Below are 56,992 nucleotides of genomic sequence, written 5' to 3' on the forward strand. Positions count from 1 at the left end.
ATCCTGCTGCCGCGCCCAGTCCTCGAACGTGTGCCAGCGCACGTCCGGATAGTCGTGCCGCAGCGTGAGGATGTCCGCGTGGTAGCCCACCCGGTCCAGCCACTCGTACATCGCCGCCAGGTCCTCGCTGCGCTCGCGGATGTACTCCAGCGGCAGTTGCTCGAAGTGGATGCGGTGCCCGCTCACCATGGAGAGCAGCCCGGCCGCCTGCTGTCCGGTCACCTCGTCCGAGGCCACGTCGATGCGCTGCTCCAGGTGTCGCTCGCCGTTCTCCAGCACCTTCACGGCGAAGGCGGCCAGGTCCTCGACGGTCACCATCTGCAGCCCGCGCGTGGGCGGCAGGCCGATGGCGAACACGCCGGCGCGCAGGCCCTCCTCGAACATGGGGCTGGTGAGGTTCTCCATGAAGAACGTGGGCCCCAGGATGGTGAAGGGCAGGCCGCTCTGGCGCAGGTGCAGCTCCACGCGGTGCTTGCTGTCGAAGTGGGGGATGCCCGTGAGCCGGTCGGCCCCGGCGACGGAGGTGTAGACGAAGTGCTTCACCTCGGCGAGCCGCGCGGCGTTCACCTGGTTCATGCCATGGCGTATCTCCATCGCCACGCCGGACTCGAACGGCGTGGCCATGGCGTAGAAGGCGTCCACGCCCTCGGCGACGCGGGCGAGCGTGTCCACGTCGTCGAAGGTGCCCACGGCCAGCTCGGCGCCCAGCGTCTCCAGCGCGCGCGCGCCGGGAGCGTCGGGGTTGCGGACATAGGCGACGACGCGGTGTCCGCGGTGGAGCAGGTGGCGCGCCACGGCACCGCCCTGCCGGCCGGTGGCGCCGGTGACGAGCACGGAGAAGGAGTGGGCCCTGGTCATGTGTGAACCTCGCGACAGACAGCACTACGGGATGTCGGGAAGGTGGGGACGATGAGGGCCTCTGGCGAGCGTGGAGGAGGCGGCGCTTGTGCCCTCGCCCGAGCCCGCCGGGCAGCAAGGCGTGCAGGCCCCCCTCGTTTTCCCTCCCAAGTCCTCCCCCGGCCGGGCCGCGTGCGTGCGATGGTGCCGCCGCTCATGAGCAAGCGAGACAAACCGCAGGAATCCACGCTGGTCACGGCCGCCCGCTCCCTCGACGAGGGACTGGAGCGGTTCGAGGCCCTGGCCCAGCAGCTCCAGGACGCGCCCCTCCAGGCGGAGAAGCACCTGGAGAAGGCCTCCGCCACCCTCAAGGCGCTGGCGGACATGGACGAGGAGCTGCGCGCCCGCGTCGCCGGACTGGTGGGCGCCATCTCCCAGGTGCGTGACCGGCAGCAGACCCAGGCGGAGGCGGTGCAGGCGCGCGCGATGGAGCTGCAGCAGCGCACCGAAATCTTCAAGGACCTGCTCGTGCGCTACGGCTCGCTGGGGCAGAGCGCCGGTGAGCTCAACGTGCGGATGCAGGAGTTCGCCGCGCAGCGCCAGCAGGCGAAGACGCCCGAGGAGAACGCGGCGCTGGCCACGTCGTTCCAGTCGCTCCAGGACCGCATGGGCGAGGTGGCCGACGAGGCCCAGTCGCTGAGCCAGGCCGCGGAGGAGAAGGACTTCAACGACATCTCGCGGCAGGCGGAGTCGCTGCGTCAGCAGCTGATGTCCGCGCGCAACAAGCTGTCGCTCTTGCAGAAGAGCTTCGGCGGGTGAGGGCGCTCAGCTCAGGTAGGTGGGGGCGAACTCGTCCGGGCTGTTGATGGGGCGTCGTCCCGAGAAGCCGTCATACATGCCGTGCCAGTGCGAGACGGCGGGCTCGCCGATGCGCCAGCACAGGTAGACGGGCTCTTCACCGCGGTGGGCCCGGAAGTCGACGAGCCCCTGCGCGCCTTTGATTTCCAGGCCCATCTCGTGGAACTGGCGCAGCTCGACGCGGACCTTCTCGAGCAGCGCGTCGCGCTCCTCGCGCAGGGCCTCGTGGTTGGCCAGGGCCTTGCCCTCGGGCGTGCCGAGCGTCTCCACGAGCTGTTGCACCCGCTCCACCCAGGGGCGGATGTGCTCGAAGGTGCGGCTCAGGAGCGGCACCAGTCGATTGGCCTCGTCGACGCTGAAGTAGCGCATGGCCGGGGAGCATGCAGGGCGCTCGGGCGCATGACCATCCGTGGTGTGGCCGGAGCGCGCGCGTTTGCGCACGGCCTGACGCTCAGCCGCGCAAGAGGGAGGTGTGGTTGTCCTGAAGCCAGCGTTGCGCGGCGTCCTTCAGGGGGAAGGTGTCCTCCCGTTGAAGGAACGCGGGCGAGTGTCCCGGCGCGCAGCGGCCCTGGGCGTCCAGGCCGTCGCCGTCCTCCTCGTGGAGGTCGGCGTGGAGCATGGAGTGGAAGACGAGGTAGTCCACGACGAAGGCGGGGACGTGGGGCCGGTCCAGCGCGGGGTGGATGCGGATTTCCCTCAGGCGCGCGTCGTAGCCGCCCAGGTGGATGGAGCGCCGGCGGCCCTTCGACGGGCGACGCGCCCAGCCGATGTCCACCTGGACCCTGTCGTCGAACCAGTCCGCGTTGAGGCGCGACTGGACGGCGCGCAGGTCGAAGCAGCGGCCGCGTGAGCGCAGCGCCTTGCCGGGGCGGCGCTCGCGGCGCACGAGGTCCTGGTGCTCGCGTGCGTAGGCTTCGAGGAGCGCGCCCGCGCTGGCGTCGGAGCGCGCGGCGTAGAGCGCGATGGCGCGCACGACGTCGTCAGGGGCTTCGAGGAAGAGGTGGTGCACGCGCAGCCGCAGGCCCTGGGGGACGCGGCGGAAGCTCACCAGCGTGGCGCGGTTGTCGGTGAGGCGCAGGTGCACGGGCGCGCCGAGGAGCTGTGAGAGACGTCGCGCGAGGCTCGCGGCCTGGAGGAGCGCATCCTCGCGCTCCGGGAGGCGGCGTCCGTCGTGCGGCTCCGCGCGGGGAGGTGACGCCGGCTCGCGAACGGGGCGGGTGCTGGCGCGTGGAAGGGACTCCTCGCGCGCGGGCCCGGCCGGGTCGAACAGTCCGAGCTGTGAGGGGGGCGGGGCTCCCATCGCCCCGAAAAGGTATGCCCGAGAGGGGGGAGGTTTCCAGCGGGATGCTCGTCCGGCTGGTCGCCATGCGACAGGCTATGCGGGACGCGTCCTGAACGGACCCGACACCTCGTACGTCACGCCGCGCCCATCCGTGCCGCGCTGCGAGCTGAGGTAGAGCCGCTTGCCATCGGGGCTGAAGGCCGCGCCCGCCAGCTCCGAACCGGGGTGCCCCACCACTTGGAGGAATGGCGTCACCTTGCGGTCCGGCGTGAGCAGGCACAGCTGCATGTCATCGCCGTCCTCGCAGACGAACACCTCGCGGGCCTTGGACAGGGTGAGGTTGTCCACGCCTCGCAGCGGCGCGCTCGGGTACGTCGCCGCGTCGTACAGCACCTCGAGCCGGCGGGTCAGCGGCGTGTACGCCCAGACGCGGTTGTCGTGCTTCGTCGTGAAGTACACGATGCCGCCTTCACTCCAGCAGCCCTCGCCGCCGGCGAACACCGTCGTCTCCTTCGCGTTGGCCTGCTGCGCGGCGGATGTCAGCGGCGAGACCGGCACCCAGCGCACCCGCGCGCCCGAGCGCGCATCGCTGATGACCTGCGCGGCCTCCAGCGTGCCCTCCTCGAGCGACGGCCACTTCGCCGACGTGAAGCGATAGAAGCGCCCGGTGGGCGTGTCCTCCGTGAGGTACAGGCGCCGGCCCAGCTCGTCCACGGCCGCGGCCTCGTGCACGAAGGCGCCCAGCATGGGCCTCGCCACACCCTGTCCCGGCTTCGTCGGGTCGCACTCCCAGACGAGCCCCTGGCGGTGCTCCTCGCACGACAGCCACGTCCCCCAGGGCGTGGGGCCGCCCGCGCAGTTGAGGTGCGTGCCCGAGAGGATGCGCCACGCGCCCGTGACCTGCCCCTTCGCGTCGAAGCGCACCGAGGACACGCCACCATCCGGGGACACCTCGCTGTTGCTCGCGTAGATCCACCCGCCATCCGGCTGGGCGAAGCAGGCCCCGCCGTCCGGTGCCATGTGCCACACGTAGTCCGTTCCCAGCACCATGTCGCCGCTGCGCGCGATGACTCGGGAGGTGAAGCCACGCGGCAGGCGAAGCCCGTTCGCGTCCGCGACGTCCGCCAGGGCGCCATACGGGCCGATGCCCGGCGTGGGCGGCGCGGCGTACACGTTGCGCCAGAAGCCCAGGCTGCCGAGGGCCAACGTGCCGCCCCCCAGGGCGCCGAATCGCAGGAAGTGACGACGGTGCATGCCCCTGTTGTCGCCCATGTCCTCCGCGAGGGGAAGCGCCACGGAGTGGCGGACGTCGGTGAGGCGACCGTGATGCTCCCGCCATGCAGGCAGGCACCTCGTCGGCCTGCTGCCTTCATGTGCGGACCCACGTTCCCGGGCGGCCTCAGCGTCCCGGCTGCAAGTAGCTCACGCGAGACGACTCCTCCACGGCGCTCTCGGTGACGCGGGCCTCGACGAACTCATAGCCCATCAACGCGAAGACGCGGTCCCGGTAGAAGATGGGGCGCGCGTTGCCGTACCAGTCCGTGCACGACCTGGTGCACCCGTCATCACGAGCCTCCGTGGACGCCTCCAGCGCGCCCAGGCTCGACAATCGCAATCCCGCGTCCACCCGCAGGAAGGACACCTCCGCGGAGCCGTATCTCAAGTGACTCCACGAGCCCCCCTGCATCCGCACGGGCAAGCCCATGACGCCGCCCCCCGTCCCATCCGGCTTGAAGAAGAACCCGTGACTGCGCGTCTCGCCCTGGGTCGCCCCGGGGCGTGAGAGCGAGTCACTCCTCACGGGCCCACCTTCCGTGAGCGCTAGCGTGCTCAACCTCAATCCGAACGAGTCCTGCCCTACCACGAGCGCGCCCGTGCTCCCCAGCGGCTCCAGCCGCGTCACCGAGTGCTCCAACGCCAACCGATGCACGTCCAAGGGCACGCGCACGTCCGTCACCCACACCGCGTGCTCACCTCGACTCGAACCCTTGTTCGTCGCATCGCCCGAACCCCACAGCACATGGTCCCCCACGAAGCGATTGCGCAGCGTGCCCGTCACCGGTCCCGGCAGCACCGTGAAGTGCTCCGCGCGCAGCCCGCGCAGCTCCGCGTCGAACGCCGCCACCGGCGCACGCAGGAGCGCGAAGCGTCCATCGCCCCGCGTCAGCTCCGGCCCCCACATCGAATCGCCCTGGCCCGTGGCCACGAGCAACGCATCCAGGTGCCCGTCTTCACTCTGCCGGAACGAGAACTGGTCGATGGGCGCACCCCGCGCACGCAGCGCCCCAGGCTCGCCGCCATCCAACGGCAACCGATACACCACCGAGTCCGGAGTCGTGCTCCGCGCCCCGCCCTCCACCGCCCACCACTCGAACCCCGGAGACACCCACAGGTACACGGCGTCCCGCGACACGTAGAAGGTCCGCGAGACGGGCGCCATCAACGCGCTGGCCGTGCACGTGAACTCCGCCGCGTCCAGGTCACACCGCACCACCGTGTGCAGCATCGGCTGCAACGTGGTCTGCACCGGCTTGAACACCTCCAGTCGCGAGAGGATGGGGCGCCAGGCCGTCGTCTCGTTGCCACGCACCCACGCGCGCGTGGACGGCAGCGACACCGTGCCGCCCGACAGGGGATGATAGGGCAGGTAGAACACCAACGTGCCGCCCACCAACCGGCTCGTGTAGTTGCGGCTGGAGTAGTAGTCGCTCGAGCTGATGAAGTGCGTGGCCTCGTGGGTCAGCCCGCCCGCGTCGTCCAGGCGGAACAGGCCAAGCTCGGTCGCATTCACCGAATGGCTGTAGCCCACGACGACGATGCGCCGTCCGTACACCAGCAGCTCGTCGTACCAGGAGCCTCGGGTGAAGCCCGGCGCGTGCGCGTCCACCTGTGTCACCGGCTCCAGCGCGCCTTCCCCCTGGCGCACCGTGAAGAGCCGTCCCCGCCGCAGCACCACGAACCAGTCCCCCACCGCCTTGACGATGTCGCCCTCGTCGACGCCGGCCTCCTGGTTGTGGGTGATGGAGGGCTCCGACTCGTCGGGTGTCTGCGGGGACGGCTCTCCGTCCGCGTGCTCACCGCCGCAGCCGATGACGGGGCCGCCTCCCGTGGCCAGACTCGAGCGGATCGCCTCCACCCGCGCCAGGTGCGCGTCGAGATCCGCCTCCGAGCTGAAGCGCTCCAGCCGCGTGAAGGTGATGGACTCCACCTCCGCGCGCGTGAGGGCGCGAGGCTCCGGGGGACACGCCGAGATGACGAGGGCGAGGAGCAACCCCGTCACCAGATGATGACTCCGAGGACGACGCGATGGGCGCATGGGGCCGCCCATCCAGCAAGGCCCATACCAGGGGTGGGGCCCTCGGTCTCAGAGCAACAGTGACACGTGGGGGACACGGCGCGGGCGCAGGGGCGCGACGCGCGTGTCAGGGGCGCTCACGACTCGCGGCACAGCCGGTCCACGCGGCCCAGCAGGGTGGGCATGCGCGAGGCGCCGTGCATGCGCTGGATGGACTCGGCGGCGGCGGTGGTGCTCAGGCCCACCGCGCTGACGAACAGCGGGCGCTGGCTCTGGCCGCGCAGCACCGGCAGGGCGACGTCGCTGGAGTGGAAGGACGTCTTGGCCACGCCGATGACGGGGACGGCGCGCCCCAGCGCCTCATGCAGGTGGGCTCCCAGCCCCGGCTTGTCCTGGCCGAGCCAGACGTAGCCGTCGACGACGATGGCCTCCAGCGGCTGGGTCACCAGGGCGAGCACGCGCAAGAGGTGGGGCAGCTCCCGGCGGTAGAACTGGCCGGGCTCGTACTCCGCCGCGCGAGGCCCGCGGTCCACGTGGTGCCCGGCCTCCACACCGTCGGCCCAATCGCGAAACAAGACGCACGCGGCCACGGTGAGGTCTTCGCGGTAGTCCACGTCCACGCAGGCGAGCATCTCGTCATCTCCTCGGTGTGAAACGGCCCGCCGCGGACGCACGGGCCGGAGGCCGGCTGACCTCGCTCGACTCAGGGGTCGACGATGCTGCCGGGGTCGACCTTCGCGGCGCGCAGCTTCTCGAGCACGGCGTCGTCCGGCCAGGACAGCGTCCGGTGTCGCGGAGGCCACGCCCCGGGCACGGGCGTCAGGCAGTGGCCCGCCAACCGGAGCACGTCGGCGAAGGGCACCATGCACAGCTCGTCCGAGCCCTCCTGGGCCGCCTCGACGATGACCACGTCCGTCTCCGGCAGCATCGAGTCCACCTCGCGGGCCCAGCTGCACCAGGAGATGGGCCGGCTGTCCCGCTCGCGCACGATGACGCTGAAGCTGGGGACGAACACGTCCAGCTCGCTCGACTGGTGCTGGGCCTCGAGCAGCGCCTTCTGCTCGCCGTACTCGACCATGGCGAAGCGCACGTGGTTGCCGCGGATGCGCTGCGCGAGCGCGTCGTCACCCGGGCGCCGGTACGGCACCACGCGGCCCGCGTCATCCACCGTGTAGAGCGCGAAGGAGATGCCGCGCGAGCTCGCCTCGTGCTCCCGCTCGGCCACGTCGCACAAGCGCTCCAGCATGACCGGGTCCTGGTCCCCGGTGATGAGCATCATGGAGCGCGTGGGGATGGCGGCCACGGGGCGCCCCTTCACCTTGCCCGCGAAGGACGCGAGGAAGCCCGGCAGGAGCAGCCGCGACGCCTCGTAGGTGTCGTTCGAGTCCACCGACCACAGCGGACTGGGGCGCTCCTCCTGCAGCTCCACGCCCACGTCGCGCAGGGTGTCCAGGTGCGCGTACGCGGCCTGGAAGGCCTCGTCCACGCTGACGCCCCACTGCTCCAGCAGGTCGGGCTGCACGTACATGCTCGTCTCCGGCAGGTCGACCACCAAGAGCTCGCGCAGGAAGGGGATGGTGCGCCGCTCCACCATGAAGCTGGAGGCGTGCGCGCCCGTCGGCATCTGGCCGCCGAACGAGGCCGCGCGCGGCACGGGCAACAGCCGCTCGCGAGCCTCCTCCCAGGTGAGCGAGCTGCCACTCGGGCTGGAGATGGCGCTGATGAAGCGCTCGATGATGTGCGTGCGCTCCTCGGGAGAGACCTCGCGCGTCTCCGCGAAGAGGTTCTCCAGGTACGTGCGCATCTCCTTGCCGTGGTACAGGAAGCTCAACCCGTACTCGCCCGGCAGGCGCGTCACCTGCGACACGGCGGGGTCGGCGTTCAACACCGACTCCGTCTCGCGCAGCAGGTACTCCCGAGGGTCCACCGCCGCCTGCGTGTCCTCGACCTTCTTCCCGAACCCGAACAGCTTCTTGAAGAAACCCATGCGGGTTTCCTACTACAGCCCCAGGTACGTCAGCAGCGCTCCCATGTCCGCATCGGAGAGGGCCTCCAGGCTGTAGGCGGGCATGTTGCCGCCGATGTGGAAGAACTGGCCGTGTCTCACCTTCTCGATGACGACGAGCGAGTGGGGGATACCCGGGAAGAGCTCGTCGTAATCCCGCGTCACCTCCGGCAGGATGGAGGCCAGCTCCGTCAGGCGCCCCGCGCCTGTATGGAGTTCACCGTGGCATTCCTGGCAGGCCGCGCGATACACGGTTTGTCCGCGCTCCATGCTGCCGCGAGGCACCTCCACGATGTCCTTCACCACGGTGTAGGGCAGGGCGGGCGCCTGGGCATCCGGGCTGATGCTCACCAGGTACTCGTACAGCGCGCGGCTCTGGGGCGAGTCCACCGGCAGCGGCTGCACGCCGCGCATGAAGCTGACGTAGCAGAAGTTCACCGCGTCCAGCAGGTTCGTCTCGTAGCCGCCCCACCAGTCCGGACGCGACACCACGTTGTGCAGCGTGTAGCCGGAGTCCATGCGGCCATCGAGCGGCGTGGGCGTCGTCGCGTGACAGGTGGCGCAGGAGAAGGCGTTGAACTGGCTCTCCGACAGGCGCGCGTCGCGGAACAAGAGCTCGCCGTACTGCGCCGCGGTGGGCGGCTCGGCCTCGTCACCACACGCGGAGGCGAACAGCGCGAGCGCCACGCAGGGCCACAGCTTCCAGGACGCGCGGCTCATCGTCGACCTCCGAGGATGCTCACCGAGTCCGGGAAGATGCCCACGCGCACGGTATTCACCACCGCGCCGTCGGCCAGGTTCACCGCGTGCAACGTGCCGGGGCCCACGTGGTCGCCCTCGCAGACGACGAGCGCGTGGCTGCCATCCGGCGTCAGCGTCGCTTGATGCGCGTTGAGACAGCCCTCGGGCGCCAGGTCGATTTCGCGTTGGATGTTGCCTGTGGCCGCGTCGATGACGAGCAGCGCCTCCACGCCCTGGTACGGCACGTAGAGCGTCTTCCCGTCCTGGCTGAAGTCCCCGAACATGGGCGCGCCCGCGAGGCGAATCGTGCGCGCGGCGTTCATCGTGTTCGTCGCGGACTCCAGCACCTGCAGCTCGCGGCTCGCCATGGAGCTGACCCAGACGTCGCCCGTGGTGGGTGACATCGTCAGCGCGTAGGGCTGGTGCCGGGGGGCGATGGCGGTGCCCGCGCCGGGGGCCACCTTCACGCGCCGGGGCTTCTCGGTGAGCGCGGTGAGGTCGACGATGGCCACCTCGTCGGACCAGCAGGCGATGTACGCGGTGCGCTCGTCCGGGGACAGGCGGATGGCGTGCGGCGCCGGGCACACCTCAAGCATGGCCTTCCGGGTCATCGTCTCCGCGTCGATGATGGCCAGCCGCGCGTGCATCTCCTCCTCGGTGCCGCCGCGCCGCGCGACCTCGACAATCTTCAGCGTGTCGAAGTGCGACTGGTACAGCGTCTTGCCGTCCTTGCTGACGATGACGTCGCCGGGGTTGGGGTCCACGCGCACCGCGCCGACCCGCCGGTTGTCGCGCGCGTCCAGCTTCAGGCAGTAGCCGTCATCCGAGCCCGTGCCGTGCGCGCCGTGGGGACCCGAGCCGCCGCCCGGCACGTAGTTGGAGATGCCCACGTAATAGAAGGCGCCATCCGGTGACACCGCCGTGTGGTGGGGGCCCTCCAGCTCCACCGGGTTGAGCCCCACCGGCACGCGCGCCAGCTCTCGCCAGCCCGGCGTGGTGGCGCCATCCAGTTCCAACAGACTCACGGTGTCATCCAGGCTGTTGGTCACCAGGACGCGTCCGCCCGGACCGGGAGGGGGCACGGTGCTGCCCTCGGTCCACGGCGTCTCGTGCTCGTACTGGAGGCCGTCCGGCGGCTTCACGCCGTCGAAGGGGCTCTTCTCCTCGGAGCAGGCGCCGAGCAGCAGTCCCAGCGCGGGCACCCACGCGCGCGCGAGTCGTCGCGTCATGGCGCCTCCGGCTCGATGCGGAAGGTGACGGGCTGGGCCAGGAGGTACGGCCCTTCCTGGATGCGGTTCTGGAGCAGGTACGCGCTCGTCACCTGCACGGACAGGTCCTTGCCGGCGTTGGCCTTGAGCGTGTCCCACGTCGCGGCGTCGAGCTGCCAGGACAGGTTCGAGGTGAGCATCTCCACCGGGCACTCGCGCCCGGGCACCGTCACCTGCACCCAGTAGATGTCCCCGGTGAAGGGCGGCAGGTGCGCGTGCGCGGTGGGCAGCAGCCACTGTCCCACCGTCGCCAGCATCGTGCGCGCGGTGTCGAGGGGGCTCGCGGGCCTGGAGCGGGGCAGCGCCTGGGCGAGCGACGAGTCCCACGTCCACGTCGGCGCCGCCGCGTCGAAGGCATAGCGCGTGTTGCTCTGGGGCGAGGACAGCGCCGTGGCCTCCGCGTCCGCCTTCGCCAGGTTCCGTGCGTCCACGAGCGCTCGCCAGGCCTCGTCCGTGGCGTCTCCTCCGTAGAGCGGCTCGCCACACTGGGAGCCGGTGGGCTCGTCGTCACCGCAGGCGGAGGTCAGGGCCAGCAGGGCGGCCGCGGAGGTGGTCCAGAGGAGGCTTCGCGAGAGGGGCTTCATGGGAGGGGACCTGTCGTGGAGTGCACACGCCGCCGACCACGGCGCAGCAGGGTGAAGAGGGACAGCAACATCAGCAGCGGCGCCATGTTCCCACCCATCGCCCCGCAGCCTCCCGACCCCTTGGGACCAGGCGGGGGTTCAGGAGTGGAGCCTGCATCGGGGGTTCCCGCGTCGGGCGCTCCCGCGTCGGGCGTGCCCGCGTCCTCGGGTGTCGGCTCCTCGACGCCGCCATCCGGATACAGCGGCGCGCCGAGCTGCTCGGCCAGCTGGGGCCAGCGGCTGGGGCAGAGGTCCCGCACCGGCGTGCCACGCGGACAGTGGTGCGTGCCCTGGATTTCGTAGAGGCCGAACAGGTGCTCCCACGTGCTGCCCTGGTCGGTGCTGCGCGCGAGCGCCCAGTCGTGCAGCCACGTGGAGCCGCAGCCGTAGAGCGTGTCGCCCTGGCGCAGCACGCACGCGTTGCCCGTGGGCAGCGTCAGCATGTCCAGCGGGCCCGTGGAGGGGCCGCGGAAGAAGTGGTTGAGCGTGCCGACCCACGTCGTCTTGCCGTCGGCGGACAGCTCCATGTTGATGAAGACGTCCTGGATTTCGGAGACGTTGACGAACGTCTCGCCGCCGTCGTCGCTGCGCAGCATGAAGGTGGAGCCCTGCGACGACACGCGCGCCCACACGATGTCCGCCGACACCGGGTCCGCCGCCTCCACCATCAAGTCGTAAGGCAACAAGAGCGGCGCCAGCGTGTGCACCACCTCGCGCCACGTCTCTCCCGCGTCGTCGCTGCGCAGCAGGAGCATCCGGCCCTCCTCCTTGCCCGTCGCGTACAGGCGCTGGGGGTTCGCCGGGGACACGCGCACCGCGTTGAGCACCAGGCCCTGGCGCAGCAGGGGAGAGGGGGCCCACGTCTCGCCGCCGTCCTGGGAGCGGTACAGGCCATTGGGCCTGCCGTGCCGCGAGGTGACGACGTACAGCACGCGGTCATCGGTGGGGTGCGCCGCGAGGCCGGAGACCCAGGTGTCCTTGAAGTAGGGGTGCGTGTTCCACGAGCAGCCGCCGTCGGGGGAGCGCAGCAGCGCGCTGCCCGTGGCCGCCATGATGTCGCCGGCCTCACGCCACAGGTAGGCCGTGGGGTTCCAGCCGCCGTAGCCCATCGCGTCCGGGCATATCCACCGGAACGTCTTGCCAGCGTCGCGCGAAATCACCGCGCCGAACGTCGCGCCCAGGAAGAAGTCCTCCGGGTGGCCTCGGCGGAGGGTGACGTTGGACGTCTCGGGCAGGCCCGCGTGGGCGCTCGCCGTCGTCCCGGCGCACACGGCCAGCAGGCAGAGGACCTGGCTCCAGCGGTGGGGGTGCTGATGCGACATGACGGGGCTCCCGGGATGGTGACGGCCCATCCCGGACCTTAACGATTGGGCCTCCCACATATAGCGGAGGGTTTCGTGCGGACGGGTGCGGCGCTTTGCCACCCCACCCCACGTGGCGGTGGTGTGGGCGGAAGGTTTTGCAGCCACCACTTCACGGGTGCGGGTGACCCGTGGGGGACTCGCCTCGTGGCGGCCGGTCTGCTACGCACGACGCAGACTTGTGGCAGGGGGGAGCACGACATGGCGGGGGCCGCGGAGAGGTCCGACCTCATTCCCGAGGAGGGCGCCCGGGGGCGACGTCTGCCCATGGGTGGCCCTGCACGTTCGGTGTGGGAGGCGGTGATGCAGGGAGCGGTGGACGTGGCGGTGCGGGCCTACGAGGACCTGTCCCCCGGGCAGCGCGAGCGCGTGCTGGTGGACTCCGCGAACGTGCCCGCACAGGCGCGCACGGCGCTGGTGGACGTGCTGCGGCGGGCCCGGGACTTCGCGGGCGCGGCGCGGCTCCTGGAGGCCCAGGGCGCGGACGCCGAGGCCGCGACGCTGCATGAGCAGGCGGGCTCGTTGCTGATGGCGGCGGAGGCGTGGCTTCGCGCGGGAGAGCCCGCGAGAGCGGCGGCGGCCTTCGAGCGCGGCGGCGCGCTGGAGCGGGCGCTGGAGCTGTACCGCTCCCTGGAGGCGCGCGAGTCCATGGCGCACTGCCTGACGCGGCTGCAGCGTCCCCTGGAGGCCGCGGAGGTGTACCACGCGCTGGGCTACACGCACGCGGAGCTGGAGGCGCTGCGCGGCGTGCCGTCCGAGCACCCCCGCCGACGCGAGGCGGTGCTGCGCATGTGCGCGCTGCTCGACGAGCAGGGGGAGTCCATGCGCGCGCTGGTGCTGCTGGCGGATGCGCGGCAGGAGTCCGCGGCCGCGCGCGAGGACGAGGTGCTCAAGGCCGAGCACCTGCGGCTGCTCCGGCACCTGGGCTTGAGTGATGGCTCGCCCGCGTCCGGGGAGTCCTCGTCGCCGGTGGCCGAGCGGCCGGGCGCGACGCCCGACGGGTACGAGTACCTCAAGGCGATTCCCATCTTCGGGGAGCTGGCGCTGGAGGACCTCAAGGACCTCTACCGCGTGGCGCGGCAGGTGGTCATCCCCGAGGACACCACGGTGCTGGAGAAGGGCGCGCGGGGCACGGGGCTCCTGGTGCTGCTGGAGGGCACGGTGGAGGTGTCGAGCGGTCCGGGGCCGGAGGCCCGGCGGCTCAACACGCTGGGGCCCGGCGCGTGGCTGGGGGAAATCTCCCTCATCCTGGATGGGCCCACGTCCGCGCACGTGCGCTCCAGCTCCACGGTGAGGGCCCTGCGTGTGACGCGCGCGGACTTCCAGCACTACCTGGCCACCCACGAGGCGGCGGCCCTGCGCATCTACCGGCTGTTCACCCACAACCTGGCGGAGCGGGTGCGGGTGCTCAGCACGTAGGACGCGCGGGGACGGTAGGATGGCGGGATGGCGGACACGCGTGTCGAGGGGAGGGCGCGGGCGGTCCAGCTCGCCCGGCAGGGCCAGCTGGAGGCGGCGCTCGCCGAGTACCAGGCGCTCTTGAAGCACGCCCCCGACGACGCGGAGGTGCGCCAGCAGGTGGCGGAGCTGCTCGAGTGGCTCGGCCGTACGAGCGACGCCGCGGCCGCGCACGAGGCCGCCGCGCTGGCCTGGGCCAAGGCGTTGCAACCCCTGCGCGCGGTGGCCGCGTGCGTGGCCCTGGGGCGCCTGGGGGCGCCGGCCTCCGTGAGGGCGCGCACCCAGGCGGCGCTGGCCGAGCGCTTCGCGCTGTGCTCGGAGGCGTGTGAGGACGGCGTCTCTGGGCTCTTCTCCCGGCTGGGCCGCGAGGACTTCGTCGCGCTGGTGGACGTGCTCCAGGCGCGCGCCTTCTTCCCCGGCCAGCCGGTGGTGCAAGAGGGCGAGGCGGGCGCGTCCATGTTCGTGCTGGTGGAGGGCCGCGCGGACGTCGCGCGCGCGCTGGAGAACGGGGAGCGCGCCGTGGTGGGCGCGGTGGCGCCCGGGGACGTCTTCGGCGAGCTGGCGCTGGTGTCCGAGGGTCCGCGGCTGGCGAGCGTCGTCGTCACCGAGCGCGCGGTGCTGCTGGAGCTGACGCGGGAGGCGCTCTCGTCCGTGTCCGCGCGCCAGCCGCGCGTGGCGCGGGTGGTGGAGGACTTCTACCGGCGCAGGCTGGTGGACAACCTCTTGCGCAGCAACCCGCTGCTCAGCCGGCTGACGCCCGCGCAGAAGGCCGCGCTCAGCCTGGACTTCAGCCTGCGCCCCATCGCCGAGGGCGAGGTGCTGCTGACACAGGGGCAGCCGGGTGACGCCTTCTACGTGCTCCTGCGCGGACGGTGCACGCCGTGGCTGCTTCATCCGGATGGCCGACGGGTGGCGCTGGCGGAGCTGCACGAGGGGGACGTGTTCGGCGAAATCTCCCTGCTGCTCGACAAGCCGGTGTCCGCGACGGTGCGCGCGGAGGGCGTGGGCGTGGTGCTGCGGCTGCCTCGCGCCGCGTTCGAGAAGCACCTGCTCAGCCAGCCGGGCCTGAAGGGACAGCTGATGCGCATGGGCACCGAGCGGCTGCAGCGCTCCGCGCGCGTGCTGGCGTCGGGCCGCGTGCTGCACGACGGGGATTTGCGCGTCTGAAGCGCGGGCCCCCAAAACGACGACGCCCGGGCTCCCCATGAGGGAGACCCGGGCGGGTCGCGACGCGGCCGGCCCGACGGAGCGGACCGGCGCGGCGTCAGCCGACTACATGGAGTAGCCGAGCGTCAGGCCGAACACGTGCGCGGAGCCGTTGTAGACGCCGGACATGCCCGGGGCCGAGCTCTCCTTGTCGGAGAGGCTGACGAACTGGTACGCGAAGTCCGCGCGCAGCCCGTTCCAGTTGTAGCCGAGGCCACCGGACACGCCGAAGCGGTTCGCGTCCGGCAGGTCCGGCGTCAGCGTGCTGCCCGGGCTGGGGGCCGGGTCGTAGATGAGGCCGGCGCGGACCTGGAAGGCCTGCGTCACGCCGTACTCGGCGCCCAGGTGGTAGTTCCACTTCGCGCGCCACTGCTTGGGCAGCGGGTTGTTGATGGCCGGGTTGTCCGGGAACTCGATGGCGAGCTCCTGGAACGAGGACCAGTCCACCCAGTTCGCGTCGAAGGCGATCTTCAGGTTGTCCATCGGCGTGACGGCGATGCCCGCGGCGATGGTGGCCGGCAGCGTGACGTCACCCTGCACGCGCGTGTCCGGCAGGCGCGTCTGGAACTCCACCGGCACGTTCTGGAAGTCCGCCTGGCCCTTGAACGACAGGTCCGCGGCGCTGCGGTAGTGCAGGCCGAACGTCACCAGCTTGGGCCACAGCACGGCCTGGACGCCGATGTTGTAGCCCCAGCCCCAGTCGCTGCCGCCCAGGTGCACCTGGCCCTCGGACTCGACGAAGCCCAGGGCGCGCTTGAGCTCCAGGGTGGAGCGGTAGATGTTGATGCCGCCGCCCACGCGGAAGCGCTCGTGGAGCTGGTACGCCGCCGTCGGGTTGATGTTGTAGACGGACAGCGCGGACTCCTGGGCGCGGAAGCGGCCCACGAACCCATCCTCCCAGCGGCTGCGCGCGCCGAAGGGCGTGTAGATGCCCAGACCCACCGCGGCCCGGTCGAACGGCTTGTAGACCAGGAACAGGTGCGGCGGAGGCGACAGGGTCGTCTTCTGACCCTGCTCGGTGCCGTTGTCGGGCGTGAACTTGATGGCCGGCAGGATGCCGGTGTCACCAATCTGCACGTCCAGCTTGTTCACACCGAGGATGTTCGCGGCGTTCGAGTAGATGGCCGACGAGTCGTCCAGCCACGCGGCCGCCGCGTTGCCCATGCCCGAGGAGCGGGCGCTCTGGGTGTTGATCTGAAAGCCGGCCGCCTGGGAGCTACCCGCGGCCAGGAGCGCGACGAGGGACAGTGTCTTCTTCATGTGAGTCATTCCCCTATTTCCTGTCCGTCAGGACTACTCGTTCGCCGTGCCCGTGTTGAGGAACTGGATGACCTGGGCCTGGGCCGTGTCACGCACGCTCCGGAGGAACGCGTTGCCCGGGTCCTGCGCGTTGATGATGAGCAGGAACGCGTGGCGGGCGGACGTGGGCAGCGGGTCGATCTGCGCCATGTAGCTCTGCACCGTGCGCGTCGCGCCCGTGCGGTTGGCGGACGCGATGAGGCCCTGCGTCACCGGGTTCGGAATCACCTCGTCACCCTGGATGTACTGGATGAACGCCTCGCGGCCCTCGGGGGCCTTGTCGAAGTTCTCCAGGTACCAGCCGTAGTTGCGCGGCGCGGCCGGGTCCAGGATGGTGCGCGCCAGGACGATGAACTCATCGAAGCCGGGGGTGCCGGAGACGCGGCCCACGGACTCGAGGAAGGACAGGAAGCCCTCGCGGCGCGCGGCGAACGTCGGGTTGGTGGACGTCAGCAGCGTGTCCACCAGGTCGCCGCCCGGGACGTTGAGGGCGACGCGGCGCATGCGCTCGTTGACGGACGCGGACAGGGTGCCCTGGAAGCCGCCCAGGCTCTGGCCCACGTAGTCCACCGTGGTGGCGTTGATGTAGTTGCCCTCGGACATCTGGTTGAGCATGCCGCGCAGGCCGTCGCTCGCCAGCACGCGCGTGAACTGGGAGATGTCCAGCACGTGGTGACGGAAGTTGTCGCGCGTGGCGAACAGGTTGGTGAGGTTGAGGAAGTTCCAGCTGGAGACGACCGGGGGGCTGCCCGCGGAGGCGCGGCGGAAGTCGCCACCCTCGCACTTGCCGGTGTTGAGGCACACTCCCTGGCCGGCCGCGGCGCACGTGGCGTCACCGCCACCCACCGGGTTGCAGGCGATGGCCGTGTCCGGCGCGACGCAGCGGCCGAAGGTGGCGCTGCCCGGCGTCACGTCGCAGGTGCCGGTGGAGCAGGCCATGTCGGGCGTGGTGATGGGGCCCGTGCCGGAGGCGGCGGTGATGCCCGCGCAGCTGGTGCGCTCGCCGTGGAACACGGTGTCGATGGCGGCGACCGCGTAGCCGGCCTCGTTGAGCTTGTTGGTGATGGCCAGCGCGTCGGTGCGGTTGCCGCCCAGGCCGTGGCCGAAGACCACCGTCTTGTAGCCGCCCGCGGGAGCGGGCGTGGCCGGCAGGATGAGCAGGAACGGGATGTGGTCCAGGTGCTGGGGACGCGCGGGGTTGAGCGCGCCGTTCACGTCATCCAGGAGGAAGGGCGACAGGAACGTGCCCGCGAGCGCGCGGCCCACGTGCTGGTGCTCCAGGCTGAGCGCCTCCATGGCGCCGATGATGTTGGCCGTCTGGTCCACCAGCGACACCGGGGAGTCCGGCAGCGGCGAGGCGGGCACCTTGTGCAGCGAGTCCAGCACGGTGTGCGTGCTCTGGGTGGTGAAGGCCCACGCCAGCAGGATGTCCTTGCGCGCGATGCCGTTGGCGGCCAGCGCGTCGAACAGGGGCTTCATGGCGGCGCGAGCGGGCTCCACCGCGGCGGCGGTGGCGTCCGGCACGGCCGAAATCTGGCTCTTGCCGTCCACGAACAGCGGCGAGGCGAGCTTCATCAGGGCCTGGGCCGCGGGGACCGCGACGGCGCGGGCCTTGGCGCCCTCGGCGGCCTGCTCCTTCACGCCGCGCAGCACCACCACGGCGTACTGGCTGGCGGGGTCGAGCGGAATCTCGGGGATGATCTGCAGCTGCTGGGGCGCGGGGTCCGCGGCCGAGCCGTCCCGCTTGGAGCTGGACGCGCAGTTGATGCAGACCTTGACCTTGGGCTGGCTGCCGCCCGGGGTCAGCTTGACGAACAGCACCTGCTTGCCCAGCGCGACGGTGGCCGGGTCGACCTTGAGGTCCGCCTCGATGATGCCGCGGGTGGGGCCGTTCTCGGAGATGATGGGGGCCGTGGTGGACCAGCCATCCAGGGTGTTCAGGCCCTTGATGAGGTCCTGCACTGTGCCCGTGCCCGGGGGGACCGGCAGGTTCAGGCGCGCGGGGGCGGTGGCCGTGCGCGGCACGCGCAGGAGGTCGTTGGGGAAGGGGATGATGCTGTTCGTGGGGTCGAACGTCATCTCCGGCTGGTTCATGATGCTGAACGTCCAGGCCAGCACCAGGTCGTTGCGGTCCAGGCCGTTCTGCGCGGACACCAGGTCCAGCAGGGGCGCGTAGCCGCGGCGCATCTGCTCCAGGCGCTTGGCGCTGTTGAGCTGGTCCGCCAGGCGCGCGGCGGGGTCACGCTCCGAGGACGGGATGAGCTCGGTGGCCAGCGTGCAGTTGTCGGAGGCCAGGTTGTTGTCGGGACAGTTGACCAGCGGCAGCGTGGAGCTGGCGAGCGACCAGGTGGCGGTGCCGATGATGGACTTGCCGTCCTTGGTCTTCACGCCCTTGTCGCCGCCCACGATGACGACGGCGTACTTGCCGCCCTTGGGCCAGCCCTGGGGCTGCGGCGGGATGACGGTGATCTGGTTCGTCGCCTCGCGGTAGCCGATGGTCGGCGTCACCGGGCCGGTCACGGCCGCCGACAGGTTGATGAACTTGACCGTCGACGCGTTCACCGTCTCCGGGTTCAGGTTCTTCACCACCGTGGTGGCGATGACCGTCGTCGGAAAGCCGTTGAGCGTGTTGAGGTAGTCCCGCGTGAACTCCTGCTCCGCGGCGGGCGTGTTCGGGTTGGCCGGAGCGTTGACGATGGGGTCGCCATTGGCATCCACCCCCATGGCCAGGTCATTCGGAGAGGGGACGACGGCAGGCGACGCGGAGGGGTCGAACTCCGCGACCTGGACGTCGGCCGGGTCGACCGCCGGGTCCTGCGCGATCTCTGGATCACACGCTACCGTGCCCAGGGCCAGAGCCCCGAGGAACAACGCCTTTTTCATGGATACAACCCCCTCCGAGTCCAAGATTGGACTGCAGGACTAGGTGACAGTCGCGTGGCGTACCACGTAAGTGGGTTGGCCGAAAGCGATGGGACTTGACGCGTCGTGTCAGTCATGCACGACCGTATGCCCGGGTGGCACCGTCTGTCATTGACACACTGCGCCGGGCTCGAACACCGGTACGCTCAGCGGATGAACCGACTGCTGAGTGTGCTGGTGATGTGCGTGGCGATGGTGGCGTCGGCCCAGGAGGCCGGAGGGCTGACGTGGACGGCGCCGAAGGAGTGGGAGGCGCAGGGTGAGCGGCCGATGCGCGCGGCGACGTACAAGCTGCCGGCGGCGAAGGGCGACGCGGAAGGGGGGGAGCTGGCGGTGTTCTACTTCGGCCAGGGCCAGGGCGGCGCGGTGGACGCCAACGTGAAGCGGTGGCTGGGCCAGTTCCAGACGGCGGACGGCAAGCCGGTGGACAAGGTGGCCAAGACGAAGACGGAGAAGCTCAACGGCATGCCGGTGACGACGGTGGACGTGAAGGGCACGTACGCGGGCGGCGGCCCGATGATGGGCCCGTCCACGCCCAAGCCCGGCTACCGGCTGTTGGGCGCCATCGTGGAGGGGCCCGAGGGCGCGCTGTTCTTCAAGCTCACCGGGCCGGAGAAGAGCGTGGCGGCGTCTGAGAAGGCCTTCCGCAAGCTGCTCGAGTCCGTGAAGAAGAAGTAGCGGGGCTGCCCGCGTGAGACATGTTTCAGGCCCAGGGGGCGTGTCACATGTCTCACGCGTGTCTTGGCTTCAGCGCGTGTCGCGCGCCGTCCTCACGCCGGCCTTCTTCGCCGCGAGGTCGGGGATGAGCAGGACCTCGATGCGGCGGTTGCGCGCGCGGCCCTGCGGGGTGGCGTTGGCGGAGATGGGGCGCATCTCGCCATAGCCCGCGGCGAGCATCCGGCGCGCCGGCACGTTGCCGTGCTCCTGGAGGAAGCGCACCACGTTGACGGCGCGCGCCACCGACAGCTCCCAGTTGGTGGGGAAGGTCGTCTGCAGCTTCTGCGACGGCGGCGAGTCGTCCGTGTGGCCCGACACCTGGATGGCCTTGTCATCCACCTTGGCCAGCACGCCGCCCAGCCGCTTGAGGACCTCCTGGCCGCGCTTGCTGATGCTCGCGTCGCCGGAGTCGAAGAGCACCTTGTCCACCAGGTCCACCTGGATGCGGCCCTGGGCCTGCGACAGCTTGATGGCGCCCTCCGCGATTTCGGCCTTCATCTTGTCCTGCAGGTCGTCATAGGTGGCCTTGAGCTTGGCGAGCTCCGCCTCCTGCTCCTGCACCGTCTGGGTGAGCTGCTCCTTCTCCGTATTGAGCTGCTCCTTCTCCGTCGTCAGCTTCGTGTGCTCGGTCTGCAGCGCCGCGAGCTTCTCCTCGGCCTGCTGACGGGCGGCGTCCGCGTCACGGGCGCGCGCGGTGGCCTCGTCCGCCGCCTTGCGCGCCTCCTCCGCCTGCGCCTGGGCCTGCACCGAGCCCCGGTGCGCCAGGTACAGCACGCCACCCGCGAGCAGCACCACCAGCACCGTCACCAGCCAGGGCACCCAGGCCCGCCCTCGCTCCGCTTGCATTCAGGACCTCCAAGGGGATGTTCCTGAAACACCGTAATGACGACACCCGGGTGCGCAGCAAGGCGCCCCGGGTGGGTCCAGGTATCCGGAGGTGCAAGGTTGCAGCGGGGGCGCAAACCCCGCACCGCGCGTCAGAACGGGAGCCAGGAGGGCCGCACGCTGCGCACGTCGCTGAGGACGTGGGACAGCTGCGCGTCGAAGTCCTTGAACGTCTGTCCATCCAACCAGAGGGCTTCAATCTGTTTCTGACCGAGCCGGACCTCGTGACGTTTGCCATTGGCGGCGGTGGCGACGACGGTGTCCCCGCCGCTGTACGTCACCTGGAACTTCTCGCCCCAGATCTGGACGTCCTCGCTGAACTTCAGGTCCTTGGGGACCTGGGTGACGAGGTTGGTGCCGCGCGAGCCGGGGACCTTCATGTCGTCCATGAACTCGCGCAGGAAGTCGCGCGTCACCTGGCGCGTCTGCGTGTCCAGCTTGGGGTCCACCTTGGCGTCGTAGCCGAAGCCGAGCACGCTGTTGCCCTGCTTGGGGTCATCCAGGTTCCACGTGGGCACGGCGAGCATGAACTGGTTGGCGCCGGGCTTCGCCTTGTCGCGCCAGTCCTGGGCCTCGGTGGCGTTGTCCTTGAGCATCGCGTAGCCGTTGAAGCCGTTCCAGAGGGCGTCGTCGGTGTCGAGCTGGCCGGTGGGCAGCGGCTTGGGCTGCGCGGTGCCGTTGGACGGGTGCGTGCCGCCGCGCGACTGCAGCGACGCGCCGATCTGCGGCAGGTCGTTCTTCGCGTAGCCCATGGGCAGGTTGTCCAGCGTGCCGCCGTCCACCAGGTGCATCTGGCGGCCGGTGACGGGGTCCACCACCTGCACCGGGTCGAACACGCCGGGGATGGCCATGGAGGCGCGCATGGCGAGCGCCACGGGCGTGTCCGGCGTGGTCTCCTGGCTGAAGACGAAGATGCGGTCCTGCGCGCTCTTGAAGCCGCCGTCCGGCACCGCGCTGTCGTAGGCCTTGGCGGCGACCAGCTGCAGGGGAATCTTCAGGTCCGCGAAGGTGACGGGCCGGTCGGTGATGCCGGTCAGCTCGCGCAGCTTCTGGTCGAACAGGTCGAACGCGGCCTGGCCATCCAGGAGGCCACCGTCGTTCAGGTCCAGGTCGAAGTCATACAGCTGGCCCAGGCGCGGGTCCTTGGCCACGTCTTCAATCTGCTGCGGCGTGGCGCCCGTGGCGGCGAACGCGGCGGCGATGGAGCCCGCGGACGTGCCCGTCAGGCTCACCGGCACCACGCCCAGGTCGCGCATCTCCGCGAACATGGCCGCGTAGCGCTTGCCCTTGCCACCACCGCCCTCCAGGCTCAGGTGCACGCCCATGGGCTCGCCGCCCTGCACCGGCATCCCCGCCTCGGCGCGGTTCCGCGCGACGGAGGCCGTGTACTCGGCGGCCTTCTTCGCGTCGCCACCCGACACGATGTCCAGCGCGGAGGGCGGCTTCGTCACCGGCGTGCCCGTGGGGAAGCGGCTCGCGTGGACCTGGCCGCCGGGCAGCTCCTTGGCGAGGAACTGCGGATCCAACCACAGCGAGCCGGGGCGCGGCGCGGTGGCGCGCGTGTAGCCCGTCGTCTGGGTGAGCTGCGCCTCCGCCTTCTCCAGCGCGGCCTTCACTTGCGGATAGCGCGGGTGCGTGGAGGGCAGCATGTCCAGCTGCGCGGCCAGCGAGCGCACCTGGCCCAGCGTGTCGCGGAAGTCCTTCGTCTGCGCGACGAGCTGCTTGCCCTGCTTGTCGTCGATCTTCGGCGGCAGGATGCGCTCGAGCACCTTGCGCAAATCCCCCAGGTCGACCTGCAGCAGCTTGTCGAGCGGAATCTGGAGCGGCTTGCCCGTCAGGGTGATGCCGGCCCACGGCGTGTTCCCCGCGCCCGGCAGCTTCGGCAGACCCAGGCGCGACAGGTCCGGCAGCTTCGCCTCGAAGCCGTCCACCAGCCGGTTGGCCTCGCGCGCGACGTTCTGCAGCCCCTGGCCCATCCGCTCGAGCAGGTTGGGCTTGGGCGCCTCCGCCGGGCGCGCGGCCACGGGCTCGGGAGTACGACGCGCCGCGGCAGACGACGTGGAGGAGGGAAGGGGCTTGATGCTCATCGCGGTGACTCCACGGACGCGTCGAGGGGTGGCTGCGGTCGCAAGGGGGATTATCGCGCATCCGGCGTCGCGGGTTGTGTGTCGACTGGCGAACCGTCATCCAGGCCCGGCAAGGCACTTGCTACGGGGGTGGATCAGAGGCGCCTGACGCCTGCTTTCTGGAGGCCTTCCGTGACGATGTGCCGCAGCCCTGAGTTCGAGATGCTCGTTTCCCGCGCCGTGACGCTCTTCCCGGAGGACACTGTCCTCTCGGCGCTCCAGGTGATGCACCACCACGCGGTGCACGCGCTGTCCGTCGTGGATGGCCGTGACGGCGCGTGGTTGGGGGAGGTGTCCGAGGACGAGCTGCGCCGGCTGTCCGCCTTCGCGCCGCTGGCGCGGCTGGCTGAAATTCTGACCGCCAAGGCGCTGGCGGGGACGGAAGAAAAGACGGTGGCCCCCGCGACGACGCTGCTGCTCCACGCGCCATCACCCCGGTGGCTGCATTGAAGCGCGCCAGGCCCTCCGGGCCCCGGGCAGGGGAAGCAAGCCTCCGGGGCGGTGCGGACGAGCAGGCGGGCCGTGCGTCTGCGGAGGGCGCACGCTCCAGCTCTCGCCACTCGGACGCGGCGCGGGAAGTGACTGGGGGCCGGCTGACGGCTCGCACCGAGGGGTGGGCTCAAAATCCCCCCGAGAGGTCACAGCCTGTTCCCGGTGGCCCCGGGCCAAGAGGCACTCGATTCCCCGGGGGACGGAGGAGGCTTGGTATGAAGGCAGTGGCGATCATCCTCGCAGCGGGCGAGGCCCGGCGGATGGCCCACCCCAAGGCGCTCATCCTGCACGAAGGCGACAAGAGCTTCCTTCAGTCGCTGGCGTCGACCTTCGTCAAGGCGGGCTGTCAGGTGCTGGGTGTGGTGGGGAAGGACGCGGAGGCCATTCGCAAGCAGCATCCAGGGATGGACCTCCGGGAGTCCGAGCAGTGGCGCGACAGCCAGATGGCCTCGGTGAAGACGGGGCTGGACGCGGCGCTGGCGGAGGGGGCGGACGTGGTGGTGCTGCACCCGGTGGACATGCCGGCGCTCAGGACCAACACGGTGAAGTCGATGCTCAAGCTGATGGGGGACTCCGACGAGATGCTGCGTCCGGAGTTCGAGGGCGCGCCGGGGTGGCCGGTGATGATGTCGCGCGGGATGGCGGAGCGGCTGCGCGCGGCGGACGGCGAGCAATTGGAGACGGTGCTCAAGGGCATGCGCGTGCGCCGGGTGCCCATGAAGGACCCGGGGGTGCTGGTGAACATCAACGCGCCGGAGACATACGAGCGGCTGTTCGGCTCGGCGCCGACGCTCGCGCCCCCGCCCGCGCCGCCCAAGCGCAAGGGCAGTGGCAAGCGCGGCTCGGGGCTCACCACGGTGTCGGACGTCGGCGAGGGCGCTTCGGCGCCCATGGCCGCGGCGTCGGACGAGTAGTCGGAGCAGGGGGTCGGAGCCTTCCTCGTGGAAGGTGGCTCCGGCCTGTTGTCGTCGTCGCGCGCTGGGCGGCGAGCGCTCGCCCATCGCGCGCGGGAGGTCAGAAGGTGAGGCCCAGGCCGAAGTAGGGTCCGCCGAAGCCCTCTTCATGCTCGACGCCGTCCAGGTGTCCGGCGTCGTTGAGGTACAGCGCGCGCCAGCCGCCGCGCACGTTGAAGCCGCCCAGGTGCGCCGCCAGGCCCGCCTGGATGTCCACCTGTCGATGCGGGAAGGGCGTGGCGTTGAGCCTTGCCTCCACGTCCAGGGGGGACGCGCCGATGCACGCCTCCACGGACGCGCCGAAGCTGGGCCCCACGAAGATGATGCCGGGCGCGTGCGCGCTCGACAGGCCCGCCTCCACGCGCATCCGGCCCCGGGTGCTGGCCCACAGCGCCGCCGTCAGTCGCGCGCTCAACAGGGTGATTCGGTCCTCGGTGTCGGAGCCGTCCTCGGCCTTCAGCGACAGGCCGGTGAGGCGCGTGTCCACGCCCAGCCGCCGCCCCTCCATGGCCATGAACACGCCCATGCCGCTGCCGTCCTTGAGCCACTCCGCCTGCGCGCCCATGCGCACCAGCAGGGGCACCGGCTCGTCGCGCCGGCGCGTGGTGCTCGCGCTGGAGCGCAGCGTGGACGTGCCCGTCGCAGCGGCGCCCACGCCCACGAGCGCGCCCGTCGCCGGGGCCCTCACGCGCCGGCGTCTCCTCCGGGGCGCGTCGTCGTCGTCCGCGCGCGGGGGCTTCGTGTCGATGGCCGTCGCGGGGTGGGGCGCGGGCGCGCCGTCGCGAGGTTGTCCCGCGGGGGAGGAGGGGTGCTCGCGGCGCGGCGACCCGCGCCCGGCACGGCCGGGGGACGACGAGGAGGAGCGCTTGCCGAAGCGGGCCTCGGCGAGGGCGGGCTCCAGCAGGACGGTGGCGGCGAGCACACAGCCCAGCACGGCCTTGGATGAGGGCAAGGTGCACTCCTCGGGGACGGGGACGACGGGGAGCGACATTCAAGGGCGCCCGGCCCTTGCCGGCCATGGCCCCCGAGGGCGGACGGCCGTTGGCCAGCCGCTGCTGTACGGCCGTGGGCAGCGCACACGGCGCCGAGTGCGCACGACGTGACAGCCGGGCCGCGCGAGGCTCGTGTACCCGACGCTCACGGGTGCGCAGCGCCCGCGCGCGGTGCATCTCCTCCCACGGGCGCCGGGCGTATCCGCCTGCTCGCACCGTGCGGATGCTCACGGTTCGACAATGAGGCGCCGTGGGGCGGAACGAGCCGTGTCAGCCCGGGAAGGAGGCACTAGGGTGGCAATCGTGACCCATGTGGTGATGCAGCCGACCGTGCTCCTGGTGGAGGACGACCCGGACCTCCGGGGCGTGATGGCGGAGGCGCTCCAGGCCGAAGGCTATGACGTGAACATGGCCATCAACGCCCGCGAGGCCGTGCGGGTGCTGGCGGCCACGGAGGTGCCGTGTCTGGTGTTGGTGGACCTGGAGGCGCCGTGTGTCCAGGGGCCGTCGCTCCTGGAGACGTTGAAGCAGGACGCGCGCTTCGCCAGCTCGCGGGTGGTGGGGATGCGCGCGGAGTCCGGCCCGTGTCCCCCAGGGGCGGTGGCGCTTCTGCGCAAGCCCGTGCGGCTCAAGGACCTGATGGCCGTGGTCCAGGCGCACTGCCCGGACCCCCGGCAGGAGACCGCTCAGCGCGTCAGTAGGTGAGGCCCAGGCCGAAGAAGGGGCCGTGGAAGCCGTCGCGGTGCACCACGCCGTCCACCTGGCCCGCGTCGTCGAGCACCATCCCCCGGTAGCCGCCGCGCAGCACGAGCGCGCCCAGGTGCAGCGCCAGCGCGGCGCTCGCGTCCACCTGCCGGTACGGGAAGGGCGTCATCTGGGCGCGGGCCTCGAAGTCCAGCGGGCCGGCCAGGCACGCCTCCAGGGACAGGCCCAGGCTGGGGCCCACGAAGGTGATGTCCGGCGCGTTGGCGGTGCTCACGCCCGCCTCCAGGCGCAGCCGCGCGCGCTCCAGGGAGACGAGCGCCCACGTCAGGTGCGCCTCCACCAGGGTGAGGTTGTCGGTCTCGTCGGTGCCGTCGTCGGCGTCCACGGCGATGCCGGTGACGCGCGCGTCGAAGCCGAAGCGCCGGCCCTCCAGGCCGATGAAGAAGTCCCCCGCGCCGCCGCTGTTGACGGGGCCGCCCTGCAGGCCCAGGCGGAAGGAGAGGGGCGCGGCGTGGCGCTCCTGGCGCAGCTCCCCGCGCTGCCGGGGCTCGTCCACGACGGTCAGCCGGTGGTTGCCGCTGGAGAGCACGAAGGCGAGGAAGCCCAGGCCCTCCACCACGTCGCCCGCGCCGGAGGAGACGTGGCGGCGGTGGTTGCTCCGGCGGCGACGGGGCCGGTCATCGTCGTCGTCATCCCGCGAGCCCACCGGCGAGGCCTCGTGGGTGTCGTCGTTCTTGTCGTCGTCCTTCTTCGAGTCGCTCTGCGACGGCCGGGAGCGCTTGCCGAAGCGCGCCTCCGCCGACGTCGTGCCCAGCAGCAGGCCCAGCGCGAGGAAGGCACACAAGGCGGAACGAAGAGAGAACACGGCGGGGCTCCTGGGGCGGTGGCCGTCGGGCGGCAACACGGCTCGGGACGGCCGTCCGCCTGCTTTATTCATACACCTGGGGTGTACGGGCCGTCGCCCACCCCCCGCGGGCCCGAGGTGGAGCCCGGGAGGTGGGCGACGACCCTCCCGGGGCCCTGGGGGGTTACTTCTTGCCGCAGAGCTTGGGGTTCTTCACGCAGGCCACCGCCAGGCACTGGGAGGCGGAGCGCTGCTCACAGCCCTTCTTGCAGCGGGGCGGGGAGTAGCTGAAGTCGCACATCGCGGGGTCGCACGTGACGCGGTCGCTGGGGGGCAGCGCGTCACAGGGGCTGTTGAGCACGGTGGTGATGGACTCGAGGTGGTAGGCGCCCTCCGTGTCGGCGCAGACCTCGAAGTCACCGTCGGCGGTGACGACGGGGCCGTCGTTCACGTCGCAGGCCGCCTTGGGGGTGAAGGCGTCGGGCTCGCAGGGGCCCACGGTGCGCGCCAGGCAGCCGTACGCGTTGCGCCCGCCGACGATGGCGTTGGCGCAGACGCGCGAGGCCAGGTGCACGTCGCCCGCCACCCAGTCCCGCGAGTAGCACGCGTGGGCGTTCTGGTACGGGTAGCCGTCGAAGTCGGGCTTGGACAGGAAGGGCGCGTAGGTGTCCATGTTGATGTGCACCTCCACGTTGAGTCCCTTGGGGTCCAGGATGTTTCCGAAGAAGGCGCCCTCGCGGAAGGTGAACGCGCCGAAGGACTCGGTGGGGTAGCGGCCGTGGGTGACGGCGGGGCGCACCCAGGAGCCGGGCGGCGAGGAGCGGTCATATGGCGCGGACATGACGCTGTACCTGCCGCCGCGGGGGCAGGTGAAGGTGGCGCTGGGCTGCGCGCCGCCGCAGTCGTTGCCCTCGCCGAGCGCCAGGGAGCTGGCGGCCTCGCAGCCCCGGGGCTGGGCGCACACGCGCAGCACGCGGTCGCCGTCGCCGGAGCCCAGCGTCGTCGTGCACGACGTGTCCAGCCGGGGCGCGCCCGCGGCGATGGTGACCTGCTCGCCCGGCGTGCAGCTGCCCACGCCCTCACCCACCCAGCCGCACTCCTCCCACGCGCCGCGGCCTCCGTGCGCGCAGGGCAGGAACATGGGGTGCCACTGCTGGGTGACGCCGGTGGGGTTGAAGAGCCGGGAGTCCTTCGGGTGCTCGCCGCGCATCGAAATCTCCACCGTGTGGCCGTAGGCGTTGTTGCGCGACAGCAGGCACGCGCTCACGTAGCCCAGGCACTGGGCGCTCGGCGCGCGCACGCCCCACTCCGGGCACAGGCCCACGCCGCCCGAGAAGGAGTGGACCTCCTTCTTGCGGTCCATCCACTCCACCGTGGCGGTGGCGGGCAGGGCGCACTCCACCAGGTAGTGCATGACGTTGCGCGCGGCCGGGTCCTCCAGCTGGTGGCGCAGGCGCGCGTCCGCCTCGAACGTGTACGTGGTCAGCGGCTGCGAGGTGAGGGCCTCCAGCGAGCGGGAGTTGGTGGTGAGGGCGTTGAAGGCCAGGTCCGCGGTGGACAGCGAGTTGAGGATGCGGATGCCCGGCTCGGCGCTGGCGCGCGAGAGCGGCAGGAGCGCGGTGAGGCACAGCGCGGTCAACAGGAGCCTGGAGGGAGCTCGGAACTGGAGGGACGACATGGGGTGAGGACCTCGCGCGGAAGATGACGCGAAGCCCCAGGTAGCACGTGGCGGGCCGTGCACCGCGTCACAGTCCTTCCAGGGGGTTGCGCGCGCGGGAGGGGCAGGGGCTGTTGCCTCCAGGTCCACACGGGCCGGCGGGTGTGGACCTGGGGTCCACGCCCGAAGGGACTCTCAGCGGCGGTGGGCCTTCTTGCCCTTGGTGGTCCGGCGGGGCTCGGCGCGGCCCTGGGCGGGGGGCGGCTCGGCGGGGGGCGCGGCGCAGGCGGCGGCCGCGCTGAGGGCCTCCTCGCGGGCCGTCTGGTGTTGCTGCTCCAGCACGCGCAGCCGCCGGGCCATGGCCTCGCGCAGGGCCTGGAGCTCCGCCACGCGGGCCTCGGACTCGGCCGCCTCGCGCTCCAACTGGACGCGGCGCTCGTGCAGCGCCGACACGGAGCGCGAGCCCGCCCAGGCGCCCGTCGCGCCCAGCACGCACGCTCCGGCCAGCAGCCCCCAGGGCAACCACGCCCGGCGCCACCGCGCCGCCTCGTTTCGCCGTGTCGCTTCCATGCCCCCCGAAGGCTAGCGAGTCCCCCGCTGTAGGCCTCAAGGTGGCGGCCCTGCCACCGATTTACAGGGAGGCCTCAAGTTTACAGGGCGGAAACCGGAGTCACGGGCTTGATTCGCGGGCCGTGGCGGGGCGTCATCCGGCCCCTTTCCTCCAACTTCGGGAGACGGTGGGCTGATGGCGATTGCTTGCGTGGTGCTGGACTTCGACGGGACCTTCACGGACGTGGCGACGGAGAGCGCGCCCTTCCTGACACACTTTCGTGACGGGCTGGCCCACGCGTTGGGGCAGGGCGTGGAGCAGGCGTGGGAGGAAGAAGTCGCGGCGCTGCGCGCGGGTGCGGACCTCCTCGGCTGGAACCTGGGCGGCAGGGTGGTGGCGCCCGCCACGGCGGACCCGTACCTGACGGCGACGACGGCCGCGCACCGCATCTTCCAGCGGCTGTCGGTGGGCACGAACGAGGCCACGCGCTCGGAGGCGGTGCAGAAGCTGTATCGCGACTCGTACGTGCACTCGGCCACGGCCTTCAAGCCGGAGGCGAAGGAGGTGCTGGAGGCGCTGCTCGCCACGGGGCTGCCCGTCACGGTGGTGACGAACGCGCACACGGAGCTGGTGGTGAAGAAGCTCGACACCTTGGCCCCCAAGGGCCGCGAGCGGCTCAAGGTGTCCGGCGACGCGCGCAAGTTCCTGTTGGACCCGCCGGACGTGGCGGACGCGCGCTTCGACGCGCTGCCGGAGACGCAGACGCTGGACGGGGTGCTGCGCCGGCCGGTGTACCTGCGCCGGGGCCGCTACTTCGAGGCGCTCAAGCGCATCTGGGACACCACCGGCACGCGGCCGGACCAGACGCTGGTGGCGGGTGACATCTACGAGCTGGACCTGGCGCTGCCGGCCGCCCTGGGCGCGCACGTGCAACTGGTCGCGCGCGACAACGTGCTGCCGTACGAGCTGAAGGCCATCGAGCAGCTCGGCGCCCGTGGCGGCGTGGACAAGAGCCTGCACGCGCTCTTGCCCCGGCTGCGCTGAGCGCGCGCGATATGGTGGGCCCGGAGGCCGCGTTGAGTCAGGAGGCGGGGCCTCGAATGCCCCGCGTCCTCGCGATTCGGCAACAGGGGTGTCCATGGGCCCGCGTCGTCCGCTGTCGATGTGCCTCTTCGCCGCGGTGCTCGGGGCCGCGTGCGCGTCCTCGCCGCAGACGGTGGTGAGCCGGCCGCAGGCCTCCGTCACGCGTCCCGCGAAGGCGCCCGGCTGCGCGTTCGAGGTCTTCGAGCAGGGCGAGCCACCCAGGCCCTACGCCGAGGTGGGCACGCTGTCGATGACGACCAACGAGTACCTGGGCGAGGAGGGCCGCAAGGAGCTTCTCCAGGAGACCGTGTGTCTGATGGGCGCGGACGCGGTGCTGCTGCCCCACCCGGCGGAGCGCAAGCTGGCGGGGGGCCAGCGTGTGCGCGAGTTCGAGGCGCGCTTCATCGCGTGGACGGACGTGCCCGCGCCCGAGGTCGGGGACCCTCCGCCGCTCGACGACCGCCCCGCGCCCAAGGCCGAGGACGGCTACCTCATCATCCCCGTGGACCCCGAGTGGACGGGCGAGTCCATCGGCACCGCGGTGCGCGAGGTGCCGGCCCGCGCGGAGGGGGCGAAGTAGCGGCTCAGCACATCGCGCGAGGCACTCCAGCGTCCGCGCTGTGGGCACCACGGACGCCAGGCACCAGCGCGCGAGGACAAGGCGAAGCAGCAGGTTACCGCGACCACGCCAGGCCCCCCCCTGCCCGCGGCATCGGCACCACGGACGCGAGGCACCAGCGCGGCGAGGACGCGGCGAAGTCGCGGACCACGAGCCCCCGCCGCACCCGGAAACACGAAGCCCCGCCTCCCGGTGAAGGGAGCGCGGGGCTCGGTGCGTCGGGCCTTGGCGGCCGGAGCTCTGCCTAGACCTTCGCGCCCGGGGTGGGCTGGAAGACGTCGTTGAACTCGGAGATGGCCTTGTTCAGCGCCGCCTTGATGTCGTTGGTCAGCTCGCGCTTGGAGGCGATGTCCTTCGCGACGTTCGGGTGCTTGCCGTCCGCGAACTCCAGGAACTCACGCATCCAGCGCACCACGTCGGAGACGGGGATGTCGCGCACCCAGCCGCGCTTCTTGGGGTCGTCGCGGTTGGTCGCGGCGTAGATCTGCATGACCTGACGCTCGACGGAGAGCGGCTCGTACTGGCCCTGCTTGAGCAGCTCCACCATGCGGGCGCCACGGGCCAGGGTCTCCTGGGTGGCCTTGTCGAGGTCCGAGCCGAACTGGGCGAAGGCGGCCAGCTCGCGGTACTGCGCGAGGTCCAGCTTCATGGTGCCGGCGACCTGCTTCATCGCCTTGATCTGCGCGGCGGAGCCGACGCGGGACACCGACAGACCGACGTTGATGGCCGGGCGGACGCCGGAGAAGAACAGGTCCGTCTCGAGGAAGATCTGCCCGTCGGTGATGGAGATGACGTTCGTCGGGATGTAGGCGGACACGTCGCCGGCCTGCGTCTCGATGATGGGCAGCGCGGTGAGCGAGCCCGCGCCCTCCTCGTCCGACAGCTTGGCGGCGCGCTCCAGCAGGCGGCTGTGCACGTAGAACACGTCGCCCGGGTACGCCTCGCGGCCCGGCGGGCGGCGCAAGAGCAGCGACAGCTGGCGGTACGCCACGGCCTGCTTGGACAGGTCGTCGTAGATGATGAGGGCGTGCATCTTGTTGTCGCGGAAGTACTCGCCCATGGCCACGCCGGCGTACGGCGCGAAGAACTGCATCGGGGCCGGGTCGGAGGCGTTCGCCGCCACGACCGTGGTGAACTCCATGGCGCCGAAGCGGTTGAGCTTCTCCACGACCTGGGCGACGGTCGACTGCTTCTGACCGATGGCCACGTAGATGCAGTAAACGTTCAGGCCCTTCTGGTTGATGATGGTGTCGATGGCGACGGCCGTCTTGCCCGTCTGGCGGTCACCGATGATGAGCTCGCGCTGACCACGACCCACCGGCACCAGCGCGTCCAGCGCCTTGATGCCCGTCTGCAGGGGCTCGTGCACGCTCTTGCGCTTCACGATGCCGGGCGCCTTCACCTCCAGGCGGCGCGTCTCGGTCCCCTCGATGGGGCCCTTGCCGTCCAGGGGCTGGCCGAGCGGGTCCACCACGCGGCCGAGCAGGCCCTTGCCCACGGGCACGGAGGCGATCTGCTGGGTGCGCTTGACGGTGTCGCCCTCGCGGATGGTCTGGAAGTCACCCATGATGGCGACGCCGACGTTGTCCTCCTCGAGGTTGAGGACCAGGCCCTTCACGCCGTTGGTGAACTCCACCAGCTCACCGGCCAGCACGCCCTCCAGGCCGTAGATGCGCGCGATACCGTCGCCGACGGACAGCACGGTGCCCGTCTCCGCGACGGTGACCTTCTTGCCGTAGTCCTTGATCTGCTCCCGGATGATTCTGCTGATCTCGTCGGCGCGGATTTCCATGGGCGTTTTGCGTCCTCGAACAGGGGGCGGGCCGGGTCGGTTCGGGTCCGCCAAAGCTTAAGAAGTCGGGGCCCCTTACCACGCACCCCCGGCCCCTGCAATGCGCACGACATTCGGGGCTCTCGGGGCATTATCAACCCCTTAAGTCCCGGCGCTCCCACACCGGCCGAGCGAGGGCGGGCGGGCGCTCGCGGCGCCCTAGCGGACGGAGGATTCGCGGGGCAGCCAGACGACGAAGCGCGTTCCTCCCTGGGAGGACTCCACGGTGAGCCGGCCCCCGTGGGCCACGGCCACCTGCCGGGCGATGAACAGGCCCAGACCCAGGCCCTCGGCGCTGGCGGGGCGGCCCCGGCGGAAGGGCTCGAAGAGGGTGGCGTGCTCCTCCTGCGGCACCATCAGCGAGTCGTTGCGGATGGACAGCGTCACGCCCCCCACCGCGCCCACCAGCTTGAGCCACACCGGGGTGGGCTCCGGGCTGTGCTGGAGCACGCTGCCCAGCAGCGTGTCCGCCAGCTGGGTGATGCGCCCCGCGTCCCAGTGGCCCCGCAAATCCCCCTGCGTCTCCATCAGCAGCGTGCGGCCCGGGTGCACCTGCCGCCGCTCCTCCAGGACCTTCTCCACCAGCCGGTCCAGCACCAGCGGCTCCGGGCGCACCGGCAGCCCGCCGGACAGCCGGGCCCGGGTGAAGTCGAGCAGCTCGTGGATCATCCGCTCCATGCGCCGCGCGGCCTGGGCCACGTGCCCCACCAGCCGCTGCTGGGGCTCCTCCAGGTTCTCCAGCCGCTGCAGGGCGCTCGTGCCGGACTGGATGCTCTCCAGCGGGGAGCGCAAATCGTGGCCCACCACGCCCAGCAGCTGCTCCCGGAAGTGCTCGGTGCGCTCGGCGCGTTCCTCCGCCGCCTTGCGCCCGCTGATGTCCCAGATGGCGGCCAGCCGCACCTGCCGGCCCTCCCACGTCACGAACTTCCCCAGCACTTCCAAGGGGATGCGCTGGCCATCGCGCCGCACGCACATGACCTCGTAGGGTGTCTCCACCCCCCGGGCCACCGCGGACATGACGGCGGGCCGGTACTCCGGCGCCACCCATTCGACCAGGTGGTGGCCGATCAACTCCCGGGGCGAGTCGTGGCCCAGGAGGTGCGCCAGCGCGCGGTTGGCGTCCAGCACCACGCCGTTCTCATGCAGGAAGTGCCCGTCACAGGCCACGTCGGCCAGGCTGCGCATGTGCGCCTCGCGCTCGCGCAGCCGGGCCTCGTCGCGCACGCGCTCCGTCTCGTCGCGCACCCACAGCACCACGCCCGCCAGCACCCCGGCCTGGTGCGCCGGGGACAGCCCCACCCGCAGGTGCTTCTCACCCGAGCCCGCGGCCAGCACCCCCGTCAGCGGCGCCTCCACCACGTTCTCCCCCGAGAGGGCACGCGTCAGCAGCGGGGCCAGCGAGAAGGCCACCTTCGGCCAGACGTCCACCAGGGGACGCCCCAGATAGGCCCGGGTCTCCAGCCCCGACAGCGACGTCAGCGCGCCATTCACCCACACGGGCCTGAACTCCCTGTCCAGCAGGGCGATGCCACAACCCGTCGCGTTCAGCAGCGCGCCGAGGAAGGGCCAGGCCTCCTCGGGGGCCACGGCGAACATCGGGCCACCGGGAAGGGGGTGAAACAGGGACTGCGGCATGTTGAGGTCGTCCAGAAAACCCGGGGTTGCCCCGTGTTCCCCCGAGTATACCTCTGTCCCAGGGCTACTGGAAATGCCGGTTTGCCCCGGACTACCGGGTGCGTGGACGACCTGGGGCGTTGGCCGCGAGGATGCGGCCGCACGCCCCGGACGGCGGGTGCTACTTCAGCTCGCGGCGCATCTGGTCCAGCTGGGTGCGCAGGCTGCCGTCGTACAGGATGCTGCCCACCTGGGCGGACACGCCGCCGAGCAGGCTGGGGTCCACGCGGGTCTCCAGGATGACGTCGCGCTGGGTGAGCTGCTGCAGGGTCTGGCGCAGCTGGGCCAGGGTGTCGGCCGGGAGGGCGGCGGCGCTGGTGACGTTGCCGCGGACGCGGCCGGCGCGGGCATCCGCCATGTCGCGGAACACGCGGGCGATGTCCGGCACGTAGACCAGCCGGTTGCGGTCCACCAGCAGGCGCAGGGTGTTGGCGAGCACCGGCTCCAGCCCGGGGATGAGCTTCATCACCCCTTCCACGACCTGGCCGCGCTGGGAGCGCGAGTAGGCGGGGTTGTTGAGCACGTCCGTGAGCTCGGGGTTCTTCGCGAGGATGTCCGCGAAGGTGGTGAGCTGCTCGGCGACGGCATCGATGCGGCCCGCCTCCGACGAGACGTCGAGGAGGGCACGGGCGTAGCGGCGGGCGATGGAGACGTTCACCATGACGGGTCGCGCCCTTAGCATGGTGCCCCATGGCCGTCCACCCCCGTGGCCGTCGTGCCCGGGCGGGCAGGGAAGCGACAGGCGGAGGGCAGGTCCGACGCGAGGGGGCTTGGCGAGGAGGCGGGAAGACCCGTACCGTGGGGTCCCGACCGCCCCCCATGCACGACCCCGTCATCGGCATCGACCTGGGTACCACCAACAGCGCCGTGGCCACCGTGGAAGATGGCCGGCCGCGCCTCATCCCCTCGCGCGCGGGGGGCCGCCTGACGCCCTCCGTGCTCGGCGTCACCAAGAGCGGCGAGCGCGTCGTGGGCCAGGCCGCCCAGGTGCTGGCGGAGGAGCATCCGGACTCGGTGGTCTGGGCCACCAAGCGCTTCCTCGGGCGGCGCTACACGCCGGAGCTGGTGCAGCAGGCGAAGGCGCTGGTGCCCTATCCGCTCGTCGCGGGCCCCGCCGGTGACGTGCGCGTGAAGCTGGCCGGGCGGGTGATGCCCTGCACGCAGGTCTCCGCGATGATTCTGGGCGAGCTGGCGCTGGACGCGCAGGCGCACTTCGGCCGCCCCGTCAGCAAGTGTGTCATCACCGTCCCCGCCAACTTCGACGACAACCAGCGCCAGGCCACGCGCGAGGCGGCGTCCATTGCGGGCCTGGAGGTGGTGCGGCTGGTGAACGAGCCCACCGCGGCGGCGCTCGCGTACGGGCTGTCGCGCGGCTTCGAGGGCAACGCGCTGGTGTTCGACCTGGGCGGCGGCACCTTCGATGTGTCCATCCTCGACGTGAAGTCCGGCGTCTTCGAGGTGCGCGCCACCGGCGGCGACCCCCGGCTGGGCGGCGAGGACTTCGACCAGCGAATCGTCCAGTGGCTGCTGGCCCAGGTGGACGATGAGCTGCGCCACGTGGTGTCGCAGGACGCGCAGAGCCTGAGGCGCCTGAAGGTCGCCGCCGAGGCCGCCAAGCGCGAGCTCACCGAGCACGAGGAGTCCACCATCTCCGTGACGGGGCTGGGCGACCACTCGGGCAAGGGCGGGCGCACGACGGAGCTGGAGACGGTGCTCACGCGCTCGTTCTTCGAGACGCTGTCGGAGCCCTTGTCGCGCCGCTGCCTGGAGGTGTGCGAGGGCGTGATGCGCGAGGCGAAGATGGACCCGCGCTCGGTGGACGTGGTGCTGCTGGTGGGCGGCATGACGCGCGTGCCGCTGGTGCGGCGGCTCGTCGCCGACTTCTTCGGTCGGCAGCCGTCCACGGACGTGCACCCGGACGAGGCCGTGGCGCTGGGCGCCGCGGTGCAGGCGGACGAGCTGCTGCGTCAGTCCGGTCAGGCGCTGCTGCTGGACGTGGCCAGCCAGAGCCTGGGCGTGGGCGTGCTGGGCGGGCGCGTGAAGCGGCTCATCGCGAAGAACACGGGCGTGCCCGTCGTCGCGCGCGACATCTTCTTCCCCGGCACCTCCGGCCAGCACGAGGCGCGCATCCCCGTGTACCAGGGCGAGAGCGAGTTCCAGGACGAGAACCACAAGCTGGGCGAGGTGGTGCTCAAGAACCTGCACGTGGCCGCGCGCGGAGACGTGCCGCTGGAGGTCGTCTTCGAGCTGTCCGGTGAGGCCATCCTGTCCGTGAAGGCCACGGACCTGACGACCGGCAACATGGAGACGGTGCGCCTGGAGGCGCGCGCGGGCCTGCCGCACGGCGAGGCGGAGAAGCTGGGCGCGGAGCAGGCGAACTACGCGAAGTCGCAGGGCGTGGTGGACGCGAAGCGCGCCGAGGAGCTGTTCCGCAAGCTGCTGGAGCGCGGCGAGAAGCTGGCGCGGATGCTCCAGAAGAGCGCGCAGGAGAACCCCAGCCCGGAGGCCGAGGCCGCGGTGGGCACGGTCCAGAAGCTGCTCGACGGCGGGCGCACCGCGCTGGACAGCAAGGACGCGGCGAAGTGCGCCGCCATCGCCCGGCAGCTCACGCAGCTGTTGTCCGGCGGCAAGCAGGAGCCGCGGGCCTGATGAACGGGCCCGGCTCCACCACGCGGGAAGCCGTGTTCGTGGTGGACGACTCGCGCACCGCGCGCGAGGTGGTGCGGCTGCACCTGGCCCGGCTGGGCTGCGAGCCGGTGACGCTGGAGGGCGGCGAGGCGTGTCTGGCGGAGCTGGCCCGCCGCGCGCCCATGCTCATCCTGATGGACCTGCGCATGGAGCGCATGCAGGGCGACGAGGTGTGCCGCGCGGTGAAGTCACACCCCGCGGGCCGCAACGTGCCCGTCATCATGTTCACCTCCGCCGGCGAGCCGCACGAGGTGATGCACTGCTGGCGCGCGGGCGCGGATGACTTCCTGCCCAAGCCCGTCGCGCTCGAGGCGCTGCAGGCCAAGCTGGTGGCGGTGCGCAACGCCCGTGAGCGCGCGAAGGAGGGGCCTCCCAAGGGCCGCCGCGTGCTGCTCGTCGAGGGCGGCCGCTTCCTGCACACGTTCCTGGGCGGCTCGCTGGAGCAGGAGGGCCTGCACGTCCTCTACGCGCGCGACGCGCAGGACGCGGAGGCGCTCGCGGCGGAGCACGGCGCGCAGCTCGACGGCTTCCTCGTCGACGTGTCGCGGGCCCCGCGCGAGACGCTGGCCCTGGCCGCGCGGCTGCGCGACGCGAACCCGAAGAAGCCGCTGGTGCTCCTGTCGCGCGCGGAGGAGTCCGGTGAGGTGCTCGCCCGTGCGCAGGCCTTGTCGGGCGCGCCGCTGCTGGAGAAGCGCCACCTGGGCGCCGATGAGCTGCTCGGGCGCGTGCTGTCGCGGCTGACGCCCGACCGCGTCCCCCTGCGGGCCGCCGAGCGCGTGCCCTTCTTCACCGTGGTGGAGTTCGCCCCGCTGGCCGGGGGCGCCGCGCTGACGGGCTTCAGCCACGACGCCAGCCCCGAGGCCCTCTTCGTGCGCACGCTCACCCCGGCGCGCGAGGGCACCCGGTTGTCGTTGAAGGTGTCGCTCGCCGGACAGCGCTCACCGTGCTCGGCCGAGGCCACCGTCGTCTGGGCCAACCCGCCGCGCACCCCTGGCGCCTTCCGTGCACCGGCGGGCATGGGCCTGCGCCTGGAGCGCATGGACCCGGCGCTGACGCAGCAGTTCGTCCGCTTCGTGCCGCGGACTCACGGATTTCCCCCCACGGGGAATCCGCGCGCCTCAGGTTTCTGAGAGGCCCTGGCGCCCGCAAGCCCCTGGAAATCCCGGTGTCCCGAGTCAGCGTGGTTGCTGGCATGGGGGTGGCAAGAGCGCGCCCGGGCCGTGCCGTCATCCGGGCATGGCGGGCTGGGGGATTCCAGCTCGCGCCGCGGATGAGGCCAACAGACACGAACCGGGAGGAATCTCATGCGGCGATGGAAGCGCTACGGATGGGTGGGGCTGGTGGCGGTGGCTGCGGTGGGTTGTGACGACGACAAGACGTATCCGCAGGTGGAGAACGAGCCGGTGGCGCAGGAGGCGCGGCTGGATGCCTTCGAGGGCTGCGAGGCGCTGGAGCGGCACATCGAGGACACGGCGACGAAGCGGATGCGCGCGTCGGTGGAGTCGATGCGGCCCCGCGGTCTGCAGTGGTGGTTCGGCGACGGCGCGGCGCCTCCCACGGGCGCGCCCATGCCCTCCGAGGACAACGGTGGCGCTGGCGCGCCGCGCGGCCCCGACGACTACACGGGCACCAACAACCAGGTGGCCGGCGTGCACGAGGCGGACTTCGTGCAGAACGACGGCAACCACATCTTCGTGCTGTCCGGGTCCAAGCTGTATGTGAATCGCTCCTGGCCCGCGGACCAGCTCACGCGCGTGTCGTCGCTGGCCATCGAAGGTCAGCCGCGCGAGATGCTCTACGACAAGGAGCGCCAGCGGCTGGTCATCGCGTCGCAGGTGTACGAGGACCGTCCCGGTCGTCCCTCGGTGTGGGGCGACTCCCCGATGATGGGCGCGCCCCTGCCGGACTGCGCGGGCCTGCGCTGCGGCTACATGCAGGGCGGCACGCTGAAGGTGACGGTGGTGGACGTGTCGGACCTGGCGTCGCCCCAGGTGAAGCAGCAGGTGTTCCTGCCGGGCGGCTACCTCACCGCGCGCCGCGTGGACAGCGCCGTGCGGCTGGTGATGACGGACGAGTTCCGCTGGCCCTCGGACGTGCGCTTCTACCCCGAGTACTCCCGTGAGCTGGAGAACCGCGACAAGATGAACGCGGCGCTCGACGCGCTCATCGTCAAGAACGAGAAGCTCATCCGCGACCAGACGCTGGCGGACTGGGTGGAGCCCGGTCGCCGGGTGGCGGCGGACGGCACCACCACCGCGCTGCCCTTCTCCTGCTCGGACTTCTTCCACGCCAACGCGCCCACGGGGCTGGGCTTCGTGACGGTGCTGTCGCTGGACCTGGACACGGTGGAAGGCGCCGCGCCGCTGGGCCGCACCAGCGTGGTGTCCGCGCCGGGCGTGGTGTACGCGTCCACCGAGTCCCTGTACCTGTCCGCCAACCACTGGTGGTGGCAGCAGGTGGCGGAGCAGTCCGACCACTCGTACATCCACAAGTTCGACATCCGTGAGCCGGCGCGCGCCACGTACGTGGGCAGCGGCTCGGTGGCTGGAGTGCTGGTCAACCAGTTCGCCATGGACGAGCACGAGGGCGTGCTGCGCGTGGCCACCACGGTGACGACGTGGCGCACGGCGGGCAATGGTGACGGCGTGTCGACGCCCACCACCAACGGCCCGGACACCGTGAGCCGGCTGGTGACGTTCGCCCCGAAGAACGGGCGGCTGGAGGAGCTGGGGCGCAGCGAGGACCTGGCGCCGACCGAGCGCATCTTCAGCGCGCGCTTCGTGGGCAAGAAGGGCTACATCGTGACCTTCCGCCAGACGGACCCGCTCTTCACCTTCGACCTGAGCGACCCGGCCCACCCGCGCAAGGTGGGCGAGCTGAAGATTCCGGGCTTCTCCACGTACATCCACCCGCTGGGTGACACGCACCTGCTCACCTTTGGCGAGGACCGCGACGAGGACGGCGGCTGGCGCAACCGCGCGCTGAAGCTGTCGCTGTTCGACGTGACGGACCTGGCCAACCCCCGCGAGGCCTTCACCCACCGGATGGGGACGAGCGGCTCCGGCAGCGAGGCCCTGCACGACCACAAGGCGTTCAACTACTTCGCGGCCAAGGGCCTGGTGGCGGTGCCCTTCGTGGACTGGGACTACAGCCGCCCCGACTACTGGTCCGGCTTCACCAGCGAGCTGCGCGTGTTCCGCGTGGACACGGCCACGGGCTTCACGCCGGTGGGCGCGGTGTCGGCGCGGGACATGTTCCAGCGCTTCGAGCACCCGCACTGGAGCTGGTACTGGGCGCCGGAGGTGCGCCGCAGTGTGATGGCGGATGACTTCGTGTACGCCATCACCGACGCGGGCATCCGCGTGGCCAACGTGGGGGCCCTCCAGACGCCCCTGGCCACCACGTACTTCGACGCGCCGGTGCCCTGAGGCACCGGTGTGACGGCTCGGGGCCTCGGGACATGATGTGGGTCCCGGGGCCCCTTCGTTTCGTGGGCACCCCAGGGGTCAGGAGAGGGAGCGCGGGGGCGTCGCTCTCGGCTGGCGCATTCCATGGCGGAAGGCGCTATAGGCCGAGGCCGCCATGTCCACCGCCGTCGCACCCTCCTCGTCGTCGCCCCGGCCCGGCTCCCGTCGCGCCGCCATCCTGGCGGAGCTTCGCGCGCTCTCTCGCCTGGCCATCCCCATCGCGATTGCCCAGGGCGGCCAGTCGCTCATGGGGCTGGTGGACACGCTGGTGGTGGGGCGGGCGGGCACGTCGGCGCTGGCCTCCGTGGGGCTGGGCAACGGCCTGTTCTTCGCCGTCAGCGGCTTCGGCATGGGGCTGATGATGGGGTTCGACCCGCTCCTGTCCCAGGCGGTGGGCGGGCGCGCCATGGCGAGGGCGCGGGGGCTGCTGTGGCAAGGCGGCTGGATGTCGCTGTTCGCCGGGCTGCTGCTGTTCAGCCTGCTGATGTTGTCGCCCCTGCTCCTGCCGCTCGCGGGCATCGGCGAGACGGAAATCGCGGGGGCCTGGGACTACCTGCTGTGGCGCGGGCCGAGCCTGCCGCTGATGCTGGCCTTCCTGACGATGCGCTCCTATCTCCAGTCCACCGCGTACACGCGGCCGCTGGTGGTGGCGACGGTGCTGGCGAACGTGCTGAACCTGGGCGCGGACATCCTGCTGGTGTTCGGCGGCGCGAACCTGCCCGGGTACCTCGGCCCCCTGCGGGCCGTGCCGGCGATGGGCGTGGCCGGGTCGGCGCTGGCCTCGACGCTGTGCACGATGTTGCAGCTGGGCGTGGTGGTGCTGGCCATCGCGAAGCTGCCCGCGCCGGAGGGCGAGCGGCCCGTGCGTCGGCCCGTGTGGAGCGACCTGGCCCAGGCGATCCGGGTGGGTGTGCCCATTGGCCTGCACATCGCCGCGGAGATTGGCGTCTTCGCGCTGGCGGGCGTGCTGTCGGCGGGGCTGGGAGCCGCGAGCGTGGGGGCGCATCAAATCGCCATCGCGTACTCGAGCGTCACCTTCACGGTGGCCATGGGCATCGGCAACGCGGGGAGCGTGCGGGTGGGCTGGGCGGTGGGCGCGCACGACACGCCCCGGGCGCGGCTCAGCGGCTTCATCGCCTTCGCGGGCGGCGCGGGCTTCATGGCGCTGGGGGCGCTGGCGTTCGCGCTCTTCCCCGGGGCCCTGGCCCGGCTGGCGGGCGCCCCCGAGGACGTGCTCCCGCTGGTGGTGCCCCTGCTGATGGTGAGCGCCATCTTCCAGGTGTTCGACGGGGTGCAGGGCGTGGGCGCGGGCGTGCTGCGCGGCGCGGGCGACACGCGCTTCACGTTCCTGGCGAACATGGTGGGGCACTACGCCATCGGCCTGCCGCTCACGCTGCTGCTGGGCTTCAAGCTGGGGCTGGGCGTGGTGGGCATCTGGTGGGGCCTGTGCGCGGGGCTCATCGCGGTGGCGCTGTCGCTGCTCTGGCGCTTCAACCGCATCAGCGCCGGCACGCTGCGCCCGCTCGAGTCGTGAGCGGGCGCGGCGTCCTCGCCGGCTACCAGGGCAGGTACTGCTGAATCATCTCCCGCCAGACGGGCCAGTCGTGGTTGCCGCCCTGCCAGATGGCGAGCTGGTTGCCGATGTCCTTCTTCCACAACAGGCTGGAGAGGTGCTCGTTGGAGGGGCGGCAGAAGTCGTGCTCGCCCACCGCCAGCACCATCTCCACGCGCTGGAGCGCGGCGAGCTGGCTGTTGTCGTGGACGTTGGGCAGCCACTGCGTGGCGGAGTGGAAGTAGACGTCGTTGTCCTGGTGGCCGTCGAGGAACTCGTCCGTCTCGAACTTGCCGCCCATGGAGATGAGCCGGCGGAAGACGTGCGGGTGGCGCAGGCCCACGTTGTACGTGTGGAAGCCGCCGAAGCTGCACCCGGCCAGGGTGAGGCGCCCGCCGGTGCTGCGGCTCATCAGCAGCGGCACCACCTCGTTGAGCAGGTATTGCTCCCACTCCTGGTGCCGGGCGATGCGGTCATGCGGGTGCACGGACGTGTTGAACCAGGACTCTTCGTCCACGGAGTCCGGGCACACGATGACGTAGCGGCCGGACTGGACGCGGTCGGCGATGGCGCCGATGAGGCCGAAGTCCTCGGCCTGGAAGAAGCGGCCGCGACTGGTGGGCAGCAGCAGCACGGGTTCTCCCGAGTGGCCGTAGAGCAAGAGCTCCATGTCCCGATGCAGGCGCGCGCTATGCCAGCGGTGGTATTCGCGGTTCATGGGGCGCGAGCTTAACCGCGCCGCGTCAAGGACGGGCAACGTCAGGTGCGTGTGGTCCTGACGGACCTCGCTTTCGCCGCGGCGGGTGTCGGGTGCTGGAAGGATGCCCCCGGGGAGTTCAGTCCGGCCAGTTCCCCTCGAGGGCATGGGGGCCTTCGGTGAAGGCGTGCACCAGGTGGGTGCCACCGACGAAGGCGCCGGCCCAGGAGCCGCCCTTGCCGCCGAAGGGCTCCTCGCGGTCTCCGCGCGAGCGCAGCCTGTTGATGCCGACCTTGAAGGCCTGCAGCTGGGAGGCGAGGCGCTCGGCGAGCTGTGGGTCATCGGTGGCCACGGAGGCGACGAGCGCGCCTTGGGAGACATTGGCTTCGCGGATGAGCTCCTCCTCGGAGTCCACGGACATGAGGACGTCGACGGGGCCGAAGGGCTCGCGCAGGTAGAGCTCGCTGTCGCGAGGCACGCCGAAGAGCAGGGTGGGGGCGATGTAGCTCCCGCGCGACTGGCCCGGGGTGAAGGCGTCATCGGCGAGCGTGCCCTCGTGCAGCACCGCGGCGCCGCGCTCGCGGGCGTCGTCGATGAGCGCGCGCAGCTCCGCCACCTTGCTGGCGGAGATGAGCGGGCCGAAGTCCACGTCGCCGCCGAGCAGTGGGTGGCCCACGCGCAGCGAGGACGCGGCGTCCACGTAGGCGCGCACGAACCGGGGGACGAGGGACTTCTCGACGACCCAGCGGGTGTAGGCGGTGCAGCGCTGCTTGCCGAAGTCGAAGCCCGCGCGAATCTGGCGGGAGAGGCCGTCCCAGTCGGTGAACCGGGTGATGGCGTAGGCGTTCACGCCCTCCATCTCCAGGGCGTAGCGCTTGTTCGTGTCGCGCAGGCGGCGGTGGACCTCGGCGCCGTTGGCGCGGCCGCCGATGAAGGCGACCCCGGCGATGAGCGGGTGGCCCACGAGGGCCTCGGAGAGGTCCTTGCCGCGACCGCCCGCGAGCGACACGGGCAGGCCCGCGCGGCGCATCAGCGCGAAGGCGAGGGTGAGCGAGACGCCGCCCCCTTGCGTGGGAATCTTCGCGATGACCGAGTTCCCCGCGAGCGTCTGCACGAGCACGTTGAGCAGCAGGACGGAGAAGGGATAGTTCCAGGAGGCGATGTTCGACACGAGGCCGAGCGGCGCGCGGGACTCGAGCATCGGGCCGATGTTCTCCAGGTACCACTCGAGGCCGGTGAGGCAGCGGTCCACGTCGTTGCTGGCCGTGGGCAGCGTCTTGCCGATGTCCCAGGCGAGGACGCGGACGAGCAGGTCCCGGTGGTCCTCGAGCGAGTCCAGCGCGTCGAGGACGGCGTGCATGCGCGCGTTGAGCGAGCGGGCGGACCAGGGGAGGAACTCGCCGGCGGCCTTCTCCACGGCCTGGACGGCCTGGGCTTGAGAGAGCAGCGGCAGTGACGCGAGCACCTGGCCGTCGATGGGCGAGCGCGCGTCGAACCACGCGGGCGGGTGGACCCAGGAGCCCGCGATGGGGGAGAGCAGACGGCCTTGGGCGTCGAAGGCCTCGGGGACGACTCGCCGGGCTTCGGCCAGCAGGCGGGAGCTTTCGAGGTGAAGCAGGGGCTCGCCAACGAGTTCAATCTGCGACATGGGTCTACCTCCTCGCGCGTCGGGATTCGCTGCGAAGAATCGAGGCCGCGTTCATGACGGGTCGCGGCATGGGCGAATATCGTCACGCGCGCGCAGGATGTCTGGGCAAGCGGGCGAGGCCCTGGGTGGACGGCTCCGCCGGGTGGGCGGGGGATGTCAGGGATTGCGACGCCAGAGCTCCGCGTCGCGGGTGAAGTGCTCGCGGACCCATTGCTCGCTGGTGTCGGAGAGCTGCCACTCGCCACGGCCGAGGAGGAGCAGGACGTCGCAACGTGGGAGCAGCTGGAGCGCGGTGCGTTGCGAGTGCGCGTCCTGGAAGGCGGCCTCCGCGTTGGGGAAGCGCGTGGGCGCCAAGAGCGCGTCGTTCAACATGAGGCCGTACGGGTCGACGAACGCGGGATTGCCGAGGGGCAGGCCGGGGAGTCTGTCGGCGGCGATGGCCCACGCGGGCTCGAAGGCGCAGAGCACTGCATCCGTGGGGACGGTGGACCTGAGCGTGTCACCGAGCGGGAGGAGGAAGCGGTCCTTCTGTTTCGCGGCGCGGAGGACGCCGGGGAGGGTGGTGAGGATGAGGAGGGCGGTGACGGCGAGGGCGATTCGCTGGGTGCGCGCGCCGTGGAGTTGGCGAACGATGAAGTCCGCGCCGAGGCCCGTGAGGACGGCGGTGGTGGGGGCGAGGTGCGCGTTGTACTGGGACCAGTAGCTCTTGGAGGCGAGGAAGGTGGCGACGGTGAGGAGCCACGCGGCGCTGAAGAGGCGCTCGGTGACGGCGTCCTGCTGACGCGCGCGTGCGAGGGCCACGGTGACGCCGATGACGGTGACGAGGGTGAGGCCCAGGCGTCCGTCGACGAGGATGGAGAGCAGGCGGCTGGTGAGGCTCGAGTCTCCGTCGGGAGGGCGCAGGAGCTGGAAGCGCAGCAGGCCCTGGAGCATCGCGTCCGGGGCGAGGAGGAAGAAGGGGCCGAGCCACACCAGGCCCACGCCCGCGGCGACGAGGATGACGCGGGCGACGCGCGAGCCTTCGCGTGACATGCCGCGAGCCCAGGCGACGGCGAGGACCCAGGCGCCCGCGGTCAGCTTGATGGCGCAGGCGGTGGCGAGCAGGGCTCCGGCGAGGAGGTCTCTTCGCTGTGTCTGTCTTTGCGTGGTGGAGGGGCGGAGCCAGACCCACGCGAGGGTGAGACAGGTGAGGTTGAGGAGGGGTTCGAGGAAGGGGCCACGCTCGGTGGACACGGCCTCGGGGTAGACGGCGTAGGCGAGCGCGGCGACGAGGCCCGCGCGAGTGCCCCAGCGCTGCTGGGCGATGCGGCCGCTGAGCAGGGTGCTGAGTGCGCCCGCGAGCGGCATGAGCCAGCGGACGACGGAGAAGGCGAGGGCGGGGCCGAGGCCATGTGAGAGCGCGGCCACGGGGGAGAGCAGCACGGCGATGCCGGGCGGGTGGACGAAGAAGTAGTCGCGATAGGGCAACAGGCCCTGGTAGAGGAGCGCGGCGGCGCTGAAGTAGACACCCTCGTCGTAGTCGACGGGGTGGCCGAGCGCGCCGCCCCGGTGGAAGAAGCCCGCGATGCGCAGGAGCCACGCGCCGGCCGCGACGAGCAGCAGGGGCCACCAGGGCTGACGATGCGCGGGCTCGCGGTGCACTGGACGGCGCGTACCAGATGCCCCTGGGTGTGTCGAGGTGAACCCCGGCTCCCGGGCGCGGTTGACTCAGGGGACGTCTGGGGCGGTGACTGTCTTTATCGCGGGACCGTCCATACCCCCGGGGAGGTAGGGACGACCCTTCATGAAGCTGTCATAGCTCCCTACGTGCGATGGAAACGCGCGTGGGTTTGTGTCATGGCTATGGACAGTGACAAGGGATTGGACCTGCGATGGCAGGTGGTGGGGGGATGATGTCTGGTGATGTGTCTTCGCGCGGGGTGACGGCGGAGCCGCTGGCTCACGTCACGGCGGAGGGGCGTCCACATCTGCTCCGCGAGCACTTGATGGAGGTGGGGCGCCTGGCCGCGCTGTTCGCGGCGCGCGAGGACATGCGCGTGTTCTGTGAGCTGGCGGGACGCTGGCATGACCTGGGCAAGTACCGGCCTCATTTCCAGTCGCGCATCCGCAAGGAGAACGGCTTCGAGGCCCACCTGGAGGTGGGGAGCTCCTCGGACAAGGACCATGCGACGGCGGGCGCGCTGTGGGCCTTGCGCATGGAGCGGCGGCTGGGGCCCCTGGCGATGGCCATCGCGGGACACCACGGTGGACTGCGTGACGCGGAGAAGTTCCGGAGTCGCGTAGGAGACCCCGAGAAGCTGAAGCTCCTGGAGGAAGCGCTGACGGCGGGCGTTCCGGAAGACCTGCGTTCGCTGACGCCAGGGCTGGACTTCAGCTGGCTCGAGAAGCTCTCCAAGCACCGGCTCGAGTTCTGGACGCGGATGCTGTTCTCGTCCCTGTGCGACGCGGACTTCCTGGACACGGAGGCCTTCTACGACGCGTCCCGGGTCGAAGCGCGGCGCGTCGGCGCGACGTTGGAGCAGCTCGCGCGAGCGCTGCGGGCCTTCATGGACCAGAAGCAGAGCGGTGCGCCGGACACGCCGGTGAACCGGGTCCGACGCGAGGTGCTCTCGGCGGTGCTCGCGCGCGCGCCGAGTCCGCCGGGTGTCTTCAGCCTCACCGTGCCCACGGGCGGCGGCAAGACGCTGACCTCCATGGCGTTCGCGCTGGAGCATGCTCGGGCACGAGGGCTTCGGCGGGTCATCGTCGCCATCCCCTACACGTCCATCATCGAGCAGAGCTCGGGGGTGTATCGGGAGGCCTTTGGCGAGCTGGGGAGCGCCGTCATCGAGCACCACTCGTCCGTGGACCCCAAGCGGGAGACGGCGCTCAACCGCGTGGCCAGCGAGAACTGGGACGCGCCGGTCATCGTCACCACCACGGTGCAGCTGTTGGAGAGCCTGTTCGCCTGTCGGACCTCGGCGTGCCGCAAGCTGCACAACATCGCCGGGAGCGTCATCGTATTGGACGAGGCGCAGACGCTGCCTCCCGCGCTGCTGACCACCATCCTGGACGGGTTGAAGACGCTGGTGGAGGACTACGGCTGCTCGGTGGTCATCTGCACCGCGACCCAGCCCGCGCTGGGCATGCGTCCTGGGTTTCCCGAGGGCTTTTTCTCGGTCCAGGAGCTGGTGCCGCCGGAGCTGAACGCCTTCGAGCGGCTGCGCCGCGTGACGGTGCGCTGGCCCGAGAGCCGCGAGCCCATGTCCTATGAGGCGCTGGCCGAGGCCGTGGCCGGCGAGCGCGATGTGCTCGCGGTGGTCCACCGTCGGGATGACGCGCGCGAGCTGTGCGCGCTGGTGGACGCGCGTGTCGGTGAGGGGACGACGCTGCACCTGTCCGCGCTGATGTGCCCGGAGCATCGCTCCAGGGTGCTGGCGGACATCCAGAAGCGGAAGCGGCGCGGGGAGCCGGTGCGACTGGTGGCGACGCAGTTGGTCGAGGCCGGCGTGGACCTGGACTTCGCCGTCGTCTACCGGAGCCTGGCGGGGCTGGACTCGCTGGCTCAGGCGGCGGGGCGCTGCAATCGCGAGGGTCGGCTGGAGACGCTCGGCGAGCTCCGTGTGTACGAGGCGAAGACGCAGCCGCCCCCCGGCGTGCCGCAGGCGGCGCTGGCGGTGACCCGGACGCTGCTGGCGCAGGACCCCGCGCTGGACCTGTTCTCACCCGACAGCTTCCGTCGGTACTTCGAGCGGCTCTACGCGAACGCGGCTCGGGATGGGAAGGGCATCCAGGAGGCTCGGGCGGCGCTCAAGTACGAAGAGGTCTCCACGAAGTTCCGGCTCGTGGAGGACGACTGGAGCGCGCCCGTGGTGGTGCCCTTCGAGGGCTGTGAGGCGGTGCTCGACGAGGTGCGGCGACTGGGGCCCTCGCGTGAGCGGCTGCGGGCCTTGCAGCGCTTCACGGTGACGGTGCCGCGCAAGCTCCGCGAGGTCTGGGTGGAGCGGGAGCTGGCGGGCGTCGCGGCGGAGACGGTGGTGTTCCTCGGGCCCGAGCATCGGTCCGCCTACGACGAGACCTTCGGGCTGCTGCGCGACCGGGTGGGAGTGCTCGACCCGGCCTTCCTCATTCCCGGCTGACGAACTTCAGGAGGTGTGTGGATGAAGACGAGCAAGCGGTTTCGCGTGCGGGCCCGAGGGCCCGTGGCCTGCTTCACCCGCCCGGAGATGAAGGCCGAGCGGGTGAGCTACGAGGTGATGACACCCTCGGCGGCGAGGGGCGTCTTGGAGGCCATCCTCTGGAAGCCGGCCATCCGCTGGCAGGTCCACGAGATCGCCGTCCTCGCGCCCGTGCGGTGGACGAGCTTCCGCCGCAACGAGGTGAACAGCCGCGCCGTGGTGGGGAAGTTCGACTACGCGGCGGACGAGGACCGCGCGCAGCGCAACACGGTGGCGCTGCGAGATGTGGACTACGCCATCACCGCGTCGTTCTCGCTCGTGGCGGGCAAGGCGGGCCCCGAGGACAACGTCCGCAAGTTCGAGGAGATGTTCGAGCGGCGGCTGGAGAAGGGGCAGTTCTTCCACGCGCCGTACCTGGGCTGCCGCGAGTTCGCCGCGCGCGTGGAGCCGATGGTGGAGGACGTCCGGCCCGTGGACCTGGAGGTCGAGCGCAGACCACTGGGGCTCGTGTTCTACGACTTCGAGTTCGGTGAAGCGACGCGCCCGCTGTTCTTCGAGGCGTCCCTGGACCGGGGCGTGCTCCACGTGCCGGGCCGGGACGAAGTGCTCAAGCAGAACGGAGGCCAGCCATGATGCTCACGGCGCTCAACGACTTCGCGCGCGAGCGCGGGTTGGTGGACGACCCGCTCTACGAGACGAAGCCCGTGGACTTCCTCATCCGCCTGAGCGCGAAGGGGAAGCTGCTGGGACTGGAGCCCACGCAGGACGAGAAGGGACGGGGCAAGCCCCTGTCGATTCCGAGACTGCCAACGCGCGCCGTGAACATCGCCGCGGGCTTCCTGGCGGACAACACCAAGTACGTCCTGGGCCATGACCCCGAGGCCCGGGAGGGCAAGGCCGACAAGGGGGCGCCACGGCTGGCTGCCTTCGTGAAGCTGGTGAAGGAGGCGGCGGCGGACACGAAGGTGCCCGAGCTGCGCGCCGTGGAGAAGTTCCTCGAGGACGACGCGGCGCGCGCGAAGGTCGTCGAGGAGCGCGCGGCGGATGAGTGGACGGGCTCGGAGTTGTTCGCCTTCGTCGTGGGCGATTCGCTCGACCCCGTGCATCAGCTCCCCGAGGTCCGTGCATGGTGGGAGAAGCGGAGCGCGCACGCCGCCGCCCAGGGCAAGGTCGGTCTGTGTCTGGTGACCGGGACCGTGGGCGTGGTGGCGCGGACCCATCCGAAGTTGAAGAACATCCCGGAGGCCCAGGGCGCGGGGGCGGCCCTGGTGTCGTTCAACGCGGACGCCTTCGAGTCGCATGGGATGGAGCAGGGAGACAACGCACCCGTCTCGCAGCAGGCCGCGCTCGGGTACGTGCTCGCGCTCAACGACCTGCTCCGCAAGTCGGAGACCCGCCGGTTCCGACAAGGCATCCAGCTGGGGGATGGCTCGGTGTTGGTGTTCTGGACCAACAGCACCGCCGAGCAGGAGAGCCAGCTGCTGGCCCTGCTCGACCCGACAGAGGAGGACCTGCGGCGCTTGCTGGAGGCGCCGCTCATCGGGCTGGAGCCGGGTGCGCTGGATGCGAGGCGCTTCTATGCCGTCACCCTCGCTGGCAACTCCGGCCGTGTCGCCGTGCGCGACTGGTTCCAGACCAGCGTCGGTGAGGTGAAGGAGAGCCTTCGCCGGTACTTCGCGGATCTGCGGCTGGGCGCGGTGGCACAGGACAAGCCCACGCCCATCTGGCGCCTGCTCAAGGCCGTCGAGGCCCCGTCTGGACGCGGGCTGAGTCCCGACGTCGCGACGCGGATGCTGGGCGCGGCGTTGAGGGGACAGCCCTTCCCGCGACAGCTGCTCTCAGCGGCGTTGGACCGTCTGCGGCTTCCCCCCTCGGACGACAAGCTCGAGCGCGAGCAGCTCCGCCTCCGCGTCGCGCTCATCAAGGCCACCCTCATCCGGCTTCCCCGCAGTGGACCCACTTCCCTGGAGGTCTCCGTGTCATTGGACAAGAGCAACACGTCCCAGTCGTATGTCCTCGGTCGGCTCTTCGCAGTGCTGGAGCGCCTGCAGGGCGCGGCGCTGGGCGACATCAACGCCAGCATTCGTGATCGATATTTCGGTGCGGCCTCGCGCAACCCCGTCACCGTCTTCCCCCGGTTGCTCCAGCTCTCCGTGCACCACGCCTCGAAGGCGGAGGCTGGCGGCTGGTTGGAGAAGAAGAAGGGCGAGGTGATGGCGCTGCTGCCCTCGGAGAATCCCTTCCCGCCCGTGCTCTCGCTCGAGAACCAGGGGCTCTTCGCGGTGGGCTACTACCACCAGCGCGAGGATTTCTTCACGAAGCGCCCGCAGGCCGAAGGCAAGGCCGCGAAGGACGCTTCCTCCAAGTCTGACGACTGACCACCGCTTCCACGATTCCCATACGAGAGAGAGAGAACGCCATGTCCGAGCTCAAGAACCGCCACGACTTCGTCCTGCTGTTCGACGTCCAGGATGGCAACCCCAACGGAGACCCCGACGCGGGGAACCTGCCGCGCATCGACCCGGAGACGGGAGACGGCCTGGTCACGGATGTCAGCCTCAAGCGCAAGGTGCGCAACTTCATCCTGCTCACTCAGGAGAAGAAGCCCGGGTTCGACATCTTCGTGAAGGAGAAGGCCGTCCTGAACTCCACCATCGCCCAGGCCTACAAGGACCTGGGCGTCGACCTGAACGAGAAGCCCAAGAGCGACAAGGATGGCAAGAAGCGCAACACCAAGGGCGAGGCCCAGGGCTCCGAGGTGGACCAGGGCCGTGCGTGGATGTGCAAGACGTTCTTCGACGTGCGGACGTTCGGCGCCGTCATGTCCACGGGCGCCAACGCGGGACAGGTCCGCGGGCCGGTGCAGCTCACGTTCGCCCGCTCCGTGACGCCCATCGTCTCGCTGGAGCACTCCATCACCCGCATGGCCGTGGCCACCGAGGCGGAGGCGGAGAAACAGGGCGGCGACAACCGCACCATGGGGCGGAAGAACACGGTGCCGTACGGGCTCTACCGCGCGCATGGCTTCGTCTCGCCGCACCTGGCGAAGCAGACGGGCTTCAGCTCGGGGGACCTGGACCTGCTGTTCAAGGCCTTCCTGAACATGTTCGAGCTGGACCGCAGCGCGGCGCGCGGCCTGATGTCCATGCGCAAGGTCATCGTGTTCAAGCACGGCTCGGAGCTGGGCAATGCGCCCGCGCACGCGCTGTTCGACCGGGTGCAGGTGACGCCCGTGAACGGGGAGAAGCCCGCGCGCTCGTTCAAGGACTACACGGTGAAGGTGGACACCGCGAAGCTGCCGCAGGGCATCGAGGTGATGGAACTGGCGGGATGACCTCCGCTCGCGAGACGTGGGTGGCGCTGTCCGCCTTGCAGCACCTGTTGTTCTGTGAGCGGCAGGCGGCGCTCATCCACGTGGAGCAGCTCTGGCGGGAGGATGTGCGCACCGCGACGGGGCGGCTGCTACATGAGCGGGTGGACCTGCCCGGGCATGATGCTCGGCCCGGGCGGCGCGTGGAGCGCGCGGTGCGGCTGGGGTGTGAGCGGCTGCGATTGGTGGGGCGCGCGGACCTGGTGGAGTACCACCCGGAGGCCTCGAGCCCCACCGGGTGGCGGCCGTATCCCGTGGAGGTGAAGCGGGCGAAGCGCAAGTCACACGAGGCGGACTGTGTGCAGCTCTGTGCCCAGGCGCTGTGCCTGGAGGAGATGCACGGTGTCCCTGTTCCCGAGGGCGCGCTGTTCCATGGCGCGCAGCATCGGCGGCAGGTGATTGTGCTGGATGCGCGGCTGCGGGCCCGGACGGAGGAGGCGGTGGCTCGGATGCATGAGCTGCTGGCGCGGGGGAGCGTGCCCGTGGTGGCGAGGGCTCCGAAGTGTGAGTCGTGCTCGCTGGAGCCGCTGTGCCTGCCGCACGTCACGGCGGGACAGCGGCGTGCCTCCGAGCATCTGCGGCGGATGGTGGACCTGGAGGAGGTGTCGTGACCACCGCGCTCAATACGCTGTTCATCACCGTGGAGGGCACCCGCCTGAACAAGGAAGGGGAGCGGGTGGTGGTGACGGTCCAGGACGTGAAGAAGGCGGAGGTGCCGCTGCGACACCTGCGCTCGGTGGTGTGCCTGACTCGGGCCTGGATGACGCCGGAGCTGTTGGAGAGCTGTGTGGAGGCGGGCATCCACGTGTCCTTCTTCGGGATGACGGGGCGCTTCCTGGCGCGCGTCGAGGGGCTTCCTGGGGGAAATGTGCTGCTGCGCCGCGAGCAGTATCGCGCGGCGGATGATGGGGGGAGGACGCTGGCCATCGCTCGGGCGATGGTGGTGGGGAAGGTGAGCAACGCGCGGCAGTTTCTCCTGCATGCGAAGCGGGACGCGGCGGCGGAGCAGGCGCAGCCGTTGGAGGAGGCGGCGCGGAAGCTCGCCGAGCACTTGCGTGCGGTGGGGCGAGCGGAGGAACTGGAGCAGGTGCGCGGGCTGGAGGGCATCGCGGCCCGGGACTACTTCGAGGTGTTCCCGAGCCTGCTCAAGGGCGGGGCGCGACGGTTCGGGTTCGATGGGCGCAACCGGCGGCCTCCGAGGGACCCGCTGAACGCGCTGCTGTCGTTTGGTTATGCGCTGCTGGCGCAGGACTGCTCGGGGGCATTGGCGGGAGTGGGGCTGGACCCGGCGGTGGGGTTTCTTCATGAGGACCGGCCGGGGCGGCTGTCGCTGGCGTTGGACTTGATGGAGGAGCTGCGTGCGCCCGTGGTGGACCGGCTGGTGTTCTCGCTGGTGAACCGTGGGCAGCTCAAGCCGGAGGACTTCAAGGAGGAGGCCGCGGGTGCGGTGATGCTGCGGGACGAGGCGCGCAAGGCGTTCCTCGTGGCGTACCAGGCGGCGAAGCAGGTGGAAGTCCAGCATGTCTTCCTGGGGCAGCAGACGAGCTGGGGGCTGGTGCCGCACCTGCAGGCGTTGTTGCTGGCGAGGACCCTTCGAGGGGAGTTGGACGGATATCCTCCGTTCGCGGTGCGCTGATGCGGAAGGTCACCGTGCTCGTCTGCTACGACGTCCAGGTGAGTGACCCGACGGGACCCAAGCGGCTCCGGCGGATGGCTCGGATGTGCAAGGACCATGGGGTCCGGGTGCAGTACTCGGTGTTCGAGTGTGTTCTGGAGCCGAAGGACTGGGTCGTGCTGCGCGCACGGCTGCTCTCGGAGATGGATGCGGAGAGCGACAGTCTGCGGTTCTACTTCTTGAGCGAGGATGTCGCTCGGAAGACGGAGCACCATGGCACGCGGATTCCATTGGATGTCGAGGGGCCGCTCATCCTGTGAGCGGCTTGCCTGCCCTGACTGGGGCGCGCGAACCTGTCCCGGTGCGTGCTTCGTCGGAGGTTCGCGCTCTTTGAAATCTCCAATAGTCGTAGGGAGTTATGTCGTGTGGACCGGGAATGTGGACTGGGTGGACTGTCCTGTGGACCCAGGTTCGCGCGGACCGGCCGGATTCCCGAGTGATTGTGGTAGTTTGGACGGGCAGGGTCGCTCCTCGTGACCGGGAGGAGCGTGGATTGAAACCCGCCAAATCCAGACACGCAGGCGCGTGTCTCTGGTCGCTCCTCGTGACCGGGAGGAGCGTGGATTGAAACTTCCCGTGCCCGCGCCCACTCATCGCCAACTGGGTCGCTCCTCGTGACCGGGAGGAGCGTGGATTGAAACAACACTGGCTCGTTCGTGAACATCGCCCAGGCCACGTCGCTCCTCGTGACCGGGAGGAGCGTGGATTGAAACTTGTCGCCGGGCACCACCTTGCGAATGAAGACGAGTCGCTCCTCGTGACCGGGAGGAGCGTGGATTGAAACCCGCGCAGTAGGAAGCTGCCCTCAGGGGGAGGTGCTCGTCGCTCCTCGTGACCGGGAGGAGCGTGGATTGAAACCTCTACCCACAGATTCAGCATGCCGTTGCCCAGGAGCGTCGCTCCTCGTGACCGCGAGGAGCGTGGGTTGAAACTGGAGATGGAAGAGGAGGAAGCGTGAACTTCATGGTCGCTCCTCGTGACCGCGAGGAGCGTGGGTTGAAACGGGCCGAGGTCGTAGACGCCTCTGCCGGGGCTCGTCGCTCCTCGTGACCGCGAGGAGCGTGGGTTGAAACGCTGGGACGTAGCAGCGCGGAGTGAGCCCCGTCAGTCGCTCCTCGTGACCGCGAGGAGCGTGGGTTGAAACGGGTGTTGCTACGGCGGTGCTGCGACTACGTCGTCGCTCCTCGTGACCGCGAGGAGCGTGGGTTGAAACGCCCACGTCTCGGTGAAGTCGGCCGCGTCGGCCAGGTCGCTCCTCGTGACCGCGAGGAGCGTGGGTTGAAACGATGGGGTCTGGGCGCTCTCCGAGCACGCTGAGGTCGCTCCTCGTGACCGCGAGGAGCGTGGGTTGAAACTTGAGGTTGGCCAGCGTGCGCTCGCTGTCCACGAAGGTCGCTCCTCGTGACCGCGAGGAGCGTGGGTTGAAACACCTTGACGGCCATGCCCACCGAGAAGGGGCGAGTCGCTCCTCGTGACCGCGAGGAGCGTGGGTTGAAACCCTTTGGCCTCCAGTGCATTTTTCTCAGCCCGGGTCGCTCCTCGTGACCGCGAGGAGCGTGGGTTGAAACCGCCAAATCCACATTGAGCGCTGCGCCCTAAATGGTCGCTCCTCGTGACCGCGAGGAGCGTGGGTTGAAACCTCGTGGTGGGCACTGCGGAGGGCCCGAGTCAGGTCGCTCCTCGTGACCGCGAGGAGCGTGGGTTGAAACGCCCTCGGCGTCCGTCAGCGGGCCGTCAGGCGGCGTCGCTCCTCGTGACCGCGAGGAGCGTGGGTTGAAACTGACGAGGACAGCACCGTCGTCATCAGCCTGCTGTCGCTCCTCGTGACCGCGAGGAGCGTGGGTTGAAACGTCTGCTGCTGCATCTGGGCATTCGCGAGGTTCGGTCGCTCCTCGTGACCGCGAGGAGCGTGGGTTGAAACGGCCTGCCGCACCAGGGCGCGCCTGACGGTGCGTCGCTCCTCGTGACCGCGAGGAGCGTGGGTTGAAACCTTCCCCGCAGTCTCCAGCCTGGCGCGGGGCCGTCGCTCCTCGTGACCGCGAGGAGCGTGGGTTGAAACGTTGTAGAAGTCCTGCGCCATGACGAAGTCCGGGCGTCGCTCCTCGTGACCGCGAGGAGCGTGGGTTGAAACGGCGTGAAACCGGCCTCACGCATGCCGGCCTTGTCGCTCCTCGTGACCGCGAGGAGCGTGGGTTGAAACTCACGCAACATGGGGCGGATGAGGTCCCACGTCCGTCGCTCCTCGTGACCGCGAGGAGCGTGGGTTGAAACCACTCCGGGCAGCGGCGGCGCGTCGCGGCCTTCTGTCGCTCCTCGTGACCGCGAGGAGCGTGGGTTGAAACACCTCGACGCGGTACAGGGCGTACTTGTCCTTGAGTCGCTCCTCGTGACCGCGAGGAGCGTGGGTTGAAACATCGCGGGGGACAGCGACTCCACCGCCCGGAAGTCGCTCCTCGTGACCGCGAGGAGCGTGGGTTGAAACTCTGCGGCGCGGGCGCGCGCGTCAGCGATTGAAGTCGTCGCTCCTCGTGACCGCGAGGAGCGTGGGTTGAAACTGGCTCGACACGCTCAGCATGAGCCGCGCTCTGTCGCTCCTCGTGACCGCGAGGAGCGTGGGTTGAAACAAGGCCGGCGACGCCTTCTCCTTCGCGACCACGGTCGCTCCTCGTGACCGCGAGGAGCGTGGGTTGAAACTGCGCCAGAGGTGGAGGAGTTGGTGGACGCGAAGGTCGCTCCTCGTGACCGCGAGGAGCGTGGGTTGAAACCAGACGACGTGCGTTTCGGACTCCGCGCCGTCAGTCGCTCCTCGTGACCGCGAGGAGCGTGGGTTGAAACTCCCCCACCTCGGACAGCGCCGCGCGCAGCGGCAGTCGCTCCTCGTGACCGCGAGGAGCGTGGGTTGAAACTGGAGCTCCGCCCGAGCCGGGCGCGGCACCATGTCGCTCCTCGTGACCGCGAGGAGCGTGGGTTGAAACATGAGGTAGCCGGTGAACACCTTCTCCCCGTCCAGTCGCTCCTCGTGACCGCGAGGAGCGTGGATTGAAACACCCGTACATCCACTCGAGGCAGTGCCACGTGGTCGCTCCTCGTGACCGCGAGGAGCGTGGGTTGAAACTCGAGTCCCTCCGGTGACCGCATGGGCCCAGGAAGTCGCTCCTCGTGACCGCGAGGAGCGTGGGTTGAAACCATGCCGCTCGGTCGGGGTAGTCCGCCGCCATCGTCGCTCCTCGTGACCGCGAGGAGCGTGGGTTGAAACAATGATAGGCGCAGCCTCGCGCGTCGCTTGGGCCGTCGCTCCTCGTGACCGCGAGGAGCGTGGGTTGAAACGTCAGCTCGCGCTTGATGTTCATCGCCTCCTGGGTCGCTCCTCGTGACCGCGAGGAGCGTGGGTTGAAACTGTACCACGGGGATGCACAGGCGCGCGGCCTCCGTCGCTCCTCGTGACCGCGAGGAGC

At 70.7% G+C, this 56,992-nt stretch carries 45 protein-coding genes and 1 CRISPR repeat array (2 of these 46 only partly in view); of the genes, 20 read left to right on the top strand and 25 right to left on the bottom strand.

From position 1 onward, the window contains the following. Positions 1–858, bottom strand: partial view of an NmrA/HSCARG family protein gene (locus K8625_RS22815; protein ID WP_223751181.1) — the 5' portion only. 69 nt of this gene lie to the left of the window's left edge; only the first 858 of its 927 coding nucleotides appear in the window; it begins with the start codon at positions 856–858; the stop codon falls past the left edge of the window. Positions 859–1,053: 195 nt separating this feature from the next. On the opposite strand from K8625_RS22815, the gene K8625_RS22820 reads away from it, so the two are divergent. After that, positions 1,054–1,656, top strand: coding sequence for a hypothetical protein (locus tag K8625_RS22820; protein ID WP_223751180.1), 603 nt, complete (start codon positions 1,054–1,056; stop codon positions 1,654–1,656). Positions 1,657–1,662: 6 nt separating this feature from the next. Here the strand turns inward: K8625_RS22820 and K8625_RS22825 are convergent, their stop codons facing one another. The 10 genes from K8625_RS22825 to K8625_RS22870 all read right to left on the bottom strand — a co-directional run bounded on the left by K8625_RS22825 (position 1,663) and on the right by K8625_RS22870 (position 12,231). After that, positions 1,663–2,064 carry a DUF2203 domain-containing protein gene (locus K8625_RS22825; protein ID WP_046716838.1) on the bottom strand — a complete coding sequence of 134 codons (402 nt, stop codon included), beginning with the start codon at positions 2,062–2,064 and terminating at the stop codon, positions 1,663–1,665. 82 nt (positions 2,065–2,146) lie between these two features. Continuing rightward, the gene (locus K8625_RS22830) at positions 2,147–2,995 is read right to left on the bottom strand and encodes a hypothetical protein (protein WP_223783890.1); all 849 of its coding nucleotides are present in this window, start codon (positions 2,993–2,995) and stop codon (positions 2,147–2,149) included. Positions 2,996–3,070: 75 nt separating this feature from the next. Continuing rightward, the gene (locus K8625_RS22835) at positions 3,071–4,249 is read right to left on the bottom strand and encodes an alkaline phosphatase PhoX (RefSeq protein WP_223783891.1); all 1,179 of its coding nucleotides are present in this window, start codon (positions 4,247–4,249) and stop codon (positions 3,071–3,073) included. A gap of 127 nt (positions 4,250–4,376) precedes the next feature. Further along, positions 4,377–6,293, bottom strand: a complete 1,917-nt coding sequence (locus K8625_RS22840; protein WP_223783892.1) for a beta-propeller domain-containing protein — start codon at positions 6,291–6,293, stop codon at positions 4,377–4,379. Positions 6,294–6,409: 116 nt separating this feature from the next. Continuing rightward, positions 6,410–6,904, bottom strand: a complete 495-nt coding sequence (locus tag K8625_RS22845) for an endonuclease V (protein WP_223783893.1) — start codon at positions 6,902–6,904, stop codon at positions 6,410–6,412. Between the two features lie 71 nt (positions 6,905–6,975). Continuing rightward, positions 6,976–8,259 (bottom strand): DUF1444 family protein, encoded by a 1,284-nt coding sequence (locus K8625_RS22850; protein ID WP_223783894.1) that lies wholly within the window; start codon positions 8,257–8,259, stop codon positions 6,976–6,978. A gap of 12 nt (positions 8,260–8,271) precedes the next feature. Continuing rightward, positions 8,272–8,997, bottom strand: coding sequence for a c-type cytochrome (locus K8625_RS22855; protein WP_223783895.1), 726 nt, complete (start codon positions 8,995–8,997; stop codon positions 8,272–8,274). Beyond that, positions 8,994–10,247: a YncE family protein gene (locus K8625_RS22860; RefSeq protein ID WP_223783896.1), complete on the bottom strand. Its 1,254-nt coding sequence runs from the start codon at positions 10,245–10,247 to the stop codon at positions 8,994–8,996. Before K8625_RS22860 ends, K8625_RS22855 begins: the two co-directional genes overlap by 4 nt. Continuing rightward, complete coding sequence (locus K8625_RS22865) at positions 10,244–10,870, bottom strand: hypothetical protein (RefSeq protein WP_223783897.1); 627 nt, start codon at positions 10,868–10,870, stop codon at positions 10,244–10,246. Before K8625_RS22865 ends, K8625_RS22860 begins: the two co-directional genes overlap by 4 nt. After that, positions 10,867–12,231, bottom strand: a complete 1,365-nt coding sequence (locus K8625_RS22870) for a hypothetical protein (protein WP_223783898.1) — start codon at positions 12,229–12,231, stop codon at positions 10,867–10,869. The genes K8625_RS22865 and K8625_RS22870 overlap by 4 nt, the downstream gene beginning before the upstream one ends. 240 nt (positions 12,232–12,471) lie before the next feature. Here K8625_RS22870 and K8625_RS22875 point away from each other — a divergent pair, with 240 nt between their 5' ends. Further along, a complete protein-coding gene (locus tag K8625_RS22875) occupies positions 12,472–13,689 on the top strand; it encodes a cyclic nucleotide-binding domain-containing protein (protein WP_370641946.1) in 1,218 nt (405 codons plus the stop codon). 27 nt (positions 13,690–13,716) lie between these two features. After that, positions 13,717–14,895, top strand: a complete 1,179-nt coding sequence (locus K8625_RS22880) for a cyclic nucleotide-binding domain-containing protein (RefSeq protein ID WP_223783900.1) — start codon at positions 13,717–13,719, stop codon at positions 14,893–14,895. 105 nt (positions 14,896–15,000) lie between these two features. On the opposite strand, the gene K8625_RS22885 is transcribed toward K8625_RS22880, so the two are convergent. Both K8625_RS22885 and K8625_RS22890 read right to left on the bottom strand, forming a co-directional pair. Continuing rightward, on the bottom strand, positions 15,001–16,194 hold the full coding sequence (locus K8625_RS22885; protein ID WP_223751168.1) for an OmpP1/FadL family transporter: 1,194 nt from the start codon (positions 16,192–16,194) through the stop codon (positions 15,001–15,003). A gap of 33 nt (positions 16,195–16,227) precedes the next feature. Further along, a complete protein-coding gene (locus tag K8625_RS22890; protein WP_223751167.1) occupies positions 16,228–19,116 on the bottom strand; it encodes a hypothetical protein in 2,889 nt (962 codons plus the stop codon). Between the two features lie 192 nt (positions 19,117–19,308). Between K8625_RS22890 and K8625_RS22895 the strand changes: the two genes are divergently transcribed. Further along, on the top strand, positions 19,309–19,833 hold the full coding sequence (locus K8625_RS22895; protein WP_223783901.1) for a hypothetical protein: 525 nt from the start codon (positions 19,309–19,311) through the stop codon (positions 19,831–19,833). Positions 19,834–19,902: 69 nt separating this feature from the next. Here the strand turns inward: K8625_RS22895 and K8625_RS22900 are convergent, their stop codons facing one another. Next, entirely contained in the window at positions 19,903–20,718 is an 816-nt protein-coding gene (locus K8625_RS22900) for a flagellar motor protein MotB (RefSeq protein WP_223751165.1), read from the bottom strand. 131 nt (positions 20,719–20,849) lie between these two features. Continuing rightward, complete coding sequence (locus tag K8625_RS22905) at positions 20,850–22,844, bottom strand: patatin-like phospholipase family protein (RefSeq protein WP_223783902.1); 1,995 nt, start codon at positions 22,842–22,844, stop codon at positions 20,850–20,852. Between the two features lie 177 nt (positions 22,845–23,021). Here K8625_RS22905 and K8625_RS22910 point away from each other — a divergent pair, with 177 nt between their 5' ends. Beyond that, on the top strand, positions 23,022–23,333 hold the full coding sequence (locus K8625_RS22910) for a hypothetical protein (protein ID WP_141324287.1): 312 nt from the start codon (positions 23,022–23,024) through the stop codon (positions 23,331–23,333). A gap of 257 nt (positions 23,334–23,590) precedes the next feature. After that, complete coding sequence (locus tag K8625_RS22915) at positions 23,591–24,289, top strand: NTP transferase domain-containing protein (protein WP_141324256.1); 699 nt, start codon at positions 23,591–23,593, stop codon at positions 24,287–24,289. Positions 24,290–24,389: 100 nt separating this feature from the next. On the opposite strand, the gene K8625_RS22920 is transcribed toward K8625_RS22915, so the two are convergent. Next, the gene (locus K8625_RS22920) at positions 24,390–25,280 is read right to left on the bottom strand and encodes a hypothetical protein (protein WP_223783903.1); all 891 of its coding nucleotides are present in this window, start codon (positions 25,278–25,280) and stop codon (positions 24,390–24,392) included. A 334-nt stretch (positions 25,281–25,614) separates the two neighbouring features. Here K8625_RS22920 and K8625_RS22925 point away from each other — a divergent pair, with 334 nt between their 5' ends. After that, positions 25,615–26,025 (top strand): response regulator transcription factor, encoded by a 411-nt coding sequence (locus K8625_RS22925; RefSeq protein ID WP_223751162.1) that lies wholly within the window; start codon positions 25,615–25,617, stop codon positions 26,023–26,025. Here K8625_RS22925 and K8625_RS22930 read toward each other — a convergent pair. The 3 genes from K8625_RS22930 to K8625_RS22940 form a co-directional block, all read right to left on the bottom strand. Beyond that, positions 26,015–26,890 (bottom strand): hypothetical protein, encoded by an 876-nt coding sequence (locus K8625_RS22930; RefSeq protein WP_223751161.1) that lies wholly within the window; start codon positions 26,888–26,890, stop codon positions 26,015–26,017. The genes K8625_RS22925 and K8625_RS22930 overlap by 11 nt on opposite strands. 163 nt (positions 26,891–27,053) lie before the next feature. Then, entirely contained in the window at positions 27,054–28,547 is a 1,494-nt protein-coding gene (locus K8625_RS22935) for a hypothetical protein (RefSeq protein ID WP_223783904.1), read from the bottom strand. Between the two features lie 174 nt (positions 28,548–28,721). Next, positions 28,722–29,096 (bottom strand): hypothetical protein, encoded by a 375-nt coding sequence (locus K8625_RS22940; RefSeq protein ID WP_223751159.1) that lies wholly within the window; start codon positions 29,094–29,096, stop codon positions 28,722–28,724. Between the two features lie 175 nt (positions 29,097–29,271). Here K8625_RS22940 and K8625_RS22945 point away from each other — a divergent pair, with 175 nt between their 5' ends. Then, a complete protein-coding gene (locus K8625_RS22945; protein ID WP_223783905.1) occupies positions 29,272–30,120 on the top strand; it encodes a haloacid dehalogenase-like hydrolase in 849 nt (282 codons plus the stop codon). Positions 30,121–30,214: 94 nt separating this feature from the next. Next, positions 30,215–30,739 (top strand): hypothetical protein, encoded by a 525-nt coding sequence (locus tag K8625_RS22950; protein WP_223783906.1) that lies wholly within the window; start codon positions 30,215–30,217, stop codon positions 30,737–30,739. A 283-nt stretch (positions 30,740–31,022) separates the two neighbouring features. Here K8625_RS22950 and atpA read toward each other — a convergent pair whose 3' ends face one another. From atpA to atpH, 3 genes are all read right to left on the bottom strand, one after another. Next, entirely contained in the window at positions 31,023–32,570 is a 1,548-nt protein-coding gene (gene atpA / locus K8625_RS22955) for a F0F1 ATP synthase subunit alpha (RefSeq protein WP_223751157.1), read from the bottom strand. Positions 32,571–32,768: 198 nt separating this feature from the next. Then, positions 32,769–34,205: a PAS domain-containing protein gene (locus tag K8625_RS22960; protein ID WP_223783907.1), complete on the bottom strand. Its 1,437-nt coding sequence runs from the start codon at positions 34,203–34,205 to the stop codon at positions 32,769–32,771. Between the two features lie 199 nt (positions 34,206–34,404). Continuing rightward, the gene (gene atpH, locus K8625_RS22965) at positions 34,405–34,944 is read right to left on the bottom strand and encodes an ATP synthase F1 subunit delta (RefSeq protein ID WP_223751233.1); all 540 of its coding nucleotides are present in this window, start codon (positions 34,942–34,944) and stop codon (positions 34,405–34,407) included. 158 nt (positions 34,945–35,102) lie between these two features. Between atpH and K8625_RS22970 the strand changes: the two genes are divergently transcribed. From K8625_RS22970 to K8625_RS22985, 4 genes are all read left to right on the top strand, one after another. After that, positions 35,103–36,932 carry an Hsp70 family protein gene (locus K8625_RS22970; RefSeq protein WP_223783908.1) on the top strand — a complete coding sequence of 610 codons (1,830 nt, stop codon included), beginning with the start codon at positions 35,103–35,105 and terminating at the stop codon, positions 36,930–36,932. Next, positions 36,932–38,101 carry a TIGR02266 family protein gene (locus tag K8625_RS22975; protein WP_223783909.1) on the top strand — a complete coding sequence of 390 codons (1,170 nt, stop codon included), beginning with the start codon at positions 36,932–36,934 and terminating at the stop codon, positions 38,099–38,101. The genes K8625_RS22970 and K8625_RS22975 overlap by 1 nt, the downstream gene beginning before the upstream one ends. A 174-nt stretch (positions 38,102–38,275) precedes the next feature. After that, positions 38,276–40,399, top strand: a complete 2,124-nt coding sequence (locus K8625_RS22980) for a beta-propeller domain-containing protein (RefSeq protein ID WP_223783910.1) — start codon at positions 38,276–38,278, stop codon at positions 40,397–40,399. Between the two features lie 154 nt (positions 40,400–40,553). Then, complete coding sequence (locus K8625_RS22985) at positions 40,554–41,972, top strand: MATE family efflux transporter (RefSeq protein ID WP_223751153.1); 1,419 nt, start codon at positions 40,554–40,556, stop codon at positions 41,970–41,972. 22 nt (positions 41,973–41,994) lie between these two features. On the opposite strand, the gene K8625_RS22990 is transcribed toward K8625_RS22985, so the two are convergent. The 3 genes from K8625_RS22990 to K8625_RS23000 form a co-directional block, all read right to left on the bottom strand. Continuing rightward, on the bottom strand, positions 41,995–42,708 hold the full coding sequence (locus tag K8625_RS22990) for an esterase family protein (protein WP_223751152.1): 714 nt from the start codon (positions 42,706–42,708) through the stop codon (positions 41,995–41,997). Between the two features lie 118 nt (positions 42,709–42,826). Next, positions 42,827–44,335: an aldehyde dehydrogenase family protein gene (locus tag K8625_RS22995; protein WP_223783911.1), complete on the bottom strand. Its 1,509-nt coding sequence runs from the start codon at positions 44,333–44,335 to the stop codon at positions 42,827–42,829. 156 nt (positions 44,336–44,491) lie between these two features. Next, positions 44,492–45,976 carry a glycosyltransferase family 39 protein gene (locus K8625_RS23000; protein ID WP_223783912.1) on the bottom strand — a complete coding sequence of 495 codons (1,485 nt, stop codon included), beginning with the start codon at positions 45,974–45,976 and terminating at the stop codon, positions 44,492–44,494. 248 nt (positions 45,977–46,224) lie between these two features. On the opposite strand from K8625_RS23000, the gene cas3 reads away from it, so the two are divergent. Genes cas3 through cas2 form a run of 7 tightly spaced genes read left to right on the top strand, consistent with a single transcriptional unit; the run spans position 46,225 to position 53,797 of the window. Next, positions 46,225–48,453: a CRISPR-associated helicase Cas3' gene (cas3, locus tag K8625_RS23005; protein ID WP_223751149.1), complete on the top strand. Its 2,229-nt coding sequence runs from the start codon at positions 46,225–46,227 to the stop codon at positions 48,451–48,453. Positions 48,454–48,474: 21 nt separating this feature from the next. After that, positions 48,475–49,125, top strand: coding sequence for a type I-C CRISPR-associated protein Cas5c (gene cas5c, locus K8625_RS23010; RefSeq protein WP_223751148.1), 651 nt, complete (start codon positions 48,475–48,477; stop codon positions 49,123–49,125). Then, the gene (gene cas8c, locus K8625_RS23015) at positions 49,122–50,870 is read left to right on the top strand and encodes a type I-C CRISPR-associated protein Cas8c/Csd1 (RefSeq protein ID WP_223751147.1); all 1,749 of its coding nucleotides are present in this window, start codon (positions 49,122–49,124) and stop codon (positions 50,868–50,870) included. Before cas5c ends, cas8c begins: the two co-directional genes overlap by 4 nt. A 41-nt stretch (positions 50,871–50,911) precedes the next feature. Continuing rightward, positions 50,912–51,826 carry a type I-C CRISPR-associated protein Cas7/Csd2 gene (gene cas7c / locus K8625_RS23020; protein ID WP_223751146.1) on the top strand — a complete coding sequence of 305 codons (915 nt, stop codon included), beginning with the start codon at positions 50,912–50,914 and terminating at the stop codon, positions 51,824–51,826. Further along, positions 51,823–52,473 (top strand): CRISPR-associated protein Cas4, encoded by a 651-nt coding sequence (cas4, locus tag K8625_RS23025; RefSeq protein ID WP_223783913.1) that lies wholly within the window; start codon positions 51,823–51,825, stop codon positions 52,471–52,473. The genes cas7c and cas4 overlap by 4 nt, the downstream gene beginning before the upstream one ends. Further along, positions 52,470–53,498, top strand: a complete 1,029-nt coding sequence (gene cas1c / locus K8625_RS23030; RefSeq protein ID WP_223783914.1) for a type I-C CRISPR-associated endonuclease Cas1c — start codon at positions 52,470–52,472, stop codon at positions 53,496–53,498. The genes cas4 and cas1c overlap by 4 nt, the downstream gene beginning before the upstream one ends. Then, entirely contained in the window at positions 53,498–53,797 is a 300-nt protein-coding gene (cas2, locus tag K8625_RS23035) for a CRISPR-associated endonuclease Cas2 (RefSeq protein ID WP_223783915.1), read from the top strand. The genes cas1c and cas2 overlap by 1 nt, the downstream gene beginning before the upstream one ends. A gap of 203 nt (positions 53,798–54,000) precedes the next feature. Beyond that, a CRISPR array of direct repeats spans positions 54,001–56,992; the repeat unit is 37 nt; unit sequence GTCGCTCCTCGTGACCGCGAGGAGCGTGGGTTGAAAC; it runs 2,417 nt beyond the window's last position.

This window comes from Myxococcus sp. AS-1-15, from assembly GCF_020037055.1.
In the GTDB taxonomy this organism is placed as follows: Bacteria; Myxococcota; Myxococcia; order Myxococcales; family Myxococcaceae; genus Myxococcus; species Myxococcus fulvus.

Bases quoted from the DNA above. Each gene is read 5' to 3' on its own strand.
- K8625_RS22885 (WP_223751168.1), bottom strand. From the start codon at position 16,194: ATGAAGAAGACACTGTCCCTCGTCGCGCTCCTGGCCGCGGGTAGCTCC.
- K8625_RS22840 (WP_223783892.1), bottom strand. From the start codon at position 6,293: ATGCGCCCATCGCGTCGTCCTCGGAGTCATCATCTGGTGACGGGGTTG.
- cas8c (WP_223751147.1), top strand. From the start codon at position 49,122: ATGATGCTCACGGCGCTCAACGACTTCGCGCGCGAGCGCGGGTTGGTG.
- K8625_RS22895 (WP_223783901.1), top strand. From the start codon at position 19,309: ATGAACCGACTGCTGAGTGTGCTGGTGATGTGCGTGGCGATGGTGGCG.
- K8625_RS22875 (WP_370641946.1), top strand. From the start codon at position 12,472: ATGGCGGGGGCCGCGGAGAGGTCCGACCTCATTCCCGAGGAGGGCGCC.
- K8625_RS22950 (WP_223783906.1), top strand. From the start codon at position 30,215: ATGGGCCCGCGTCGTCCGCTGTCGATGTGCCTCTTCGCCGCGGTGCTC.
- K8625_RS22990 (WP_223751152.1), bottom strand. From the start codon at position 42,708: ATGAACCGCGAATACCACCGCTGGCATAGCGCGCGCCTGCATCGGGAC.
- K8625_RS22850 (WP_223783894.1), bottom strand. From the start codon at position 8,259: ATGGGTTTCTTCAAGAAGCTGTTCGGGTTCGGGAAGAAGGTCGAGGAC.
- K8625_RS22960 (WP_223783907.1), bottom strand. From the start codon at position 34,205: ATGTTCGCCGTGGCCCCCGAGGAGGCCTGGCCCTTCCTCGGCGCGCTG.
- K8625_RS22980 (WP_223783910.1), top strand. From the start codon at position 38,276: ATGCGGCGATGGAAGCGCTACGGATGGGTGGGGCTGGTGGCGGTGGCT.
- K8625_RS22900 (WP_223751165.1), bottom strand. From the start codon at position 20,718: ATGCAAGCGGAGCGAGGGCGGGCCTGGGTGCCCTGGCTGGTGACGGTG.
- K8625_RS22860 (WP_223783896.1), bottom strand. From the start codon at position 10,247: ATGACGCGACGACTCGCGCGCGCGTGGGTGCCCGCGCTGGGACTGCTG.
- atpH (WP_223751233.1), bottom strand. From the start codon at position 34,944: ATGGTGAACGTCTCCATCGCCCGCCGCTACGCCCGTGCCCTCCTCGAC.
- K8625_RS22995 (WP_223783911.1), bottom strand. From the start codon at position 44,335: ATGTCGCAGATTGAACTCGTTGGCGAGCCCCTGCTTCACCTCGAAAGC.
- K8625_RS22855 (WP_223783895.1), bottom strand. From the start codon at position 8,997: ATGAGCCGCGCGTCCTGGAAGCTGTGGCCCTGCGTGGCGCTCGCGCTG.
- cas5c (WP_223751148.1), top strand. From the start codon at position 48,475: ATGAAGACGAGCAAGCGGTTTCGCGTGCGGGCCCGAGGGCCCGTGGCC.
- K8625_RS22830 (WP_223783890.1), bottom strand. From the start codon at position 2,995: ATGGGAGCCCCGCCCCCCTCACAGCTCGGACTGTTCGACCCGGCCGGG.
- cas2 (WP_223783915.1), top strand. From the start codon at position 53,498: ATGCGGAAGGTCACCGTGCTCGTCTGCTACGACGTCCAGGTGAGTGAC.
- K8625_RS22845 (WP_223783893.1), bottom strand. From the start codon at position 6,904: ATGCTCGCCTGCGTGGACGTGGACTACCGCGAAGACCTCACCGTGGCC.
- K8625_RS22890 (WP_223751167.1), bottom strand. From the start codon at position 19,116: ATGAAAAAGGCGTTGTTCCTCGGGGCTCTGGCCCTGGGCACGGTAGCG.
- K8625_RS22870 (WP_223783898.1), bottom strand. From the start codon at position 12,231: ATGTCGCATCAGCACCCCCACCGCTGGAGCCAGGTCCTCTGCCTGCTG.
- cas4 (WP_223783913.1), top strand. From the start codon at position 51,823: ATGACCTCCGCTCGCGAGACGTGGGTGGCGCTGTCCGCCTTGCAGCAC.
- atpA (WP_223751157.1), bottom strand. From the start codon at position 32,570: ATGGAAATCCGCGCCGACGAGATCAGCAGAATCATCCGGGAGCAGATC.
- cas3 (WP_223751149.1), top strand. From the start codon at position 46,225: ATGATGTCTGGTGATGTGTCTTCGCGCGGGGTGACGGCGGAGCCGCTG.
- cas7c (WP_223751146.1), top strand. From the start codon at position 50,912: ATGTCCGAGCTCAAGAACCGCCACGACTTCGTCCTGCTGTTCGACGTC.
- K8625_RS22940 (WP_223751159.1), bottom strand. From the start codon at position 29,096: ATGGAAGCGACACGGCGAAACGAGGCGGCGCGGTGGCGCCGGGCGTGG.
- K8625_RS22945 (WP_223783905.1), top strand. From the start codon at position 29,272: ATGGCGATTGCTTGCGTGGTGCTGGACTTCGACGGGACCTTCACGGAC.
- K8625_RS22865 (WP_223783897.1), bottom strand. From the start codon at position 10,870: ATGAAGCCCCTCTCGCGAAGCCTCCTCTGGACCACCTCCGCGGCCGCC.
- K8625_RS22970 (WP_223783908.1), top strand. From the start codon at position 35,103: ATGCACGACCCCGTCATCGGCATCGACCTGGGTACCACCAACAGCGCC.
- K8625_RS22905 (WP_223783902.1), bottom strand. From the start codon at position 22,844: ATGAGCATCAAGCCCCTTCCCTCCTCCACGTCGTCTGCCGCGGCGCGT.
- K8625_RS22910 (WP_141324287.1), top strand. From the start codon at position 23,022: ATGTGCCGCAGCCCTGAGTTCGAGATGCTCGTTTCCCGCGCCGTGACG.
- K8625_RS22880 (WP_223783900.1), top strand. From the start codon at position 13,717: ATGGCGGACACGCGTGTCGAGGGGAGGGCGCGGGCGGTCCAGCTCGCC.
- K8625_RS22825 (WP_046716838.1), bottom strand. From the start codon at position 2,064: ATGCGCTACTTCAGCGTCGACGAGGCCAATCGACTGGTGCCGCTCCTG.
- K8625_RS22820 (WP_223751180.1), top strand. From the start codon at position 1,054: ATGAGCAAGCGAGACAAACCGCAGGAATCCACGCTGGTCACGGCCGCC.
- K8625_RS22915 (WP_141324256.1), top strand. From the start codon at position 23,591: ATGAAGGCAGTGGCGATCATCCTCGCAGCGGGCGAGGCCCGGCGGATG.
- K8625_RS22985 (WP_223751153.1), top strand. From the start codon at position 40,554: ATGTCCACCGCCGTCGCACCCTCCTCGTCGTCGCCCCGGCCCGGCTCC.
- K8625_RS22835 (WP_223783891.1), bottom strand. From the start codon at position 4,249: ATGGGCGACAACAGGGGCATGCACCGTCGTCACTTCCTGCGATTCGGC.
- K8625_RS22935 (WP_223783904.1), bottom strand. From the start codon at position 28,547: ATGTCGTCCCTCCAGTTCCGAGCTCCCTCCAGGCTCCTGTTGACCGCG.
- K8625_RS22975 (WP_223783909.1), top strand. From the start codon at position 36,932: ATGAACGGGCCCGGCTCCACCACGCGGGAAGCCGTGTTCGTGGTGGAC.